This window comes from Pedobacter sp. N36a (assembly GCF_014472395.1).
Classification (GTDB): domain Bacteria; phylum Bacteroidota; class Bacteroidia; order Sphingobacteriales; family Sphingobacteriaceae; genus Pedobacter.
Genome location: NZ_JACSZW010000003.1, coordinates 230,686 through 288,356, shown reverse-complemented (window position 1 = coordinate 288,356; position 57,671 = coordinate 230,686). Strand labels below are relative to the sequence as shown.

48 protein-coding genes (2 of these 48 only partly in view) are annotated in these 57,671 nt (G+C 41.1%); 17 read left to right on the top strand and 31 right to left on the bottom strand.

The genetic code is table 11. The features are described 5' to 3' along the window. From H9X96_RS07645 to H9X96_RS07600, 10 genes are all read right to left on the bottom strand, one after another. On the bottom strand, positions 1 to 7 hold the beginning of the coding sequence (locus H9X96_RS07645) for a DUF4349 domain-containing protein (RefSeq protein ID WP_187665728.1). 845 nt of this gene lie to the left of the window's left edge; the window shows 7 of its 852 coding nt (coding positions 1-7); the start codon lies at positions 5 to 7; its stop codon lies beyond the left edge, outside the window. Positions 8 to 152: 145 nt separating this feature from the next. Next, positions 153 to 368 (bottom strand): hypothetical protein, encoded by a 216-nt coding sequence (locus H9X96_RS07640; protein ID WP_187665727.1) that lies wholly within the window; start codon positions 366 to 368, stop codon positions 153 to 155. 153 nt (positions 369 to 521) lie between these two features. After that, positions 522 to 1,406 carry an ATP synthase F1 subunit gamma gene (gene atpG / locus H9X96_RS07635; RefSeq protein ID WP_187665726.1) on the bottom strand — a complete coding sequence of 295 codons (885 nt, stop codon included), beginning with the start codon at positions 1,404 to 1,406 and terminating at the stop codon, positions 522 to 524. A 28-nt stretch (positions 1,407 to 1,434) separates the two neighbouring features. Beyond that, positions 1,435 to 3,009: a F0F1 ATP synthase subunit alpha gene (gene atpA, locus H9X96_RS07630; RefSeq protein WP_182960768.1), complete on the bottom strand. Its 1,575-nt coding sequence runs from the start codon at positions 3,007 to 3,009 to the stop codon at positions 1,435 to 1,437. Positions 3,010 to 3,061: 52 nt separating this feature from the next. Continuing rightward, on the bottom strand, positions 3,062 to 3,610 hold the full coding sequence (gene atpH, locus H9X96_RS07625; protein ID WP_062550557.1) for an ATP synthase F1 subunit delta: 549 nt from the start codon (positions 3,608 to 3,610) through the stop codon (positions 3,062 to 3,064). A gap of 31 nt (positions 3,611 to 3,641) precedes the next feature. Further along, on the bottom strand, positions 3,642 to 4,136 hold the full coding sequence (gene atpF / locus H9X96_RS07620; protein WP_062550558.1) for a F0F1 ATP synthase subunit B: 495 nt from the start codon (positions 4,134 to 4,136) through the stop codon (positions 3,642 to 3,644). Positions 4,137 to 4,213: 77 nt separating this feature from the next. Continuing rightward, a complete protein-coding gene (gene atpE, locus H9X96_RS07615; protein ID WP_062551197.1) occupies positions 4,214 to 4,423 on the bottom strand; it encodes an ATP synthase F0 subunit C in 210 nt (69 codons plus the stop codon). Between the two features lie 40 nt (positions 4,424 to 4,463). Continuing rightward, positions 4,464 to 5,618 carry a F0F1 ATP synthase subunit A gene (atpB, locus tag H9X96_RS07610; protein ID WP_187665725.1) on the bottom strand — a complete coding sequence of 385 codons (1,155 nt, stop codon included), beginning with the start codon at positions 5,616 to 5,618 and terminating at the stop codon, positions 4,464 to 4,466. Positions 5,619 to 5,632: 14 nt separating this feature from the next. Then, positions 5,633 to 6,022, bottom strand: coding sequence for a hypothetical protein (locus H9X96_RS07605; RefSeq protein WP_187665724.1), 390 nt, complete (start codon positions 6,020 to 6,022; stop codon positions 5,633 to 5,635). A 51-nt stretch (positions 6,023 to 6,073) separates the two neighbouring features. Next, the gene (locus tag H9X96_RS07600) at positions 6,074 to 6,295 is read right to left on the bottom strand and encodes an AtpZ/AtpI family protein (RefSeq protein WP_187665723.1); all 222 of its coding nucleotides are present in this window, start codon (positions 6,293 to 6,295) and stop codon (positions 6,074 to 6,076) included. A gap of 111 nt (positions 6,296 to 6,406) precedes the next feature. Between H9X96_RS07600 and H9X96_RS07595 the strand changes: the two genes are divergently transcribed. The 3 genes from H9X96_RS07595 to uvrC are packed head-to-tail and all read left to right on the top strand — an operon-like array spanning position 6,407 to position 13,250. Next, positions 6,407 to 9,193, top strand: a complete 2,787-nt coding sequence (locus H9X96_RS07595; protein WP_187665722.1) for a lipopolysaccharide assembly protein LapB — start codon at positions 6,407 to 6,409, stop codon at positions 9,191 to 9,193. A 2-nt stretch (positions 9,194 to 9,195) separates the two neighbouring features. After that, positions 9,196 to 11,418, top strand: a complete 2,223-nt coding sequence (locus H9X96_RS07590; RefSeq protein WP_187665721.1) for a transglycosylase domain-containing protein — start codon at positions 9,196 to 9,198, stop codon at positions 11,416 to 11,418. Positions 11,419 to 11,441: 23 nt separating this feature from the next. Next, entirely contained in the window at positions 11,442 to 13,250 is a 1,809-nt protein-coding gene (uvrC, locus tag H9X96_RS07585; protein ID WP_187665720.1) for an excinuclease ABC subunit UvrC, read from the top strand. Positions 13,251 to 13,354: 104 nt separating this feature from the next. Here uvrC and gldN read toward each other — a convergent pair whose 3' ends face one another. The 12 genes from gldN to H9X96_RS07525 form a co-directional block, all read right to left on the bottom strand. Further along, complete coding sequence (gene gldN / locus H9X96_RS07580; RefSeq protein WP_187665719.1) at positions 13,355 to 14,239, bottom strand: gliding motility protein GldN; 885 nt, start codon at positions 14,237 to 14,239, stop codon at positions 13,355 to 13,357. Between the two features lie 8 nt (positions 14,240 to 14,247). Beyond that, complete coding sequence (gldM, locus tag H9X96_RS07575; RefSeq protein ID WP_187665718.1) at positions 14,248 to 15,786, bottom strand: gliding motility protein GldM; 1,539 nt, start codon at positions 15,784 to 15,786, stop codon at positions 14,248 to 14,250. Positions 15,787 to 15,831: 45 nt separating this feature from the next. Continuing rightward, the gene (gene gldL, locus H9X96_RS07570; RefSeq protein ID WP_187665717.1) at positions 15,832 to 16,641 is read right to left on the bottom strand and encodes a gliding motility protein GldL; all 810 of its coding nucleotides are present in this window, start codon (positions 16,639 to 16,641) and stop codon (positions 15,832 to 15,834) included. A 32-nt stretch (positions 16,642 to 16,673) separates the two neighbouring features. Beyond that, complete coding sequence (locus tag H9X96_RS07565; protein WP_187665716.1) at positions 16,674 to 18,035, bottom strand: SUMF1/EgtB/PvdO family nonheme iron enzyme; 1,362 nt, start codon at positions 18,033 to 18,035, stop codon at positions 16,674 to 16,676. A gap of 221 nt (positions 18,036 to 18,256) precedes the next feature. Then, entirely contained in the window at positions 18,257 to 19,027 is a 771-nt protein-coding gene (locus H9X96_RS07560) for a uroporphyrinogen-III synthase (protein WP_187665715.1), read from the bottom strand. A 17-nt stretch (positions 19,028 to 19,044) separates the two neighbouring features. Continuing rightward, positions 19,045 to 20,028, bottom strand: coding sequence for a DUF4271 domain-containing protein (locus H9X96_RS07555; RefSeq protein ID WP_187665714.1), 984 nt, complete (start codon positions 20,026 to 20,028; stop codon positions 19,045 to 19,047). Between the two features lie 393 nt (positions 20,029 to 20,421). Continuing rightward, positions 20,422 to 20,940 carry a DUF3347 domain-containing protein gene (locus H9X96_RS07550; RefSeq protein WP_187665713.1) on the bottom strand — a complete coding sequence of 173 codons (519 nt, stop codon included), beginning with the start codon at positions 20,938 to 20,940 and terminating at the stop codon, positions 20,422 to 20,424. A gap of 46 nt (positions 20,941 to 20,986) precedes the next feature. After that, a complete protein-coding gene (locus H9X96_RS07545) occupies positions 20,987 to 23,401 on the bottom strand; it encodes a zinc-dependent metalloprotease (RefSeq protein WP_255431043.1) in 2,415 nt (804 codons plus the stop codon). A 48-nt stretch (positions 23,402 to 23,449) separates the two neighbouring features. Beyond that, a complete protein-coding gene (locus H9X96_RS07540) occupies positions 23,450 to 24,874 on the bottom strand; it encodes a RagB/SusD family nutrient uptake outer membrane protein (protein ID WP_187665711.1) in 1,425 nt (474 codons plus the stop codon). Positions 24,875 to 24,883: 9 nt separating this feature from the next. Further along, on the bottom strand, positions 24,884 to 28,417 hold the full coding sequence (locus tag H9X96_RS07535; RefSeq protein WP_255431042.1) for a SusC/RagA family TonB-linked outer membrane protein: 3,534 nt from the start codon (positions 28,415 to 28,417) through the stop codon (positions 24,884 to 24,886). Between the two features lie 120 nt (positions 28,418 to 28,537). Next, positions 28,538 to 29,716 (bottom strand): FecR family protein, encoded by a 1,179-nt coding sequence (locus H9X96_RS07530; RefSeq protein WP_187665709.1) that lies wholly within the window; start codon positions 29,714 to 29,716, stop codon positions 28,538 to 28,540. An 85-nt stretch (positions 29,717 to 29,801) separates the two neighbouring features. Next, entirely contained in the window at positions 29,802 to 30,398 is a 597-nt protein-coding gene (locus H9X96_RS07525; RefSeq protein WP_187665708.1) for an RNA polymerase sigma factor, read from the bottom strand. A 154-nt stretch (positions 30,399 to 30,552) separates the two neighbouring features. On the opposite strand from H9X96_RS07525, the gene hemW reads away from it, so the two are divergent. Genes hemW through H9X96_RS07510 form a run of 3 tightly spaced genes read left to right on the top strand, consistent with a single transcriptional unit; the run spans position 30,553 to position 32,881 of the window. Then, on the top strand, positions 30,553 to 31,695 hold the full coding sequence (gene hemW, locus H9X96_RS07520) for a radical SAM family heme chaperone HemW (RefSeq protein ID WP_187665707.1): 1,143 nt from the start codon (positions 30,553 to 30,555) through the stop codon (positions 31,693 to 31,695). Between the two features lie 28 nt (positions 31,696 to 31,723). Beyond that, positions 31,724 to 32,509, top strand: coding sequence for an SDR family oxidoreductase (locus tag H9X96_RS07515; RefSeq protein ID WP_187665706.1), 786 nt, complete (start codon positions 31,724 to 31,726; stop codon positions 32,507 to 32,509). 48 nt (positions 32,510 to 32,557) lie between these two features. Further along, complete coding sequence (locus H9X96_RS07510) at positions 32,558 to 32,881, top strand: phage holin family protein (protein WP_187665705.1); 324 nt, start codon at positions 32,558 to 32,560, stop codon at positions 32,879 to 32,881. 168 nt (positions 32,882 to 33,049) lie between these two features. On the opposite strand, the gene H9X96_RS07505 is transcribed toward H9X96_RS07510, so the two are convergent. Beyond that, complete coding sequence (locus H9X96_RS07505) at positions 33,050 to 36,211, bottom strand: glycoside hydrolase family 2 TIM barrel-domain containing protein (protein ID WP_187665704.1); 3,162 nt, start codon at positions 36,209 to 36,211, stop codon at positions 33,050 to 33,052. Positions 36,212 to 36,378: 167 nt separating this feature from the next. Between H9X96_RS07505 and H9X96_RS07500 the strand changes: the two genes are divergently transcribed. Beyond that, a complete protein-coding gene (locus H9X96_RS07500; RefSeq protein WP_255431041.1) occupies positions 36,379 to 37,689 on the top strand; it encodes a DUF3472 domain-containing protein in 1,311 nt (436 codons plus the stop codon). A gap of 35 nt (positions 37,690 to 37,724) precedes the next feature. On the opposite strand, the gene H9X96_RS07495 is transcribed toward H9X96_RS07500, so the two are convergent. The 3 genes from H9X96_RS07495 to H9X96_RS07485 all read right to left on the bottom strand — a co-directional run bounded on the left by H9X96_RS07495 (position 37,725) and on the right by H9X96_RS07485 (position 42,255). Next, on the bottom strand, positions 37,725 to 38,882 hold the full coding sequence (locus tag H9X96_RS07495; RefSeq protein WP_255431040.1) for a formylglycine-generating enzyme family protein: 1,158 nt from the start codon (positions 38,880 to 38,882) through the stop codon (positions 37,725 to 37,727). 129 nt (positions 38,883 to 39,011) lie between these two features. Further along, positions 39,012 to 40,277 (bottom strand): DUF1501 domain-containing protein, encoded by a 1,266-nt coding sequence (locus tag H9X96_RS07490; RefSeq protein ID WP_187665702.1) that lies wholly within the window; start codon positions 40,275 to 40,277, stop codon positions 39,012 to 39,014. Between the two features lie 34 nt (positions 40,278 to 40,311). Then, positions 40,312 to 42,255, bottom strand: coding sequence for a DUF1800 domain-containing protein (locus H9X96_RS07485; protein ID WP_187665701.1), 1,944 nt, complete (start codon positions 42,253 to 42,255; stop codon positions 40,312 to 40,314). A gap of 123 nt (positions 42,256 to 42,378) precedes the next feature. On the opposite strand from H9X96_RS07485, the gene H9X96_RS07480 reads away from it, so the two are divergent. The 7 genes from H9X96_RS07480 to H9X96_RS07450 all read left to right on the top strand — a co-directional run bounded on the left by H9X96_RS07480 (position 42,379) and on the right by H9X96_RS07450 (position 49,416). Continuing rightward, entirely contained in the window at positions 42,379 to 42,924 is a 546-nt protein-coding gene (locus H9X96_RS07480; RefSeq protein ID WP_187665700.1) for a fasciclin domain-containing protein, read from the top strand. Positions 42,925 to 43,090: 166 nt separating this feature from the next. Continuing rightward, the gene (locus H9X96_RS07475; RefSeq protein ID WP_255431039.1) at positions 43,091 to 43,453 is read left to right on the top strand and encodes a cupin-like domain-containing protein; all 363 of its coding nucleotides are present in this window, start codon (positions 43,091 to 43,093) and stop codon (positions 43,451 to 43,453) included. 31 nt (positions 43,454 to 43,484) lie between these two features. Further along, positions 43,485 to 44,366, top strand: a complete 882-nt coding sequence (locus H9X96_RS07470; protein ID WP_187665699.1) for a cupin-like domain-containing protein — start codon at positions 43,485 to 43,487, stop codon at positions 44,364 to 44,366. Positions 44,367 to 44,563: 197 nt separating this feature from the next. Beyond that, positions 44,564 to 45,661 (top strand): VWA domain-containing protein, encoded by a 1,098-nt coding sequence (locus tag H9X96_RS07465; protein ID WP_187665698.1) that lies wholly within the window; start codon positions 44,564 to 44,566, stop codon positions 45,659 to 45,661. 42 nt (positions 45,662 to 45,703) lie between these two features. Next, entirely contained in the window at positions 45,704 to 47,203 is a 1,500-nt protein-coding gene (locus H9X96_RS07460) for a sigma 54-interacting transcriptional regulator (protein WP_187665697.1), read from the top strand. A gap of 34 nt (positions 47,204 to 47,237) precedes the next feature. Continuing rightward, entirely contained in the window at positions 47,238 to 48,515 is a 1,278-nt protein-coding gene (locus H9X96_RS07455) for a metallophosphoesterase (RefSeq protein ID WP_187665696.1), read from the top strand. A 19-nt stretch (positions 48,516 to 48,534) separates the two neighbouring features. Beyond that, positions 48,535 to 49,416, top strand: a complete 882-nt coding sequence (locus H9X96_RS07450) for a hypothetical protein (RefSeq protein ID WP_187665695.1) — start codon at positions 48,535 to 48,537, stop codon at positions 49,414 to 49,416. Here the strand turns inward: H9X96_RS07450 and H9X96_RS07445 are convergent. Genes H9X96_RS07445 through H9X96_RS07435 form a run of 3 tightly spaced genes read right to left on the bottom strand, consistent with a single transcriptional unit; the run spans position 49,413 to position 53,680 of the window. Further along, positions 49,413 to 50,102, bottom strand: a complete 690-nt coding sequence (locus tag H9X96_RS07445; RefSeq protein WP_187665694.1) for a response regulator transcription factor — start codon at positions 50,100 to 50,102, stop codon at positions 49,413 to 49,415. The two genes, H9X96_RS07450 and H9X96_RS07445, sit on opposite strands and share 4 nt — an antisense overlap. A gap of 4 nt (positions 50,103 to 50,106) precedes the next feature. After that, positions 50,107 to 51,774 carry a sensor histidine kinase KdpD gene (locus tag H9X96_RS07440; protein WP_187665693.1) on the bottom strand — a complete coding sequence of 556 codons (1,668 nt, stop codon included), beginning with the start codon at positions 51,772 to 51,774 and terminating at the stop codon, positions 50,107 to 50,109. A gap of 10 nt (positions 51,775 to 51,784) precedes the next feature. After that, on the bottom strand, positions 51,785 to 53,680 hold the full coding sequence (locus H9X96_RS07435) for a prolyl oligopeptidase family serine peptidase (RefSeq protein ID WP_187665692.1): 1,896 nt from the start codon (positions 53,678 to 53,680) through the stop codon (positions 51,785 to 51,787). Positions 53,681 to 53,903: 223 nt separating this feature from the next. Between H9X96_RS07435 and H9X96_RS07430 the strand changes: the two genes are divergently transcribed. Genes H9X96_RS07430 through rfbC form a run of 3 tightly spaced genes read left to right on the top strand, consistent with a single transcriptional unit; the run spans position 53,904 to position 56,593 of the window. Continuing rightward, a complete protein-coding gene (locus tag H9X96_RS07430; protein ID WP_255431038.1) occupies positions 53,904 to 55,712 on the top strand; it encodes a tetratricopeptide repeat protein in 1,809 nt (602 codons plus the stop codon). A 16-nt stretch (positions 55,713 to 55,728) separates the two neighbouring features. Further along, positions 55,729 to 56,031 carry a DUF4286 family protein gene (locus H9X96_RS07425; RefSeq protein WP_062550586.1) on the top strand — a complete coding sequence of 101 codons (303 nt, stop codon included), beginning with the start codon at positions 55,729 to 55,731 and terminating at the stop codon, positions 56,029 to 56,031. 7 nt (positions 56,032 to 56,038) lie between these two features. After that, complete coding sequence (gene rfbC, locus H9X96_RS07420; RefSeq protein ID WP_187665691.1) at positions 56,039 to 56,593, top strand: dTDP-4-dehydrorhamnose 3,5-epimerase; 555 nt, start codon at positions 56,039 to 56,041, stop codon at positions 56,591 to 56,593. Between the two features lie 85 nt (positions 56,594 to 56,678). Here the strand turns inward: rfbC and H9X96_RS07415 are convergent, their stop codons facing one another. Both H9X96_RS07415 and H9X96_RS07410 read right to left on the bottom strand, forming a co-directional pair. Further along, entirely contained in the window at positions 56,679 to 57,521 is an 843-nt protein-coding gene (locus tag H9X96_RS07415; protein ID WP_187665928.1) for an OmpA family protein, read from the bottom strand. Between the two features lie 5 nt (positions 57,522 to 57,526). Next, positions 57,527 to 57,671 carry the end of a DUF2461 domain-containing protein gene (locus H9X96_RS07410; RefSeq protein ID WP_187665690.1) on the bottom strand. Its footprint extends 515 nt past the window's final position, so 145 of the gene's 660 nt are visible here — the last part of the coding sequence; its start codon lies off the right edge, out of view; its stop codon occupies positions 57,527 to 57,529.

Below are 57,671 nucleotides of genomic sequence, written 5' to 3'. Positions count from 1 at the left end.
TTTTCATAGGGGACGTATTAAATCTTTCCTCTTAATACAGCCTCTCCAGGAAGGTAACCTATAGCAGCCTGCCGGTCATCAAAATGTGACGCATAAAAAAATCCTCAGCAACCGAAGGCTACTGAGGATTTTTTAGGAATGCGGCTTAAAAACTAAGCTGCTAATATTTTGAATACGCCTTTACAAGCGATGAATGCACCGATAAACAAGATCGCCCAAGATACCAATGATAAGGTCATTGAATCGCCAGCAAAACGCAAATAAACGCCTACAACGCTAATTACAATTCCTACAGCCATTAATTTATAGATGGATGTCTCATTAGCTCTTTTCATGCTAGGAGTATTGTGTATTGGTCTTTGTTCCATAGTCTTTCTATTTATGCCACAAAAATAATATTTATTATACAAAAAGTGGTATAACATCCGGATAAATTTCAATCTCTCATAAAACGTAATCAGTCTAAACAAAAAAAGCCCTTATCCGTGTGGATAAGGGCTTTAGTAGATTTAAATGGAGGACTACCCGTTTAGTGCTGCTGCACCACTTACAATCTCTGTAAGCTCTGTAGTAATCGCTGCCTGACGCGCCTGATTGTAAGAAAGTTTTAACGCTTTAATCAAATCACCGGCATTTTCAGTTGCTTTATCCATTGAAGTCATACGGGCACCATGCTCAGAAGCATGAGAATCCAATACTGCTTTGTATACTTGAGTTTTGATCGATTTAGGGATCAGCTGCGATACAATTTCCTCCTGAGAAGGCTCCATGATGTAGTCTACTGCCTGAGCAGCGGCTGCACCTTCGGCAATTTCAGTTTTAGGAAGTGGCAATAACTGCTCAGTCGTTAAGATCTGAACGGCCGCATTTTTAAACCTATTGTATACTAGCTCTACTTTATCGAAATCGCCTTTTTCAAAGCCTGCCATGATCGCATTGGTGATCTTGGTTACATTTTCAAAAGTAAGCGCAGCATATACTTCATTATTATTTCCGATAACATTGTATCCACGTTTCTCATAGAAATCATGTGCTTTCTTACCGATAGCGACGATACTCACATTACCTTTTTTGTATTGTTCGCTATATTTTTCCGAGATTAAATTGTTGGTTTCTTTAATCACATTCATGTTAAAGGCACCAGCTAAACCACGGTTAGAAGAAACCACTACAATCAATACCTTATTTGGTTCACGTTCCTGAATAAACGGAGACGATGATCCTTCTAAGCTCGCTGAAAGATTTCCTAGGATTTCTTTCAACTTTGTAGCATACGGACGTAGCTGAACAATCGCATTGGTCGCACGCTTCAACTTCGCAGCCGAAACCATTTTCATGGCTTTGGTGATCTGCTGTGTAGATTGCACCGATGATATACGAATTCTTACTTCTTTTAAATTAGCCATTCTTTTTTATTCTTCAGTCAAGAGTAATTTAGTATTTGCTGGAAAGCTCTTTTGCTACAGTTTCCAATACTCCGGTAATTGCATCATCAAATTTACCAGCTTTTAAAGCTTTCAAAGTATCTGGATGACGTAATTCCAATTGTTGTAAGTACTCAGCTTCAAATTCCTTTACTTTATTGATAGGAACTGAACGCATTAAGTTTTTAGTACCAATGTAAATGATCGCTACTTGTTTCTCTACTGTTACTGGAGAGAACTGACCTTGTTTAAGGATTTCAACGTTACGTGAACCTTTATCAAGTACAGATTTAGTAGCTGCGTCTAAGTCAGAACCGAATTTAGAGAAAGCCTCTAACTCACGGTATTGAGCCTGGTCTAATTTCAAAGTACCAGCAACTTTTTTCATTGATTTGATCTGTGCATTACCACCTACACGTGAGACCGAGATACCTACGTTAATCGCTGGACGAATACCTGCGTTGAACAAGTTGGTTTCTAAGAAAATCTGTCCGTCAGTAATTGAAATTACGTTCGTAGGGATATAAGCAGAAACGTCACCCGCCTGAGTTTCGATAATTGGAAGTGCAGTTAATGAACCACCACCTTTAACGATACCTTTTAATGATTCTGGAAGGTCATTCATTGCTTGTGCGATCTCATCATTTGAGTTGATCTTAGCAGCACGCTCTAACAAACGACTGTGAAGGTAGAACACGTCACCAGGATAAGCCTCACGGCCCGGTGGACGACGAAGTAATAAAGATACCTCACGGTAAGCCACAGCTTGTTTAGACAAATCATCATAAACAATTAATGCTGGTCTACCTGTATCACGGAAAAACTCACCAATCGCAGCACCAGAGAAAGGCGCGTAAAACTGCAATGGAGCAGGTTCAGCAGCCGAAGCAGCAACAACAACCGTATAGGGCATTGCACCGTTTTCTTCTAATGTACGTACGATATTTGCTACAGTACTTGCTTTTTGACCACAAGCTACATATATACAGTAAACAGGGTTACCTGCTTCATAAAATTCTTTTTGGTTGATGATAGTATCGATACAAACCGCAGTTTTACCAATCTGACGGTCACCAATAACCAACTCACGCTGACCACGACCGATTGGAATCATTCCATCAATCGCTTTGATACCTGTTTGTAAAGGTTCTGTAACTGGCTGACGGTAGATTACACCTGGAGCTTTACGCTCGATAGGCATTTCATACGTCTGTCCAATGATAGGTCCTTTACCATCGATTGGCTCACCCATCGTGTTAACTACACGACCTAACATACCTTCACCAACTTTAATAGAGGCAATTTTCTTAGTACGTTTAATCGTATCACCTTCTTTGATCGTGTCAGATGGGCCTAATAAAACCACACCAACATTATCTTCTTCAAGGTTCAAAACAATACCTTGTAAGCCGTTTTCAAATTCAACTAACTCACCGGATTGAACTTTAGTTAAACCATAAACACGGGCAATACCATCACCCACCTGCAATACGGTACCAACTTCTTCAAGTTCTGCTTCTGATTTAAAGCCCGCCAATTGTTGCCTGATAATTGCCGATACTTCGTCTGGTCTTACCTCTACCATAATTTTATATTATTTCTTAGTATATGTTATCTTCTTATTTTAAATACTCAAGTTAAACAATCCCTTGAGCAAATTCTTTTTTAAGTTTATTCAAACCGTTGGCGATACTGGCATCAAATTGCTTGTCTCCAACTTTCAAAATAAATCCGCCAATCAGTTTGTCATTAACTTTTTCTTTAATCACCACTTCATTAGCGCCTACTTCTTTTTTCACTAAAGCCACAATCTCTGTCCTGTTTGCGTCAGTCAGCTCGATTGCCGAAGTTACTTCAGCAGTCACAATTCCTTTAATGGCATTGTATTGCTGAATAAAAGATTTTGCCATTCCGAATAAAATCGCTGAACGTCCTTTGCTCACTACCAGTTTAAAGAAAGCTTTGGTTACCACATTTACTTTGGCGCCAAAAATATCTTCTAAAATCCCGGCTTTCTTGTCCAAAGGAACGATAGGGTTATTCAGGATAGCTTCCAATTCTGGATTCTGATCAATCACCTGATCTAAAAGCACCATATCATTTTTGATTTCTTCCAAAGAGTTTTGCTCCTGTGCAAGGTCAATCATTGATTTGGCGTATCTCGATGCTGCTTTATTTTCTAACATTTTTATCTAATTTGGCTAAATAAACTATTGATTAGTTTAATTCAACATCTTTTAAAAGATTAGCAACTAAATCCTGTTGAGTAGCTTTGTCTTGCAATTGATTGCGCAATACACGCTCTGCGATATCTAAAGATAAAGAAGAAACCTGGTGCTTCAATTCCGCTAATGCAGCTTTCTTTGAGTTCTCAATTTCAATCTTAGCTTTCTCAATTAATTTAGCACCTTCAGTTTGTGCAGCAGTTTTTGCTTCATTGATGATGCTATCCTTAAGCGTTTTTGCTTCTTTCAAGATCAAATCACGTTCCGCACGCGCAGATTTCATTAACTCTTCATTTTGAGAAGTCAAACGAGCCATCTCTTGTTTGGCTAATTCAGCTTTACTTAATGCTTCGTCAATCGATTTTTCGCGTTCTTTAATTGCGGCTAGAATAGGTTTCCAGGCAAACTTTGCCAATAGGAACATTAGCAATAAGAAAGCAATGGATTGAAAGATAACTAGGCCGAATTCAGGTAATAATAATTCCATCTGTATATGTATAAAATATTTTGTTCTTTTTTAACAATAAATGGTACCAGATATCGCTATCTGGCACCGTTTAATTTCTAGCCATTACCCATTAGGGCAACTACTACTGCGAAAAGCGCAACAGCTTCAACGAAGGCAGCAGCGATTAACATTGCAGTTTGAATTTTAGAGGCAGCTTCTGGTTGACGAGCAATACCGTCCATAGCTGAACCACCAATACGTCCGATACCTAGACCAGCGCCAATCGCAGCTAATCCTGCACCAATTGCAGCAATACTTCCTGTAATCATGATTTTATATATTAATTGTTGTTAAAAATTATTCTAATTAGTGGTGATCGTCAATTGCCATTCCGATAAACAGAGCAGACAGGATCGTAAAAATAAATGCCTGGATAAATGCAACCAGTAACTCGATTCCGCCGATGAATACAGCGAAGGCGATAGAAATTGGCGCAATGTATAAGCTGTTAAATACAAACACTAGGCAGATCAATGACAACACCAAGATGTGTCCTGCAGTAATGTTAGCAAACAAACGAATCATCAGGGCGATAGGCTTGGTAAAAATACCGAACAACTCTACCGGAACCATTACGATATACATCCACCATGGTACATCTGGCATAAAGATGTGTTTCCAGTAATATTTATTACCGTTAAACACCGTTAGGCAGAACGTAGCCAGTGCAAGAATCATCGTTACAGCGATGTTACCAGTTAAATTGGCACCACCAGGTAAGAATGGAACTAAGCCCAACATGTTGTTAAACCAGATAAAGAAAAACACGGTTAATAAGTACGGCATAAAGCGCTCGTATTTATGACCTAAGTTTGGAATAGCGATATCATCACGTACAAACAAGATGATGGGCTCCATCCAGGACTGGATTCCTTTTGGCGATTTGCCTTTGTTTGTTCTATATCCTTTAGCTACGTTCAGGAACACAACTAAAATAATGATGATAGATAAAAACAAGGTGCAAACATTTTTGGTAATGGACAAGTCCAGCGGGCGTGCATTTGTGGCATGATGCTTCTCATCTAAATTTACAAACTGACCGTGCTCATTCGCAACGTCAGATGCATAATAGATTTTTTCGTGCATCTTCACAAAGCGTTGTCCATTTCGCTCTACAACTACTTTAGCTTCATCATCGCGAACAACTTTTCCGTCCTCCAGCGTGGTGAAATCAGCAGAACTGAAGTTTACAACACCAGCTTTGGTGTACAAAATTACCGGAAGGTCGATATAGGTATGTCCGATTACATGCCAGCTATGCGAATCCGCAATGTGGTGTAGTGCAAACTTACCAATGTCAAACTTTTTCTCAGCTGCCGGCTGGGCATGAGAACCTTCTGTTACTTGTGCTGTGTCAACCTGTGCGAAAGCCGCAGGCGTAACAGAAAAAAACGCTAAAAACAGCGTAAAAACAACAATTAACCTCTTCACTTTAAACTCAAAAACGTGGCTACAATCCATTTACTCGCAGATTTTTACTTTTTATTTTGGTGGCGCAAGTTACGTAACAAACAGTATATTTCAAAGAGGCTGAACAATAAATATAAAGAAAAAAAGTTCAGCACGAAAACAAACCCGTTTTCCTTGCTTTTAAGGCTGTAAATCAGTACAAAAGTCATGGCGAAAATCATCTTCAATGCAATCGACCCCATTATGGCCATGACACCAACGTCGGGATTGCGTTTTAAGCCCAAATCTGCCACACCATAAGCGATGTAAGTAATGCCGGCTAAAAAGCCAAACACCAGCCAGAATTTAGGTACTAAGATCAACTGATCTGGAAATAGAGAAGGAAGTGCATATGCGATGCCACCGAGAACGGCGCAAAACGCTAAATAATAAAGGGTAAACCGGGTTAAACTCAAATCAGTATCTGTTTTTTTACAAAAGTAGGAATTTACAACGGTTAAAAATAATCAGTTTGAGTTTTTATTCAGTTGTTTTACAACCTGATACAAGGAGACCACTACGCCTAAAAGCCCTAAAATTGCCGCATAGATCGGCTGCTTACTGTGCTGGTATTCATCAATTTTATAGCCTGCAAACGCAAAAAGCCCTATTGTGGCCAGCATTTGAAAGCTGATCGCAGCATACTTCGCGAAATTATTAACGTTCTTTTTCTCTTCGTTTGGCTCCATAGGATTAAAAATCTGATGCAAATAAAAACTAAATTGTTAAGAACTTATGGCTGAATAAAATACTTTTGTATATATTTTGTTGTTTATAAGCTTTAACTCAATCTATCTTTTTTGGAAAATTACGCAATCAACTCTCTAAAGGTAACCTTAGTTATCTTCTGTTCCTGCCTGCTTTACGCATGCAGTACCAATAAAGACACTGCCGCAAGCAGGGCCATGCAAAACCTGACTTCCCGATATAACTATATATACAATGCCAATGTGATGCTCAACCAGCATCAGGTGGAACTTGCAGAAAGTTATGCAGATAACTATGATGAGGTACTACCCATCTATATCAATCCTGAGGCTTACGACATTTACAATGACCAAGCCGGCAGCAGCATGCCAGATATGGAGGAAATCATCAAAAAAGCCCGCGTCCTGCTTCTGGAAAAAACCTATGGCAACTATCAGGACGATGCTTACCTCCTGCTCGGCAAAGCCAACTTCTATAAAAAAAACTACTTTAATGCCGAAGAATATTTTGATTATACCGCAAAAACCTATCCTAACCTTACAAAAAGCCGTGTACAGGCCTTAGACTGGAAAGCAAGAAGTTTAATGCAATTGGGTAAATACAGTGAAGCGGCAAAAGTCCTGGACACCTTATCCAATACAATTTCGGGCTTAAAAAGCAATAAGGCAGAACCCTTGGCTACCATTGCGCAAATCTATATCCACCAGCGCATGGCTGCAGATGCGATTGAAGTATTGCAGCAAGCCATCCAGGCCGGTCCTTCCAAGCCACAGCGCATCAGGTGGAATTACATCCTGGCACAACTGTATGAAAAGCAGGAAAATTACCATGAAGCTTTGCGCTATTACCGAAAAGTGGAAAAAAGTAATGCTCCTTTTGAAATGTATTTCAATGCCAACTTAAATCGCATTAAACTCAGGGCCTTCCTGAGTGGCGTAACGATCCATAGGCAGCAGCTGCTGCTGGCAATGCTCAAAGACGATAAAAATGAGGATTACCACGATCAGATTTTTTACCAGGTGGCAGAAAGCTATGCCAGAGACCAAAATTACATAGAAGCCGATAAATACTATAAACTATCGGTTCGCAACAGTACGAAGAACATGTACCAGAAAGGCCTTTCTTATTTAAAGATTGCCGACCTGAATTTCAAGCATTTCCATGATTACCTTAACGCCAAAATATATTACGACAGCACAGTAAACACCCTGCCAAAAACTTATCCGGATTATGAGCAGATCGTTAAGAAAAATCAAAACCTGCAATACCTGACCGACCGTTATGAGCTGATTTCCCTACAGGATACACTGCAGTCCCTGGCTAAGCTGCCGGAAACAGAGCGTTTGGCAAAATTGCGCTTAGTGCTGAATCCCGTGGTTAAATCAGAAAAAACAACCCAGGTTGTAAATAATATCCCCGCAAATCCTTTCTCCACCGGAAATGACGTCCGTCAGAAAACACCGGTATCCAGTAATTTTTACTTTGCTAATCCTACTGCGATCAGTACCGGTTTTAACGACTTTAAAAAAAAATGGGGCAACCGTAAATTAGAACTCTACTGGCGTCAGAGCATCAAATCATCAGCTCAGGAAAGCAATCAGGACATCAGTAAAAACTACGCCACCAATAATGCAGTGGTTAACCCAGACCAAATCGGTCAGGCTTTACCAGATTCTGCCTCCAAACTCAAAACATTGCTGGCCGACCTTCCAACTACCCCGGAATTATTGGCAAAATCTGACCAGAAAATAATGGAAGCCTATGATGAGATCGCTAACTTTTACCTTCAAGAGCTCAACAGTCCTAAAGAAGCTGCAGAAGTCTATGAGATTTTACTCAAACGCTTCCCTAACAATGATCGCCTGGCTTCTATCAATTACGGCCTGTTTTTAGCGAATAAAACCATAGATCTAACCAAAGCGGAGCAGTATAAACAGATTGTATTGAAAGACTTTGCCAGCTCATCGTATGCAAAAACCATTCTTGATCCTTCCTTCTCGCTGAAACAATCAGAAATGGAAGTACAGGTGAACAAGCAGTACAATGACCTGTTTGATACCTATGAGAAAAAAGACTTTGCCAGCGTGATCTTAACAGTAGATGAAGTGCTGCAAAGTAATCCCGATAACTACTTAGCGCCGCAATTTGCTTACCTGAAGGCCATCGCCATCGGCAGAACTTCCCATGTAGAGCAATTGATTACTGCTTTTGAAAAGATTAAAGCAAACTATCCTAATGATCAGCTGATTGTGCCATTGGTAAAAGAACACCTGGGTTATATCAGTCAGCATTTAGAAGAATTCAGGAAAAGAGCCATTGCTTTGGCTGATTTTGATGCCAATGAACCAAAATTCTTTGCGCAGCAATTCCAAGCTAAAGAACCGGCTAAGGCTAAGGAGCAAAATCCGGTTGCCCCGCAAAATCCAGTAGCCGCTCATCCTGTTAAAGAAGTATCTCCAGTTAAGGAGGCAGCGGTTGAAAAACCGGTTACACCGGCACCAGTAGTTAAAGCGGAAGGAATTTTTAATACCGCCAGCTCTAAATTATATTATTACGTGGTACATGTGGCTGAGGGGTCTTTAACCCTCAGTTCTTCCCGTTTTGGCATCGGTCAATTCAACCGTGGAAACTACGCAGAAAACAATCTCCGTCATCAATTGAAGGAATTTGACAATGATCAGCTTATATTTGTAGGAAACTTTGGTACTTTCGACGACGCAAGAACATATGCAGAGGGTATAAATCCACAGTTAAAACAGATCATGAAAGTTCCTGCGAACCTGTACAAAAGCTTTATCATCAGCAAAGAAAACTTTGATAAAATCAGCAGCAAGGACCTATTGAACAAATACCTTGAATTTTATAAAAACAACTATTAACAATGAACAAACCACTTTCGCAAGAAGACATCAGAAGGTATAATTTCAACATCTGGAAGCTCTTAATTGCAGGAATCGTTTTATTCGCTCTTTTTATCATCTCCGTTGGTTTTGGTTTGTTTGGTGAACTTCCTTCTTTCAGAGACATCGAACATCCAAAAAGCAATCAGGCCTCAGAAGTCATCACAGAAGATGGCAAAATCCTGGGCACTTACTTTGTACAAAACAGATCTAATGTTACTTACGACAAGATTTCTCCGAATGTCATCAATGCCTTAATTGCAACAGAAGATATTCGATTTAAAGAACATTCTGGAATCGACTTTAAACGTACATTCACCATTTTTCTTTATGCTATTATTGGCAAGAAACAAGGAGGAAGTACCATTACTCAGCAGCTGGCCCTGAATCTTTTTTCTGAGGAAGGAAGACAAAAGAACTTCGCTAAGCGTATCCTACAGAAATTCCAGGAATGGGTGATTGCGGTAAAATTAGAACGCAATTATACCAAAGAAGAAATCATTGTGATGTATTTAAATACGGTAGATTTCGGAAACCAGGCTTATGGTATTAAATCTGCAGCGCGAGTATATTTTGACACTACGCCGGATAAATTAACCGTGAGTCAGGCCGCTACATTGGTAGGAATACTAAAGGGAATTACCAGATACTCTCCTACCCGTAATCCAGAACGCTCATTGGCCCGTAGAAATACCATTATGGGCTTGATGGTAAAAGCGGATCTCCTCACCGAACAGGATTATGAGAAACAAGTAGAAAAACCATTAGGACTGCGCTTCAGTGCAGCGACCGTAAATGATGGTATTGCACCTTATTTCAGAGCAGTAGTGAAAAGTGATATTAAAAAACTCTTCTTGGAGCGCTCGATCTTAAAATCAGACGGCACACCTTATGATCTGGACAGAGATGGGCTAAAAATCACCACCACCATCAACTACGAGATGCAGGTGTATGCAGAAGAGGCGCAAAAAGAATACATGAAGATCCTGCAAGCTTCCTTCTACGACAGCTGGAAAGGCAAAAACCCTTTCAAAGGCAAAGAAATGCAGATTGAACAAGGTGTAAGAAGATCCGACAGGTACAAATCTTTACAGCTGGAAGGAAAAAGCGAGGCAGAGATTAAAGCGGATTTCAATACCCCTACCAGACTGAGCATCTTCACCTGGAAAGGCAATATCGATACGCTGATGAAGCCAATCGACTCTGTAAAATACTATAAATTGTTATTGAGAAATGCGATGATGGCGATGGATCCACAATCCGGATATGTGAAAGCATGGGTTGGTGGCATCAATTATGAGCATTTTAAATATGACCAGGTAAAGATGGGAACCAGACAAGTGGGGTCCACAGCGAAACCTTTCACTTATGCCGTAGCCATTGAAAACGGATATTCTCCTTGTTTCAGCGTACTGAACGAACCAGTAACGATTGAGACTCCAGGTAGTCCGCCATGGACACCAAGATCTTCAGGAACCGTTCCTGGCTATCTCACTTTGCAAAAAGCATTGGCACTGTCGCAGAATTATATTGCAGCTTACCTGATGAAACAAGTAGGTCCGGTTGCCGTAGCTACTTTAGCGAAAAAAATGGGAATTACTTCTGAAGTACCTGCTTCACCTTCTATTGCTTTGGGCTCTTTTGATGCTTCAGTTTATGATATGACGGGTGCTTACAGTGTATTTGCCAATAAAGGGATCTGGAAAAAACCGACTTACATCTTAAAAATACAAGATAAAAACGGCGTTGTGCTTTACAATGATACCCCGATTCCAGTGCCTGCACTGAATGAAGAAGTGGCTTATGTGATGACCAGAATGCTACGCGGTGTGATCACCAACGGAACAGGATGGAGCTTAACGGGCAAATATGGCGTAAACGGACCTATCGGTGGAAAAACCGGTACTACGAATGCCAACTCTGATGGTTGGTTTATGGCCATTACGCCACAGCTGACTGCAGGCGTATGGACAGGCTGTGAAGACCGTGCCTTCCACTTTATCAGTACCAGACAGGGTTCTGGTGCCGTGACCGCATTGCCGATCTATGCTGGTTTTATGAAACGTGTATACGCAAGTAAGACCTTGAATATAAGCAAAGCTGATTTTGAACCGCCGAAAAATGGAACCACCATTACCTTCGATTGTAACCAATATCAGCAGCAGGAACAACCCACTGAACTTGACGAAAAGCTAGGTTTCTAGCTTTTCATTAAAAAGCGATTTTCATGAGTACTTTTGAGTATAAAAAAGTATTGGCCGACATTCCCCATAAACCTGGTGTATACCAGTATTGGGATGCGGAAGATACTTTAATATATATAGGCAAAGCCAAAGACCTGAGAAACCGGGTGGGTTCTTATTTTATTCAGGACAAGCAGCTCAATGGAAAAACCAGGGTGCTGGTCTCTAAAATCAGGAAAATCACCTTTACTATTGTAGATACCGAGATTGATGCCTGGCTGCTGGAAAACAGCCTGATCAAAAAGCATCAGCCACGTTACAACATTATGCTGAAGGATGATAAGACCTATCCCTGGATCATCATCAAGAAAGAACCCTTTCCGAGAGTATTCTGGACACGGAATATGGTGAAGGATGGTTCTACCTATTTTGGCCCTTATGCCTCTGTAGGCATGATGCACACTATTCTTGACGTCATTAAGGAAACCTATAGCCTCCGCACCTGTAATTTGCCGCTGACAGAGAAGAACATCAATGATGGCAAGTTCAAAGTCTGCCTGGAATATCAGATCGGAAATTGTAAAGGGCCTTGTCAGGCCTATCAGGAAGCCGCAGATTACGACAGAAATATTGAAGAAATTAAAGACATTCTGAACGGAAAGATCGGCAGTGTGATCAAAGGAGTGAAGCAAATCGTCAAAGATGCAGCTGCAGACCTGAATTTTGAGCTGGCCCATCAATACCAGAAAAAGCTGGTGGTGCTCGAGAAATACCAGAGCAAATCTACCGTAGTAAGCAGTTCTATCACCAATATTGATGTCGTAAGCATTGCTTCCGATGAACGGTATGCTTTTGTAAATTACCTGAAAGTAATGAATGGCAGTATCATTCAGACCCAGACTATAGAGATCAAAAAGAAACTGGATGAAACTGATGAAGAGCTATTGACCCTCGCCATTACGGAATTCCGTACCAAATTCAACAGTACCTCGAAAGAGATTGTGATTCCTTTTGAAATCGCATTAGAGGATAAAAACATCAAGTTTACCGTTCCCAAATTGGGCGAGAAGAAAAGTCTGCTGGACCTTTCTCAGAAAAACGTACTGTTTTTCAAAAAAGAGAAGCTGAACCAGTATGAGCAGCTGAACCCCGATTTAAGAACAGACCGCATTCTAACACAGCTGCAAAAGGATCTTGGATTGAGCGAACTGCCTCAACATATCGAATGTTTTGACAACTCCAACTTTCAGGGTGCCTATCCGGTATCGGCAATTGTGGTGTTTAAAGATGCAAAACCTTCGAAAAAAGACTACCGCCATTTCAACGTGAAAACCGTGGAAGGGCCCAATGACTTTGCCACCATGGAGGAAGCGGTTTACAGGCGATATAAGCGCATGTTAGAAGAAGATGGTACTTTGCCTCAACTCATCATCATTGACGGTGGTAAAGGCCAGCTATCCTCTGCTCTGAGCAGCTTGAAAAAGCTGGGTATAGAACATAAGGTTGCAATCGTGGGTATTGCCAAAAGATTGGAAGAATTGTTCTTCCCTAATGATCCTTATCCTTTGTACCTGGACAAGAAATCGGAAAGCCTGAAACTGATCCAGCAGCTCCGCGATGAAGCGCACAGGTTTGGGATTACCTTCCACCGCAAGAAACGCGACCAGGGCACTTTAAAAACTGAACTGGAGGACATAGAAGGAATTGGAAAGACTACTGCCGACAAGCTCTTACGTCACTTTAAATCGGTGAAAAAGATCAGGGAAGCAGACGTTACAGAATTACAGAAAATACTGAATAAAGCACAGGTATTGGCTTTAACCAATTACTTCAAGAAGCCTGCTCAGCCTTAAACTACTCCGAGTCGGTTCTGGTCAAATGGAAGCCTAAAAATATTGGCGTATAAAAAAACCGGTCTTTATCATAAGACCGGTTTTTTTATTTTAAACGAGGCGGATTAATATTCCCAAAGACTCTGTTCAAAGTCTGCAATAGATTTCTTAATCTTTTCCGATTCGTATAGTTTTCTTGGATCTTTGATGTCGGTTAAGCCCAGCATATCCACAATCGTTTTATTTCCAGGGTTCGTTTCTTTCACTACATAACTAGAGAATAAACGCCTCACAAAGAAATCATCGAAAGTCAATACCGAAGCATCATTTCCAGGGTTCATTAGTTTTTTCTTAGTCAGCAATTCTCTCACATCATCATAATAGATCCAGAAAACTGGCTGCCAGTTGCCTTCTACCATTTTCATTGGGGCAATACCCACAATTCTAGGTTCAAAAACTGAACGTTTTGTATCTAAAATCCAATCTTCTTTAATTCGGTATTTCAGAAATTCGTCAGGTCTGAATCTTTTCAAACTTGGTTCTGCAATTTTACCGGTCGTTGCATCAGGTGTCCCTTCTGTAACGCCGCGCATATTTTGCAGAGCCTGCTGTGTAGTCAATGCAATTTTGAAAGAATCATTGTCTTCCAGCAATTTCCCGGCAGTGGTATCTTTCGGAGAATAAGCCGTCAATTCCTCATTGGTGATGGCCTCTAACAGCACATCGATCAATCTTGCATTTTCTGCTTTCAATACCGAGTTAATAGTATCTCTTAAATCGATCTCGCGCCAGATTCTTTTGGAGTAAAATACATCCTCTTCTCTGACATCGGCAAAGGGAACCATCACGGCACTATCCACGTCTCTTCTTGCCGAAAAGCCATCTTTAGGCGGTGTTTTTATCTTAGCTTTCTTTACTGTCGCCTTTGCTGTATCCGGGCTTTTTATCACCTGTGCGGATACGGTCAATCCGAATAACAAAAATGCCGAAATACTTACAATGTTCTTCATAATCAATCCTATTTTGCACTAAATGTGATGCCATCCAACACGCGCTGACGACCATCTGGGCCTTCACACACAATGTCTTTAAACACTACTGTAGCTCCTGGTTTAATGGAATTTAAAGCTCCTTTTACCTGACCACTAAATCCTGCACCACTATTTTGTATCGTTACCGCATCAGATCTCGGGTTGATAAATGTAGCCGCAAATCTGATCACTTTATATTTTACATCGAAAACGAAATCATCCAGCTGTGTATCCAGCAGGCCAGCATTTTCCAGCCACTCCAGGTCTACACTACCACCAGATTTTCCTTTTACAAAAGCTTTAGGTGTTGGCAATGCTTTCACTCGGAATTTCTGAGATCCCAGGTTTAAAGTTTTACCGCCTGTGCTTGCTGAAACGTTGATGTTCAATTCTTTTCCGACCTGGGCGCCGCTTACATTCACTGTAAACTTACCATTGCCGCCAGAGATCGTACCACCGTCCATGTTTGCCTTTACACTTTCCAGTGGAAAGCCTGCTGCAGAAACAGAAAACGGATTGGGGATTCCCGCATAAATCACGTTCATTTTATCAGGAGATACCGTTGCAGAAGGTTTTGCTACCTGATAAGATTGCTCAGGAGTTCTATATTCTACGACTTTACCATCTGTTTGTTTTACACGGATTGTACCAGACCATTTGAAAACACCTACACTACCCGTGTTACCGGTATAAGTACCTTTACCATCTTTTACAGACAGTGGGCTGGAGTTTACGGAAATTTCAGGAGTAGATCTGGAATCGCTGGCAGTTAAAAACACCTGTGCAGTATAGGGCTGTCCCTGGATCACATAAGAACTTGGTGCTACTGCAACCGCATCAAACTGATCTAAATTGACCAATGCCTTATCCATGTCTCCGAATAATTTCTTCACTACTTCCGCTTCGGCATTTTTCACATCCGACTGTATTTTAGTCAGAATCGTGTTGGCCGCTGTTAACGGCGTACCCTCACCGAAGTTAATGTCGGCCCAGTTTTTCTTTCCATTAATCGCTTTCTCTGCATTTTTAGCTTCCAATGAGAAAGTCACGTGTGCACGGTCTTTCTCTGGTAATAAAGAGATTAACTTTTCACGGGTTTCATTGATTTTCTTTTGCAGTTCATCACCCTTTTTCTGGTTGATCATGATGCCCTGAGCAATGTCCAGATTCGAACGCTCGGTTAAATCACCAGTTTCCGGATCAATTCCTTTACCTTCTACTACAAACTGATCTTTCAATTTCTGAATGTAGTCGTTCAGTTCATTCGCATAAGTTTTTGCTTTGTTGGCATTCTCCCAAATGGGCTGTGCCCTTGCAGGCTCTTCTTTAAGCTTTGTATTTTGAAATGCTGCGAACAATTGGTCGATGCTGCTGCTGACGTTATTTTTTGACGTCTGCAAACTGTCATTGATGTTCTTAAAAGCATTCAATATCGTATCTGATACGTTCAAGGCAAGCATAGCTAACAATACCAAATACATGATATTGATCATCTTCTGCCTCGTTGTTTGTTTTCCTCCGGCCATTTTTAATTCAGTCTGATGATGAAATGATCACTAATTAAACACGGATTAAACACGTGGCTGATTCATTGCCGATAACATGTTACCATAGATTGCATTTAAAGAACCTAAGTTCTTAGCCAGTTTCCCAACTTCGTCCTTAAATTGTTTAGAGTCTTCCATAGAACCACTAAAGTTATCCATCGTCAAGGCGATGTTTTGATAGAATTTGTTCATTGATTTTAGGTGGGCACTGGAATCCTGCAATTCCAATTCATAAACGGCGTTCAGGGAAGCCAGATTTTTAGCCAGGGCATTCACTTGTTCGTGGTATGATTTAGAAGCACCGGCACTTTCGCCGATTTCCACCAATTGAGTAGTTGCTTTAGAGAAAGCACCGTTCAGCGAGTCAAAGCTTGCTGAAGCTGTTTTAATTTTTCCTGCAAATTCTGTCGTTGCAGTAGAAGCGTCCGCTACATTAGAGATCGCCGCAACTTTATCACCAAATGTACGCAGGCCATTGCCAAGGCTTTCGATCAATTCAGGACCTACTTTTGCATCTGCCAGCATTTTATCCAATGCTGCAGTAGAAGAGAATGCGGCTGGCTGTGCGGTTGCTCTGGAAGAAGCTTTCGGCAATTCACCATCATAATCATCTCTTAATTCAGGGTATACTCTTTCCCAGGCTGGTTCTGGTTCTGGCTGGATGAATCCGGTCAAAGCAAATAAGATTGCTTCTACTCCTAATCCAATTCCGATCATGTAATTACCCCATACGCCTCCAAGGTGAAGAATTTTAAAAAGCGCGCCAAGAATAACAACGCTGGCGCCTAGCGATATAGCCAGGTGCATTTTATCGAATTTACGTTTTGCTACCATTTTTGTAGGATGATTGGTATATGTTTAAGATGTTAATTTCTGTTTCGGATGTCAGATCCCGGATAGGCGGAAATACACCTGAATCCGATGTAAGATCTAGCCTGATCCTGATATTCATAGGTACCTACGGAGTTTTGAAGGAAAAATCCGATATCTTTCCAGGAGCCTCCTCTTACCACTTTGCGTTTCAGGTATTTGCTGTCTGTCGTTTTTGCAACGTAAGTAAAGTTTGGGTTAAAATCGAGCAGTAAAGGAGCTGCCGACTGATTATAGGCAGTAACCGTCCATTCGGCAACGTTTCCAGCCATATTGTACAAGCCATAATCGTTCGGGAAATAAGATTTCACGTTTACAGTATATAAACCGCCGTCATCTGAATAATTTCCTCGTCCAACTTTAAAGTTAGCCTGCATACATCCTTTGGTATTGCGGATATAAGGACCGCCCCAAGGGTATTTTGTTTTCACATTACCACCTCTGGCTGCATATTCGAATTGTGCATCACTAGGCAGCTGGTATTCTGGTCTTGAATTCAGCGGTTGTTTTCTCGCTACAGCCACAGATTCATAGAAGCGGGTACGCCATACGCAAAATGCAGTGGCCTGTTCCCAGCTCACCCCTACTACCGGATAATCATCATAAGAAGGGTGGTTAAAATAAGTTTTCACCATCGGATCATTCTGGGAATAAGAATAATCTACTTTCCAAACCAGGGTATCTGGGTACACATTTACAGAAGGAAACTGGTTTGATTTATCTGGATCAGGAAGATCGGTATAAGTCACGATGAAATCCTGTCTTTTTTTACTTGGATCTTTACGGCCTTCGGCTTCCAGATCAGTACTTTTATAGCTGTAGGCGTATCTCAGCTTTCTCACATCAATTTCGGTTCTGCCGGGTAAAGCATCCGCACCGGTATAATACATATCGGTTAATCGGGCGCCAAAGCCACCATTTTTGCGGCTCCACAGCAGGGAACCATTGCCCACTTTTTTCCAGTCGATGTAACGATCAGAGGCAGAAGTTGGGCCGGCATTTGCAGGAACAGGTTTATAGAAATTAGCGGCAACAGTTGGGCCCAAGGTGGTGACCGCCACAGAATCCCTTACCCAGTTCACGAACTGTCGGTATTCTGCATTGGAAATCTCTGTCTGGTCCATAAAGAACGCGCTAAAGGAAGTCATACGACTCGGAGAGGTCTGAGAGTTGTTAATGTCTTCATCAGACATCCCAATCAAGGTCCTTCCTGGTGGTACGTATACCATACCTAAAGGCACCCGGTTGTTTTTAAACTTCTTATTGTATACCCCTACTAACTCCCCCTGACCGCCTTTTCCGCAGCTGGCTAGAAGTATTGTGGCTATAAATCCCAAAAAGTAGATGTTTCTCCTCATATATTCCCGCAATTTTATAGCAATTTTATATATTAAGATTCACATTAACAAGTATTAAGCCATAAAAATACAAAGGGGGATAATAATGAACATAGAATTCCGTTCATTCGGACTCAGCAAATAGCTGTCGTAAAGTACTTTCTACTTGAAATTAAATAGCAGTAACCCTCAAAAAAAAAAAAGCCTAAATTGCGCTAGAGCGTACAATTTAGGCGGTATGACTATTTATTAGACTTTTTGATGTAATTTTCGATGGCCATAATCATAGATGGAGCTTCCGGTGAAGGCGCTGCAATGTCAACGATTAAACCAGCGTCGCTGATGGCTTTAGAGGTGTTTAAACCAAACGCTGCAAAGCGGGTATTGTTCTGTTTATAATCCGGGAAATTGTTGAATAAAGACTGAATACTGGACGGACTAAAGAATCCGATCACATCATAAAACACTTCAGCAAGATCGGAAAGATCAGACACCACGGTTCTGAACAATACTGCCGGGGTAAAGTCATAACCATTCTTCTGTAAGAAGTTCATGGTATCTTCAGTAGCCATATCAGAACATGGATACAGGAATTTATCATTCGAGTGTTTTTTCAATACTTCGGCTAAATCAGCTGCAGTTTGCTTGCCGAAGAAGATTTTACGTTTTCTATATTGAATATATTTCTGGAGGTACAAAGCGGTAGATTCTGAAATACAGAAATATTTCAAGTCAGCAGGTACGTCATACCTCATCTCTTCACAAATTCTGAAAAAATGGTCCACAGCATTTCTACTGGTAAACACTACTGCAGTAAAATCACTCAGGGTGATTTTGTCTTTTCTGAAATCTCTGGCTGGAATACCTTCAACATGAATGAATGATCTAAAATCAATTTTCAGGTTGTACTTCTTTGCCAAATCAAAATAAGGAGACTTCTCTGTTTCCGGCTTTGGTAAGGTGATCAGTATACTTTTCACTTTACGTAACCTATCTTCTGTCTTTTCTTGCATTTTACCTAATTACCGCTTTAAAATCCTATTGCCTTGATTAATATTAATATAGGGCAAATTTCGAGGGCACAAAAGTACAAAAACAAATACACTTTAGAAAATCTATAATGAGATAAAATATTTATCCCTGCCCTAATAAACTGAAAAATAAAGATAATTGCGAGAAGTACAAAAGAAGCTACCACATAGTAAGCTCCATACCTTAAAGGAGATAAGGCAAACGCAATTACCAGTGGGATGAAAACTAAAGAAAGATTAAAGTAACTCAAATATAATATGGAAACATATTCATTTACGGCTTTTTGCACCTCAAAAAGATAGCCTAAAAGACGTAAAATGAGAATTTTCAGGACGTATAAAACGATAATCAGGATAGAAATACTAGCATAAAACTGAAAACCGCTGCTCACAAAAGCGAGGTGATAGTACTGTGATACCAGGTAAAAAAACATGCCTAGGGTAAATCCGAACTGTACGAACAGGAGGAGAAAAGGCCATGAGGTAAACAAATTATCTTCCCTATTCAGGTTGTTGAGTACCCGATTACTAAAGAAAGACTGGACGATACTTTGCAATTGTTTGGAGAAAGAAATTTTTAACGCGGCGAATATGGCGAGTAAAACTACGATAACTGCAAGTACCCAGCGCTCTCCTTTGGGCAGTGCTTTGCCGGTACGGAAGGCGGAAACCTGCTTCGCATTTCCAATTTCCTGGTAACGGTGGAGCAGGTCGGTATGGCCGGTCGTATTTGCTTTCACAATGCTGTCGATAATGATGTTTTTATCGATCAGGGAATCGGGCAGCAGCCAGGTATGGGTCATGATCGAATCGGTCACAAATTTTTGCCTGGCCAGGTAAGCCGCATCCTTTACAATTCTCCTTGGATAGGCCGTTCTGACCTGCAGCGTATCCGCAGCAATATCAGCTGTCTGGGCATCACCATTGGAAAAGCCAGTCATACAATAAAAGAACAGCAGCAGAAGGATGCGATTTAAATTCATTGCCGCAAATTTAGCTTAAATATGCATTAGTTTTCCAACGGTTTTCAGATCCTGCCAGAGGGATAGAAGAAATGGCTATGATCCGATAATAAACGGCCATAAATTGGTTGGAGCAATTTTACTTTACTTCTGTGGTAGTGGTCGGGTAGTGTTCGGGAAGAGACCTGCCTTATAATAGGGTTCGGAGGGGGTTCGCGTAGGGTTCGCGTAGGGTTGCTTAGTCTCTGCTATCCAAACCCTAACCGAACCCCCTCCTACATCTAAAGAACATCAGGTCTCTTCCCGACCACTTTGCACCCTCTTTAAGAGCTCTTTTTAGCTAAGAAACTGATCTGAGTAAATCCTTTTAAAAGATGAACCTTCAATCGGTTGTGTTTATGTAAATGAACTGTCTTATATCCGCTCCTTGATCTCGCCACAAGTCAGCATATTCTTAGGATAATAAGGATTTTTAATCTCCTGATCTTTACTGATCCATGTAGCTCCTGTCATAGGACACACCTGCTGGTACAGTGGCAAGCCAGAGGGCTGTACATTTTTAGCAATTCCCCACATCTTTGTAGAGAGCTCTAAAAATATTTTACGCTGCGTGTTTATATTCGTTGTTTCTGCGATTTTTGCAGCCAATACACGGATTTCAGCCCTTGTGGTAGTTCCCGCATTCATTTCCTCTAAAGTCAATTTTTTAAACCTGAACTTTTCCAGGCTCCTTAAAAAAGCTGTCGCATTTTTTGCAGTTTCAAGGGAGTCGGACAGGATTAAACTATTGCTGATGCCAAGGTAGCTTTCAACCACTGCAATTTTAGCGGCTTCCTGTTTTTGAGCTGCAGCATTTAGTACTGTATCCTGTGCTTTTCCCTGAAAGCTGATCACAGCCAATAACGTAATAAGAACGTTCGTCAATCTTTTCATATGTATCTTTTTATTTATTGTTGATGAATTTACCATCATCTTATAATCAATTATCCTTCTTCGTTCTTGCGATGATTTTATCTATTTCAGATAACATATCTATTTGATGCTCCTGGTTTAAAGCTCCGCTTGCTGGCATAGCCGCTATCGTTGTACGGAGATGTTTAGCATGGGCAATGGCAGCAATACGCACATCACTGCGCTGGGCGTTCGACATCATCTTACCCTCAGCGACGTCTTTTGGATTGATCAGACTGTTCAACTTCTCCAGATAGCTTCTTTGCAGAGATCGTCTATAGCTTGAGCGCACAGGATCGGCAGAAAGATTTTTCCAGACTGCTTTTTCCAGATCATTCAGGTATTCCTGTACCGTATATGGATCAGCAGAGGTAGCGGCACGCTGATCCAAGTTAAAGATCAGTCCGGAACTTAGCAGCATATTCAGCATCTGATTTTGCTGATCCATGATTTCATTTACCGGTTTGATATCGATAAGTTCAGCAATTTCTTTTGGGTACATCCATAAAGCCGCTTCAAATACTTGTCTGTCCAGGTATCCGATTACACTTTTCACTCTCTCTTTTGGAACCTCAGCATAGACAATTCCCTTTTCATCAGTACTTCGCTGTGTAATATATCGGCTTCCTATATTCTTCATCACATGATATAAATAACGTGAATACTGGGAAATTACAGCCTTATGCATGGTCTTCAGGTTGTCGTATACCGCTCCAGGCTCATAAGTCCAGCTCACCAGATTTGGTACCACACGCTGCAGGTTTTTGATCCCATATTCACTTGCTGCGATGTTATTGTCACTGAGGTCTTCAGCCTGACTTCTTGGGTCTTCACCTTTACCCTCACCACCGAACCATAGCTTCGGATTTTTAGTCAGGCTATCGATGGTCATTCTGTTTAAAACAACCTGCTCTTCGAACTCGTCTTTAGCACCAGACAAATATTTGTAACCCCATTGGATCGCCCATTTATCATATATCCCTATTCTTGGATAGATTCCGGCTGGGCCAATGTGGTCTTCAGGCTGAGCAACATAGTTAAAGCGTGCATAATCCATTATGGACACGGTATGTCCATTGGCTTCTACCCATTTTTTGTCTCTCAGCTTCTCCACTGGCGTCTGACTACTGGCGCCCATATTGTGCCTCAAACCAAGTGTATGTCCGATTTCGTGTGAGGATACAAAACGAATCAATTCACCCATCAGTTCCTCCTCAAACTCCATTTTACGCGCACGGGGATCTAAGGGGCCGGCTTGAATCATATACCAGTTGTGTACCAGTTTCATCACATTATGGTACCAGCCCACATGACTTTCGATGATTTCACCACTCCGCGGATCACTAATCCGGGGACCATATGCATTTGGAGTTTCAGAAGCGTAATAACGGATTACAGAATAGCGTGCATCTTCCAGGCTCATTGTCGTGTCTGCTTCAGGCCATTCCTTTGCGACAATAGCATTTTTAAAACCGGCCTGTTCAAAGGCTTTCTGCCAATCGTTGACCCCTGCAATCAGGTATTTACGCCATTTTTTTGGTGTTGCGGGATCAATGTAATAAACGATCTGTTTTTTTGGTTCTACGAGGGCTCCTTTTTTGTATCTGGCGATGTCTTTATCCTTTGGCTCCAGACGGTAACGCTGCACAAAATACAGGGGTTGTGCCGCCTGCTTGTTTTCATCAAACAGGGTGTACTTATTGGCGAAGTAACCGACGCGTTCATCAGAAATACGCTTCCTCATCGGTACTTTAGGCAGCAATACCAGTGAGGTATTTAACTGAAGTGTGATGGCTCCAGTTAAAGCTCCGGCCATGATGGTGGCTACGCCGGAAGTACTGTAGGTTTTTGTTGTTTTGATTTCGATATTGATGGGATAGGTATGAATAGATTCTATAAATGACCTGTCATCTGCCAGGCTTCCCAGTTTTTTCTCTGTTTTTTCTTGTGGAGAAATGGACAATACCGTACTTTCTTTACGAAATAAATCAGTAACCTCGATCACAGAATTACCTGTTACCGGGTTTTTAGATTTGATATCAAATGCTGCAACAATCGGATTTACCTGCGAAGCTGTTACGGCCTTAGAAATTTGTTGTTTCTCATCTTTCACGTCCTGTCGGTACACTACCGCACGCAAAAAAATTTTATTGGCATTGCCTTTTTCAAAGTAAACCGTTTGTTCATTTGCTTTCTCACCGCCAAAACTACCTGCTCCCTGCGGCATAGCCACATAACGGGTAACCGCAAGAATATACCGGTTCAAAAGACTGTCGGGAATTTCAAAGTACCATTTATCATCAGTGCACTTTACGTCAAATAATCCTTGTTTACTCGACGCGGTTTTTGGAATTAATTTTTCATAAGATACAGTAGCCTTAACATGGCTACTGTCTGTCTTTTTATCAGTTGTATGCTGCGCATATCCAGTTAGGGATATCATGCAGCATATAACGCTTAAAGCATACTTCATTTGTCTGATTTTGTAAATTTAAAAAGGAATGATTTCGTCTGTATTTAACCTTAATCCAGGATTTTGTTTCAGTACATCCTGAGCAAAAGGAATGATATACAACCTGGAGTTCGGTTTCAAGGTATAGGTCTTCTTTGGTTCTGTGGTATTGACAATCGGAAATACACGCACAATAGTTTTTGCATACTCCGGTTCCAGGTTAAATCTTTTCAAATCGAAAAACCTGTTGACACCAAACAGTAATTCCCTACGACGCTCAGCAATGACCAGATCCATGGTTTCTTTCACTGTAGCAGGAACAGCAAAGTTGATGGTGCCTGAAGTGATTCGCTTTACCCGAATCTTATTTAAGGCAGCAATAGACTCTGATCGATTATTTTCACGGGCATAAAGTTCAGCCAGCATCAGGTAAACTTCCGTAGTTTTCATTCCTACCGTAGGGTAAAAGAACTTTTTGTATCCTATATTAAAATACGCAGTACCTGAACCTGCGTCCAGAAACGAAGCATTTACCGTAGTAAAAAACAAGTTAAAACGCGCATCATTGTTACCAAACAGCGTTCTTAATTCCGGACTGATGACATTCACATAAGCAAAGTTCATCTCTGTATACCCAGTCATGTAAGCATAATTTAATACCTCTGGGTTATTTGGAGCAACAACCGGCAGCACATTAGGCCCTCCTTTTGCTGTGTAATCTACCAGGTCAAAAATATCGCTCTTGTAGGATAAAGACTTCAATGCTGCTGTTTTAGCCTCGGCAAATTCTCTTTTAAACAAATGCACTTTAGCTTTCAGGGCCCATGCGAATGCCAGCGAAGGATGGTTCTCATCCAAGGGCTTTTCCTGTAGATTTGGAATGGCTTCATCCAGGTCTTTTTGAATAAAATCATACGCATCCTTTACGGTAGATTTTATCGGCTTTGCTTCCAGATTAAATTTATCCATGATACAGATCCCTCCGTCTGTAGCAGCCGTAGCCGGATCATAAGCTTTAGCATAGGTATTAATCAACATAAAATAATCAAAGGCACGATGCACCTTTGCTTCAGATTTGGCGATCATTTTTGTAGCATCCGTACCGGTAGAACCATCTACCAGGCTGATGATCATATTCCAACGGTTGATGTAGGCATAAGCCTGATTGTAAAAGGAAGAACTGGAAAGCAGGTTTACCCGGTTTTCAGTTTCATCAAAAGTAAAATTAACGATATTCAGGTTTTTAGCCTTTCCGATCACGTCACTTTCCTTCATCCACTGGTCGTCAACCAGGTACTGGAAATTGTTTATGGCATAACCGCGGTTAGGTAATGAAACCATTTCGTAGAATTGCTGGGCTGTTTCTACCACAGCTGATCCACGAGGGGTAATCTCTATATATTTCTTACAGGAAACTGATAGTAATACCGGCAAAAACAAGAGTATTTTTATATATAATTTCATGATTTATGTTTAAAAAGTTACGTTTAGACCGAGTAAGAATGATTTTGGAATCGCAAATGATCTTACACCGGAATTCAGTGAATAGGCCTCTGGATCGATATCATCACCAGCTGCACTCCAATACCATAAATTGTTAACCTGTCCCGTTATCCTAAAAGATGCTACACCTAACTTCCTGCTCACTGTACGTGGAAGATTATAGGAAAGTGCAATATTTCTCAATTTAACATAGCTCGCATCCAGAATCTGTTTATCGGAATATTTCCAAAGTGTAGATAACGTCTGCATATTGCTATTTTGGTTCGTGGCATAGTCTACGAATAAACGCGGAAGGTCTGAAGTTTCCGTCCAGCGGTTTGCAACATCAATATCCTTAAGATCTGATGCATCTAATGCACTCACGTCTTTACGTAATTTATTGCCCCCTGAAAAAATGAACATCGTACTTAATTCAAAACCCTGATAACTTATGCGCTGAGATACTGATCCTGAATATTTTGGATCCAGCTGTCCCACCTTTACCAATGCATTCAGGTTGTTAATCTGTCTTACAGCGGTAGGGCTGCCTGAAGCATCAAATGTTACATTAGGGTTTCCATTCTCATCCAGAACATAGGGATATCCATTAACCATACCTCCGTATTTGTAAGCATATAAACTATTAAACGCGTCGCCAGCTATGAAAAATGTATTTGGAGCAGTTACATACACACCAATGGATGTCTGAGGATTATTCACTTTGACCACTTCATTTTTATTCATTGCAAAGGTGACATTTGTAGTAAAGGTCCAGTCTTTGGTTTTAAACCAATCTCCTGATGCACTAAATTCAATTCCACGGTTTCTTAAGGAACCACTATTTACCACCTGTGCCAATGTTCCAACCGTTGGGTCCAACTTCGTTGTATTCAGCAGATCTGTACTTTTACGATTATAAACGTCGATGCTGCCGCGAAGACGATTGCCAAATACGGCATAATCAATACCGAAGTTAGTAGTTGCAGTTGTTTCCCACCTTAGCGTTGGATTCGGCATGGTGGTAATGTTCCAATAGTTCAAATTAGTCAAAAGTGCATCTTTCTTTCTATTGGCTACGATAAATGAAGTGGTACTCTGATCTACGTTACCATTTGTTCCATAGGTTGCCCTCAGTTTCAGGGTATTTAACCAACTCAGCTTTTTCAAAAACTCTTCACTACTTGCATTCCAAGCCAAACCTGCCGACCAGAATGGCCTGTTTTTATCTTTATAGTCTACACCAAATAAGTCAGAATTATCCATCCGTACACTCGCAGTTGCGTTGTATTTTCCTTGGAAAGTGTAGCTCATATTGGCGTAGCGAGAAGTATAACGGTGTCTCCTTTCCATCTGACTGGTACCCAGTCGACCGATAGTCCTGTTTCCATTAAAATAACTTGCAATACCATCCACCAGAACATCATCATCAAGATTTACGAACTGAATAGTTTGAGGATCATAACCAAAGTGCAGGGACTCATTACTTACCGGGCTGAACGTTTGTCTCATCTCAAAACCAGCTATTGCGGCGACATAATGTTCATTTTCATTTTTACCAAAGCCTCTGTTAAAATTCAGCTGATTCCGGAAAGTATAATTATTGCTCGATTTATCTAATTGGTAATAACGTCCGCCGGCATCCAAATGGCTGGTCATTGATTTATCAATAAACATATTGGACATATAACGCATTCTGTAGCCATCAACTGCATGATATCGATCAAGTTTGGTACTTGAAGTTTCGTATTGAACCTGAGTATTAAAAGTAAGCCCTTTATAGAGCTTAGCTTCTATATTAGAAAATGCACGAAGGTTAAGATACTTCTGCTTGTCAATTCCATCAGCCAGGGCATCTATCAGATTAAAGTTAAATGGCTTAAATGCCGCATTTCCGGCAATAGCATTAATGACAGCACCGTTAATTGCAGAGGAAGAGGAAAAACCATCGCTCAGATTGACATAATCGCTCAGCACTTTATTTCCATCAGCATCTACAATACGCGCATAACGCTCTTGTAGAAACATATTGTCATATTCTATACCTGTTGTCTCATCATTTGCATATTTACCGTTTAAACCTATCGTTGCATTTAACCAGCTTTTCACCCTAAAAGTAGACTTCATATTCAGGTTGAAGGCCCTATTCATATTGTTAATTACACGGCCTTTACCCTGATCATAGTTTAAGGATAAATAAGTATTACTCTTGTCGGTACTAGAACCCAAAGACAAGTTATAACGCTGCCGGATTTCATTCTGCCAGACATTTTCCCTGTAATCTTTTATATAGTCATTTTGACGCCATTGCCCCAAAGTACTGTTCACCTGATCCGCAGTCAATGCTCCTGAAGCCTGTGAACGATACAGCTGATATAATGGAGAGTAATATTTCAGGGTTCCATTTGTTAGTTTCCCATAACCATCGAACATACTTTCTACATTAGAAAAACCGCTCAGCGTTTTTTTGTATACTGCCGTTTCCCAATCGATCAGATCGCTGGTAGCCGCATAATGCATCTTACTCACATCTGATTTCCCGGTAATGAATAAGTCTGCATTTAAATTAATTTCCAGCCCTTTTCCCTTGGCTTGTTTGGTGGTCATTATGATGACCCCATTTGCAGAACGGGCACCATAAATGGAGGCTGCCGCAGCATCCTTAAGTACAGTAACAGACTCAATATCATATGGATTCACTTCATCCAAAGTATATTCAGTAGGCAAACCGTCTATTACCAACAATGGTTGTGTACCAACTGTAGAGGAATAGGTGCTGATCCCTCTTAACAGCAGCTTATCTGCGGATTTTCCTGTAGGATTTTTTATCGTGATCAAACCCGCTACTTTTCCTTCCAGCGCTGAAATCAAGTCTACGTTTAGATTCCGGTTCAAGTCTTCATTACTAACATTTGTATAGGCAGCTGTGCTTCTTTCTTTACTGATTTTTTGGAAACCGTTGACAAACACTTCCTGTAACATCGAAGTATTGGGTTTTAAAACAATAGTAATACTTGTGAAAGCAACTGAAGGAACGGCTACATATTCTTCTTCTTTATAACCGATATAATTAAACAATAAGGTATGGTTAGGCTCTTTTACTGCCACCATAAAATTACCATCAGTATCGGTCTGAACACTTTCGCGTTGTCCTTTTACACGGACAACCACACCCGGTATGGATACACCAATGCTGTCAATTACACGTCCTTTTACCTGGTAGTAAGTCCCTTCAGTAAGATTAGCAGGAACTGGTTTGAGTATAATTGTTTTTCCAGAGATTTCGTAACTAAAATTTTGTGTTTTAAAAACGGTGTTTAACACCTCTTTAATATCAGCTGACTTGATTTCAAGTGTGGTTGGACTTGATTTCTGAAGGTAGCTTGCATCAAAGATAAATTGATAACCACTTTGTTTAGCAATTTCCTCAATGACCTTATCGAGGGCTGCGTTTTTAAAAGAGAAGGAGTATGTTGCGGATTGTGCATTTGCCGAACTGTATATTCCGGAAAATACGATTAGGACCATAAGTATCCGCAGCAATTTTAGGCAGACACCATGCGAGTGCCCGGATACATATTTTTTTATATTCATTAATTTGTTGTTTAGGTTTTTTGAAAAGTTGAGGTAGAAGGCAATCGGGTAAATTTATTTCATCACAGAAACCCTCCTTCCATCCACATTAAATTTGAGGTTGCTGGTCACAGACAGCATTCTTAATACTTCGGAGAGGCTAACGTTGGCACTGATATTTGCGTATAAACGACGTTCAGGCAAGCTATTATAATCAACATCGATATTGTACCATCTGCTGAGCTGATGCATAATGACTGATAATTCTTCATTTTTAAAAATGAATTTACCGTCTTTCCAAGCCATAAAATCAGCGGCATTTACTTCAGAGAGCTGGATATCATCCCCTTTTAAACTCAGCTGTTCTCCAGGCCTCAAAATCTTTTTATTCTGTAAAACATTGTCCGTAAATCTCACCTTTCCTTCTAACAAGGTTGTTTTTATAACCCCATCTTCAGGATAATTGCTGATGTTAAATTTGGTTCCAAGAACTTCAACATTTCCCCTGCCGGAAACCACGATAAAAGGTTTTGAAACATCTTTAGCCACCTCAAAGTAAGCCTCTCCAATTAATTTAACACGGCGTTCTTGACCGCGAAAGCCAACCGGAAACTCTAGTTTTGAACCTGAATTCAACATCACTAAACTACCATCAGAAAGTACAATCTTATAACGACCGCCTAGAGGTGTAATGATGGAATTCCATTCCAGTTCAAAATTTTGAGCTACTGGTGATGCGGTATATACCAGTTGCCCATCTGCAGTTTTACGTATCGTAACTCCAGCAACGCGTTGGATAACCTGATTTGAAGATTTTTTAAGGTCTATTTCCTGACCAGTTTTTGTCAGCAGCGTAGCGTAATTACCTCCTGGTTTGATCTGTTCCTGCTGCGTCTTTTCATTTAGATAATAATATGCGGAAAAACTTAAGCAAGCAATGATGAGCAAGCTTGCTGCTATCCGGTAAGCTGGTAAGCTAAATAGTTTAGAAATGAAGTAATGGTGCCTAATGGAATCTTGAACATCCTGTGCTGCATCGAGCTTGGCATTTATCTTCATTTGAAGATTTTCAAGGTGTGTCCTCCGTTCTGTATCGGCAGGTTCTTCAATAGCTTGTGCCATAAAACCAGCTATTGATTGTTGCAATTGGACATCAGTACCTGCCTCAAAACACAAAAATAATTGCTCTATTTCTGCTGCCGTTGCTTCATTTTTTAAAAAGCGTTGATAAATCTCGTCGATTTTTGGTTCCATTTTCATTTTATACAGTCGTTATACGAACGAAAACCAAAAACACACTACTGATAAAATAAAAAAACTTTAAAAGACAGAATCACGGCTAACTTCTGAGGTAAAGGGCAACCATAAATATGATGAACTCTTTTGAATTGAAAAAAACATAGTCTTTGATGTTTTTTGTCGCCTTAACCAGTTGGTTACTTACCGTTGACGTACTAATGTTTAACAATGACGCAGCTTCTTCATAACTTTTTCCCTCTAAACGACACAATCTAAAAATAAGCTGACGCTGAGGTGGCAGCTGTTGAAGGGCTTTATCTAATAATTGACTGCGTTCCTTATTTAAAATATAGTCTTCAGTCTGATTGTAGAGTTCTGCATAGGTCTCTAGCATATGCTTTCGCATCTTCAGGTCCAGGGCCAGTCTACGGTAATAATCCAGTACGATATTTTCGGCAATCCGATATAACCAGCCTTGAAAAGAAAGGCTTTCATTGATATCTTCTCTTTTTTCCCAGACTTTCAAAAAAACATCCTGTACCAGTTCATCTGTCACTTCGGTTAGCTTGATCATAGACAAGACCCGAGAATAAATGCGGTTGCCGTAAAACTTGTAAATGACATCAAAAGCAGTTCTGTCCCCTCCTTTTAAGGAAGACAGCCATTTTTGTTCATCGTGAAAGTTTTCATTTATCATTCTATTGATCCTGATGTGGAGAAGGGTATTATAAAATGCTAAATTATGGATTTTTCAGCATTAATTACATTGGGCAGTATATACTTAAAGTTCGTGTCTTTATCGAATGTACCTCTAATACCTAAATCTTATTTTTATACCTTACTTTTGTCGGATGTCCGGTATTTACATCCATATTCCATTTTGCAAAAAGGCCTGTACTTATTGCGACTTCCATTTCAGCACCTCTTTAAAATACGTTGATGAGATGACTGATGCGATTTGCACAGAAATCATTAAGAAAAAGGATCGGGTTGCTGAGCATCAGATCGGCAGCATTTACTTTGGCGGAGGTACGCCTTCGGTACTCCCTGCGGCAGCATTTGAGAAGATATTCAATACCCTGACCAAGCATTTTTCCATTGCTTCAAATGCCGAGATTACTATTGAAGCCAATCCCGACGACCTGGATGCTAAAAAAATCAAGGAACTGAGGCAATTGCCAGTCAACCGTTTCAGCATTGGTATCCAGTCTTTCTTTGAAGAAGACCTGATCTGGATGAACCGCGCGCACAATGCACAGGAAGCAGAAGATTGTATCAAAAGAAGTCAGGATGCCGGGTTTGAGAATTTGAGCATTGACTTAATTTACGGGTATCCACTATTGACAGATCAAAAATGGCTGAGTAACATCAATAAAGCGATCGAGTTTCAAACGCCGCATATTTCTGCTTATTCCTTAACCGTAGAACCACGGACCGCACTGGCCAGTGCCATAAAAAGAGGCAAACAAACTCCGGTCAATGAAGAGCAGAGCGCTGAGCAGTTCATCACATTAATTGATAAACTAAAAGAAGGTGGCTTTGAGCATTATGAAATTTCTAATTTCAGCAAGCCAGGTCAGTACGCCGTTCACAATACCAATTACTGGCGCGGCATTCCATATATGGGGATCGGCCCTTCTGCACACGGCTTTGATGGCCATACGCGTTACCTGAATGTAGCCAATAATGCGGCTTATTTAAGTGACATCAGAGAAGGCCGCTTACCGGAAACTATTGAAATTTTAGACCTGTACGATCGTTTCAATGAATACATCATGACTTCCTTACGCACCATGTGGGGCACTAGTCTGGATAAAATAAACGCCGATTTCGGCAAGGCATTCCATATGGATACCCTTAAAAGCATCAAACCATTTATTGAACGACAATGGCTGATCCATGAAAACAACCATTTAACTTTAACCTTAGATGGAAAACTATTTGCAGATCATATTGCTTCGGAATTGTTTTTAATTCCGGAGGATCACCGTTAACATTAAAGATTAAACCGTCATAACAGAAATGAAAGATAAAGTGATATGGATCACCGGAGCCTCATCCGGCATAGGCGAAGCATTGGTTTATGCGTATAGCCAGCTGGGCGCTAAACTGATCATTTCTTCCCGCAACAGGGAGGAGTTGTTCCGCGTAAAAAGTGGCTGTCAAAATAAGATCAATGTCCATGTATTGTCTCTGGACCTGGAAAATACTGCTGGTCTGGCGGAAAAAGCAACAGAAGCCATCCGAATTTTTGGAAAGATTGATCTGTTGATCAATAGCGGCGGGATTAGTCAGCGGGGATTGGCTTTAGCAACCGACCTGGCTGTAGAACAGCGCCTGATGAACGTTAATTTCTGGGGTACAGTAGCACTGAGCAAGGCAGTATTACCGGTAATGATCGCAAATGGCGGGGGACATATCGCTTGTATCAGCAGTTTAGTGGGCAAATTTGGCACACCGCTTCGCTCTGCCTATTCGGCCTCAAAACATGCTTTACATGGCTATTTCGACTCTTTAAGAGCTGAATTATACGATCAGGGGATTCACATTACCCTGGTATGCCCAGGTTTCATCAAAACGAATGTGACGCTAAATGCTTTAACTGCAGCGGGAACTCCTCAGGGAACAATGGACGAGGCACAGGCTGCAGGAATGCTGCCGGAAACCTGCGCTCAGCTCATTGTAAATGCCGTTAAATTAAAAAAGGAAGAAGTATACATTGGAGGAAAAGAAGTCAAAGGAGTTTGGCTGAAGCGATTCTTCCCCTTAAAATTCTCTAAATATATCAGAACAGCTAAGGTGACCTAATCAATTTTGGATTGATTTTTGACCCATTGAGCATTCAAATTTAAAGCTATGAATTTCATCATTACTCTCTTAATCAATGCCGGTATTTTACTGGGAATGACTTACGTTCTACCTAGCGTAAGAATTAAAAATTACGGAACTGCAATCCTTGTTGCCCTAGTGATTGGCTTACTAAATGCAACTTTAGGCTGGTTATTAAGAGTTCCACTGAATGTGGTTACTTTAGGATTTTTATCCTTCTTTGTTCATTTAATCGTAACGGCCGTGATGATCAAATTAGCAGACAAGCTGTTTGATGATTTCGAAATCACTGGATTTATACCTGCAGTAATCATCGCTTTTGTGATGGCTATCGTTGGTGTCATCCTTTAAAAAGGAGCTGCTTAAAAAGGCAAGATCCCCCTCAGGCGCAAACGTTTGCGCAAATATTTTTTAATAGACTAGAAAACATCCGGTTATAAAACAAAACCGCATAAAAAAGCGGCCTTTCGAATACCCATACGAAAGGCCGCTTTTTAATTATTGCCAGCTGTGCTATGTTTACTTAATTGGTTTGATCCAATACGAGTATTCATGTGCTGCAAAAGGAACTCTGTATTCCTTTAAGGGCATAGATCCCCAGCTGTCAATTCCTTGTAAACCACTCTGAATCAAGTCGAGATGCATATAAATATGCGCCCGCTTTACCAGTTCACCAGAATGGTATTGTTTTTTATTCACTTCAGGATCAAGATCATCCAGACTGTAAGGCAGTGCAGAGAAGCTCAGCAGGCTATCAGCCATACCGAAGCTCAATCCAGCTCCTTTTTTATCTGTGAAATTCACCCAGCGTACTTCCGTCTTATTTCCACTTTCCTGAGGACGTGCGTAAGGGAAGTATTGTTCATCTAATGTTTGGTTGTATAAGCCAACAAAAGAGGCTGTTTTACGATCTGAATAGTTTTCACCTGGACCACGACCATAATAACTGATCTTGTTTAACCCGCCGCTTAATTGTAAATCATTACCGATACGCTGCATTAAAGCATACTTACCTTTATTGGCAGTAAAGCGGTTGTTTACTTTTAAGATGCCATCAGGTCTGATGGTAATGGTTTGTTCAACGGTCGCATCACCATTCACTACGTCTTTCTTAAATACCACAATGACCTCACCAGATGGGGCATTGCTTACTTCTGCTGTATTGATCTTTCCTTCTGCATAAGCGGTTCTCCACTTTCTAAGGCTGCTATTGAAACCAGCACCAATATCGTTGTCGGTGGGTGCGCGCCAGAAGCCTGGCTGAGGGCCTTCCGCTAACAATTGCCTGCCTTTTAGGGTGTAGCCAGTCATCAATCCTTTGTCAAGGTCTAAGGTGACTGTGAAGTCTTTTCCTTTAACCAGTGTTTTTCCGTCTGCTTTTTCTACGGTTAGTTTACCCGCAGCTGCGGCAGCTGGCTGCGACAATGCCGGCGTACCATTCCATGCAAACTGTTCTGTTGCAATCGTATAATTTAATGGTAGGAAAGGCTCCGCTGTTTTTAAGTCGTAATATACATTCAGGAAGTATTCTGATCCTGTTTTAGCTTTCGTTTTAATCGGCAGGCTCAGCGCTTTTTCTGTTCTTGGATCGATGTTAAGGACATTCTGACTGCCTTTTTCAACGATCTTGCCATTTTCTAACAGCGCCCAATTTAACTTCACATTCTCCAATCCTTTGAAGAAATAGGAGTTGTTTACAGTAATGCTGTTGTTGCCATTGTATTTGGTTTTGATGTATTGGTATACCTTTTTCACCTCTACCGCCATTGGGGTCATACCGCGATGGTTGGTCACCACCCCCTTAACACTAAAGTTGTTGTCACTAAAGTTTTCATTTACCGGGCCGCTTAGAGGGAAATCGCCACCATAAGCATTGATGCGTTTACCATTTTTAACGGTATCAATAGCCTGATCGATCCATTCCCAGATGTATCCACCTTGTAAGTTCGGATGGCTTTCGATCACATCCCAGTATTCTTTAAAGTTACCAAGGCTGTTGCCCATGATGTGTGCAAATTCGCTCATAATCAAAGCACGGTCTGGCTTGCTGTTCGCATATTGTTTCAACCAGTTTGGATCTGGATACTGAGGAACAATCATGTCTGTATTGAAATCTTCTTCTGCACGTTCGTATTGTACCGGGCGGCCGTCGTTTGCTTTCAGCCAGTCGTAGCCTTCATAGAAGTTTCTTCCATTACCAGCTTCATTTCCTAATGACCAGGTGATCACAGATGAATGGTTTTTATCGCGCTCGTACATTCTTTTGATCCGCTCTAAATGCGGCATTCTCCATTCTTTATCATTTCCAAGCGTATAAGCTAGGTCATAATAACGACCATGAGATTCGATATTTGCCTCATCAATCACATATAATCCGTATTCATCGCAAAGCTCCATCCAATAAGGATCTGGCGGATAATGAGCGTGTCTTACTGCGTTCACGTTCAACTTTTTCATCATTTCCATGTCCTTCAGCATGTCTGCTTTGGTTAAGGTATGACCTTGCGTGGCATTATGCTCATGACGGTTTACACCTTTAAAGAAAACTCGTTTTCCGTTTACCAGGAAGTTGTTGTTCACTAACTCTACGGTACGGAAACCGATTCTTTGTGGAATTACTTCCAGCACCTCTCCTTTTTTATTTTTCAGGGTGATGAATAAGGTGTAAAGGTTTGGCGTTTCTGCAGTCCATGCGGCAACATTCGGGATTTCCGTTTGCAGTTTCACATTGGCTTTATAGTTTCCAATTACCTTATTTATACCTTTTGTTTCTTCCGTATACACGGTTTTACCTTTTGGATCTACCAACTCTAAAGCTACAGTAAAGGTATCTGGTGTGCTGTGCAGCGTACCTCTTTCTATTTTATAGTTATTGATTTCAGCATCAAAAGACAGCAATCCGTTTTTGAAGGTTTTATCTAAAGTAGCGATGGTTTTGAAGTCTCTGACATCTACTTTTGGTGTAGAATACAGGTATACATCACGTTCGATTCCAGAGATTCTCCACATGTCCTGGCATTCCAGGTAACTGCCGTCACTCCAGCGGTAGACTTGTAAAGCCACCAGGTTTTCTCCTTTTTTCAAGTATTTGGTGATGTCAAATTCTGCAGCAAGCTTACTGTCTTCGCTATACCCAACTTTCTTACCATTCACCCAGATGTAAAACGCTGATTTTACCGCACCCAGGTGGATAAAAGTCTGACGGCCATCCCAGTTCTCCGGAAGTGTGAATTTCTTTCTGTACGAACCTACTGGATTATTATCTTCAGGAATGTCAAATGGCGGATTTAACCGCTCTCCCATCACCTTACGGCCAGTAAATTCATAAGGATGATTTACATAAATTGGCAAGCCATAACCATTGGTCTCCCAGTTGGCAGGCACCTTAAAATTATCCCATTTAGTATCGTCGAAAGTGGTTTTAAAGAATTCTTGCGGACGCTGACGCGGATCTTGAACCCAGTTAAATTTCCATTGTCCATTTAGCGTTAAGAAGTAATTTGACTGCTCCTTTTCACGCTTTGCCGCCAATGCTTTGCTTTCGTAGGCAAATGCCGAAGCACGCATGGGCATCCTGTTTACAGCAACTACTTCTGGAGTTTGCAGCTCTGTAGGTAATTGCTGGCTCATTACTGCCGAAGAGGCCAATAACAAGGATAGTGTGGTAAAAATTGTTCTCATTTATGTGTTTAGATTGTATTGCTAAGCCTAACGTAATTATATTTTAGCGGATAAGGCCCCAAATGGGCTACGCAAACGTTTGACTGATTTTTGATCCCTCTTTTAATTCCGCATTGCCTAATTTCATATTTCGAACCACACACAAACCAAGAAACACAACAATGAACATGAAGAAATTTACCTTTTTCCTTCTTGCTTTTCAGCTGCTGATTCTTCCGGCGACCTTTGCCGGAAGCAGGGCTGAAATCGAGTCTGAAAGCATCAGCATCCCCCTTGGAGGCAATGGATATGTAGAGAAGGGCGGCACTGCAAGAATCAAAAATGATGGCTTGAGCAACTGGAGCAATACTGCAGATGTGATCGCCATTTATTTTAGGGTAGAAACTGCCGGATCGGCAGATTTGTCGCTTAAACTGCGTGTTCCTTCCGGGAACAGCAAAATCAGCATCAGCGCAGCTGGCAAGACCTTTCAAAAAGAACTGAACAATATTGGTACTGAAATCATATCCTTAGGTAAGGTAGAAATTAAAGCCCCAGGTTATGTGAAAGTTGAATTGAAAGGGGTCAGTAAAACGGGATCAGTGTTTGCCGAAGTCTCAGACTTGCTGGTCAGCGGCTCTGTTTTAGCAAAAGGCGCGGTATACGTTAAAAACAATGAAGGTGCTTACTTCCATTGGGGCCGAAGAGGTCCTTCTGTACATTTAAACTACGAAATCCCCGCGGAAGCCAAAGGAAAGGTAGAATGGTTCTATAATGAAATTATGGTTCCTAATGGAGAAGATAAACAAGGCACCTATTACATGGCCAATGGATTTGGCGGTGGTTATTTCGGGATGCAGGTGAATTCCCCTACAGAACGCAGGGTACTTTTTTCGGTATGGAGTCCATTTACTACGGATGATCCGAAATCTATTCCTGACAGCATGAAGATTGTGCTGCTGAAAAAAGGGAATACCACTAAAACAGGAGAATTTGGTAATGAGGGTTCCGGCGGACAAAGCTATATGCTATACCCTTGGAAAGCAGGTAAAAGCTATGCGTTTTTAACCCATGCCAAGCCTAATCCAGCGAAAAAAACCACAGTTTATACTGCTTATTTCAAGGATCTTGACAAGGGCGACTGGCAATTGGTAGCCAGCTTTGAGCGTCCGCAATCGGCAGTTTACCTGAGCGGCATCTATTCTTTCCTGGAAAACTTCTCTCCGCCAACAGGTGATCAGTCCCGCAGAGGTGACTATAAAAACCAATGGGCAGTTGATGCTTCGGGAAAATGGCATGAGGTGACTAACGCGAAATTCACTGCGGATGCTACGGCAAGGATCAACTATAGAAAAGACTATACCGGTGGAGCAGATCAAACCTCTTTCTACTTAAAAAATTGCGGATTCTTTAATGACTTTACTCCCATTAATACGCCATTTCATAGGAAATCAACAGGAAAAACACACCCTGAAATAGATTTCAATAAGCTGCCTTAAGTAGGCAGCAGGTGATCAGGACTGGCTCAAGAATATCATTTGGCCACACACCGGAAACCGGTATTCTCCAGTCCTGTATCCATAGAAGACTTCATTTTTGAAGTCACTCGATATCCTTTGCAATACGAAGAATGACACATAAATGAACCTCCCCTGATAATTTTCTTAGGTATCCCCGGTTCCGCAGCATCATAACTATCTTTTGGCCCTTGTGGGTTTACAGTTACTCCTTTTTGCTGCTGATAATAGTCTTCACGATACCAGTCTGCAGTCCATTCCCATACATTTCCTGCCATATCATATAAGCCGTAACCATTGGCAGCAAATGATTTTACAGGGGCTACATTTCCGTAACCATCTGTCTTTTTATCGGAATATGGGAATTCTCCCTGCCAGGTATTGGCTTTTACTTTTCCTGTTGTCAGATCTTCATCTCCCCAAGGGTACTTTTTATCTTTCAGACCACCTCTTCCTGCATATTCCCATTCTGCTTCTGTAGGCAATCTTTTGCCCGCCCATTTGGCATAGGCATTGGCATCAAACCAGGAAACCTGCGTTACCGGATAGTTTTCTTTGCCTTTGATATCGCTTTTTGGTCCTTGCGGATGTTTCCAGCTGGCACCAGGTGTCCAGCTCCACCATTGTGAAACGTCATTGATGTCTACACGTCCCTTTGGCGGGGAAAAGGTTAAAGATGCGGGCTGCAGTTGGTCTTCTGATGGTTTTGGTGTTCCCGGAGGAAGTTGTTTTTTGATCTCTTCCCAATCCGGCTTTTGCTCTGCCTGAGTGACGTAGCCTGTAGCTTTCACAAATGCGGCAAACTGGGCATTGGTCACTTCCGTCTCATCGATCCAGAAGCCATCCATTTTTACTTCATGTGCCGGATATTCATCCCTGCGACCTTCTTTGTCCGAAGCGCCCATTCGGAATGAACCAGCAGGAATATATTTCATGCCTGCATGTGAATTCAGACCGTTTTTCTCGTTCTTAGCCAGTGTTTCTATGCCCGTAACCGCGCCATATCGCTTAGGAAGGTTGGAGTTGCAACACGCAGAATCACTTAGATTGGAACCGGACATCCCAGTATTTACTGTAGTATCTGCGGAACTGCCGGCAGCACTTTTATCTTCACTTTTTTGATTGCAGGCGACCATGGCCGACGCTAAAAACAAATACAAAAACTCTTTCTTCATAAAAAATCGGGGTCATGTTCAGGTTACGGGTAAAGGCCCGAAGATTAACAGTATAGGCACTCCTGAACTGCGCTTAATGAAGGCAAAATAATGATAAAATATTAAATTCTTACCTGATTTCGGCGATTATTAACGCATTACGCCAATTTTACTTCCTTCCCAATCCGGAAACAGCAATTTATCGTTATGAAGGTTTAAATGTTTGTCTGCCACCTCAGAAAATACGCTTCTAAAATCAGTGGTAACGGCCAGATCTCTGCCATCCTCCAGGTTTTCTATCGCCATTGGCTGCACATTTCCATGTACCAGTCCACCGTTTACACCATTCCCCAGAATGAAATTGCAGGAAGCACGTCCATGGTCTGTTCCTCCAGTTCCATTTTGCTTCACGGTACGGCCAAATTCGGTCATCGTCATTACAGTTACATCATCTTGCAATGTTCCCATATCAGTCCAAAAAGCCATAATGCTATTGCTCAAGTCGTTCACATTTCTAGCAAAAATCCCGGTATCGGTACCTTGGTTAAAGTGGGTATCCCAACCTCCAGATTCTGCGAAAGCAACTTCCATCCCTACATTCATCTTGATCAGCTGTGCGATTTGCTTCAATGAATTACCGAGTGCGGTATTTGGATAAACGGCGTTATTGGCCGGTTTATAATTCTTCACATCCGTTTTATGCAGCATTTTTATCGCTTCAAAACTTTCCTTTCCAGTATCTTTAAGCAGGTTTGAAGAGGTTTGATCGTATAAATCTTCGAAACTTTTAGCGGCCATATTGGCGCCGTTCATATTCCCCCTCATCTGTATATTAAAATCCTGGAGGTTGCTGATGGCCAATGCTGGGTTTTCTCCATAAAAGGAACGCGGCAAAGAGGAGGTCAAGCTCACACCCTGAAAAGGCGTGGCACCATCATGTCCCAATAACCCCACAGCCCGGTTTAGCCAGCCACTATCTGTTCCTTTTTTAAAAGGTGTTCCTGATTCCATGTAATCCTGTGCATCAAAATGAGACCTGGTGTTGTTAGGTGATCCAATCCCATGCACAATCCCCATTCGCTGATCACGAAATACAGATTCGAAAGCGGCCATGGAAGGATGCAGTCCAAAATGTCCATCAAGATCTATTAAAGGGGTGTTTTTTGCTGCTTTCGCAGCACTCATAAACAAACTTGGCCTCGCTTGCTGCAGGTATTGATCTGTAAATGGCGTCACAGCCATTAAACCATCCATCGCTCCCCGCTGGAAAATACAGACCATTATTTTCTTTCTATTGAACAAGCCTGGTTCTTTGGTATGGGCTACTGCCTCAGTCAGGAAACCTGGAATCCCACCCAATCCGATGCCAAATAATGCCAGTCCGCCGCCTTTTATAAATCCTCTTCTTGAAGTCATGATTTCTTAATTTTATCGCTGTATTTCAGCTGAATTACTTTCTTTGAAACTCTGGTGAGCCAATAATTACGCCTACTACCTGCGCCAGCATTGCATTATTATTCTTCTTATTCTCATTATTTGATGTTTTGTGGCCCATACTGGCTGACTTGTCCCCAGTATTGACCATCTTGTCCCCAGCAACACTTGCTTTATCCGCTGCATTTGCTACTTTACTGGTCAGCATCGGATCATTTAACATCGGCTGAAGCCTTTTAAACGTTGCTGTTAAATTGCGTTCCGGCATCATGATCTTTCCATAGGTTACTAACGCGGCTTCTGCACTTTCCGGTTCATGAAAATCATTTAATGCGGCAAGGTTAATGCTGACACCAGGAATCCGCTGTGCCGCAATGGCGAGTCCGAAGTTCATTCTGTTCAGTAAGGAGCCGGTATTGATCCAATACTGTCCTCTATCCGGAAAACCCGTAGGTGCCTGATAATAGTACATTTTCTGGCCCATTTTATTCATCCAGTTGAAGAGCTGATAGGGCTGTGTAATGTTGGCATCTAAGGCGCGTACGGTACTAATTGTGAGTTCAAAAGGAGATTTTGTTTTTTCACGGAGGGCAGCACTGCTCCAAAATTCGGGAGCGGAAACCATAGTCATCATGACTTGTCGGATGTCCCCTTTAGATTTACTAAACGTTTTCACCATCTTATCGATCAGGCTTTGCGGAGGGTTATCATTGACAAATCTGGCGGCGAGTTTGCTGCTGATAAATTTAGCCGCTGCAGGATGATTCGCTAGTAAATCAAATAGTTCAAGTCCTTCCTCATACCCACCATCAGCTGCAAAATGATGTCCTAGTACTGTTTTCTCTTCATTATCGTGTCGGTTTGGAACAAACAGGAAATCGCCATCCTTTACAAACCCTCTCTTTTTCAGGTTTTCTTCTCCCACCTGATCAATGATCTTTTTCATGGCTGCGCCATAACCTTCCTCACCCATTGGCGCAATCGTCCAACCGGTCAGTACTCTTGCTGCCTGGGTCACATCCGACTGTGTATAGCCTCCGTCTACCCCCAAAGTATGGAGTTCCATCACCTCCCTTGCATAGTTTTCATTGAGGCCGCCAGATTTCCTTTTTACTGGGACAAGCTTTTTGTTATTGCTTTTGTTATTGCCTTTATCCCTATCGTTGTTGTTGCTCATCTGCCGACCTTGGTTACTGCCCATCCCCCGACCTTGATTATCTTTTACCGGAGTTCCCGTGCTGGTAAAATTATCCAAATAGAGGAGCATGGCTGGAGATTTTGCGGTAGCCAGCAATAAGTCTTCAAATTTACCGGTCACATTAGGACGGATGACATCCCTTTCGTAGGCTGGAACAAATGCTGCACATTGATTTTTAGTAAGAGATACATTGAAATGGTTGAACCAGAAATCGGTCAGTAATTCCCTCAATTGGTTATTCGTATAAGCTGCTCTTAGTATTTTTTGATTGATAAACTGCCGTAATAATTCTTGCTCTGGCTTGAATCCTTTTTGATCCATATAAGCACGGATCTGTGCACGGTATTCCGGTTTATCTCCTTTATTTACGGAATCTTTATTGATCAGCCCCTCTTGAATCGCGAGTCTTAAAACTCGGTTTGCTCTTGGGTATTTATTCTCGACCTCGGTATTACTCAGATAGATATCATCATATGTATTCAATAACAAGTTCAAAGAATCATCAGGTAATTTTCCATCAAGCTGCTGCTGAAACCAGCGTTCCAGTCCCATCTTCATGACGGCCTCCACTTCTCCAGACTTTGCTCCGTAAGTAAACCTATTCAGTAAATGCGCTGCTGCCTGACGCTCAGTTAATCCTACCTGCCGATAAGGAAACGCTGTTTTATACCACTCTGGCTGTGCTTTTTTAAAGGAAGAGAAAATTATAGTAAAGAACAGCACAGCTATAAATGAGTAAATAACCTTTAATGGAGTTTTCATATAGATGATTTTTGAGGTATACTACTTATGACCAGCAGAATAGAAAAAAGATTAATGCTTTTTTAAATATAACAAAAACCGACCCGAACATTTCCTCGTATCTGCCCATACAAAACTACTATCATGAAAAAAACATTCTTTACCGTAATTGCCCTAGTAGCTATGGCATTCACAACACAAGCTCAGAAAAATCCAATGGTTGGTGGCGCAGCGATGTATGCCAATAAAGACATTGTTGATAATGCTGTAAATTCTAAAGACCATACTACACTAGTTGCAGCTGTAAAAGCAGCGGGACTGGTAGAAACCTTAAAATCAGCAGGGCCATTCACAGTATTTGCACCTACGAATGAGGCATTTGAAAAACTTCCAGCCGGAACTGTAGAAACGTTGCTAAAACCAGAAAACAAAGCCATGTTAACCAAAATCCTGACTTACCATGTAGTTGCTGGAAAAATGTCTGCCGCGGATATCGCAAAAGCCATTAAAGCCGGAAATGGCAAAGCAGAATTGACTACCGTCAGCGGTGGAAAACTATGGGCATGGATGGAAGGAAATAAATTGGTATTGAAAGATGAAAAAGGGGGCATGTCTACTGTAACCATCGCTAATGTGATGCAGAAAAATGGCGTAATCCACGTTGTTGATACCGTTTTAATGCCGAATTAAAAATATTAAAAGAAAAGCCGGAAGGAAAGAGAAAAGAATGTTATTGAAAAATAAGGCTTTAACAGGCAGTTCAAATTGAGCTGCCTGTTTTTTATGCGCTATAAGCTATGCGCCAACTCCTCAGGCCCCCTCTGAACCTTCACTATTCAACTTTTCCCATTCTATTATGTTTACCTACGAAATACACGAAGCATTACAGATGAAGTTCAAACTTACTCCAATTGACCTTGTCCAGGACATCGCAAAAGAAGATTTTGAGCAAAACTATCTACGCGCTCGTCGCCCGCTCATCCTAAAAAATAGGTCTAAAAACTGGCCTGCTCATGAAAAATGGAACCTTGACTACATGAAAACTGTTGTTGGCGACAAAACTGTGCCGCTCTACGACAGTTCCAAAGCAGATCCTTCGAAGCCGATTAATGCTCCGGCGGCAGAGATGAAATTTGCAGATTATGTAGACCTGATTAAAAGCACAGTCTTGATCAGCGACAAAAATAATTATTCCCAGATGGATAAATTTAGATTTTAATTTACACTTTTGTCCTTTAACCTTGATAATTATGAGCTTTATACTGAAGCCGGTAGATACCGTTGAGAACATTAGTCCTGAGGATTTCAAAAAGAATTATTTAGATCCGAGGCGTCCTTTAATTATAAAGGGATTGACTAAATCATGGCCAGCCAGAGAGAAATGGACGACTGAATATTTAAAAGAAATCGCCGGCGACCTGAATGTCAGCTTGATGGACAACTCTAAGGCTGATCCCTCAAAGCCCATCAATGCCTCTGTAGCAGAAATGCGTTTTGGCGATTACCTGGACCTGATCAAAAGAGAACCTACTGAACTTCGCATATTTTTCTTTAACCTGTTTAAGCATGTACCGAGCTTGATTAAAGACATCGTATTACCGAAAGACCTGATGGGTGGCTTCATTGAAAGTATGCCCGCTATGTTTTTTGGTGGCTCAAACTCGGTTACTTTCTTACATTACGACATTGATTTACCTCACCTTTTCCACACCCATTTTGGTGGAAGAAAACACATCATTTTGTTTGACAACAAATGGAAGAAAAGGTTATACTGTATCCCTAATGCCACTTATGCTTTAGAGGATTATGATGTGGCAAACCCTGATTTCGAAAAATTCCCAGCTTTAAAAGGTGTGGAAGGTTATGAAGTATTCCTGGAACATGGCGACACTTTATTTATGCCTACCGGGATGTGGCACTGGATGAAATATCTGGACGGATCTTTCTCCTTAAGTTTAAGAGCATGGGATGCCTCTATCACCAGAAAAGCACAGAGTGTATTTAATTTAGCGATTAAAGGCGGACTGGATAGTGTGCTAAAAATGGCATTTAAAGCTCCTTATGCAAAATATAGAGAAAAAGTTGCGATAAAAAGAGCAGAACGTGCGCTTGCAAACGGCTCTCCAAAATAGTCAAAAATCATTTAAATCAGGGTATTCCTAAATTTCATACCCTGATTTAAATTCCCGATAATCATCCGCTAAAGTATGGCTTCCAGACCTTCTTGGCTACCCATCCGAACCCTTTTCCTGCCCGGGTATTTTTACAACTGGATAACATTACTCCCTTTTCAAACTTTTACCTTAGATATTCCGTTTATAACGAATATATGAGAGGTTTCCATTTTTCTAATTTCCAGCCAGATGACTTACCGAAAGGTGGTTTCGATGAATTGCTGAAGCTCTTCACTCAGCTGCTCAATTATACTGCCGGTGACGCAGGAGAAACATTGGCCTGGATGAATGAGCTGGACAAAAAATACAAGTTCACCAATAACGATTATGGGATGGGTAACTTTATTGATGACCTTAAAGAAAAAGGCTACATCAAGGAGAATCCAGCAAATGGTGAGAGGAGCATTACCGCCAAGACGGAGCAAACGATTCGTCAGTCGGCATTGGAGGAGATTTTCGGCAAGCTTAAAAAAGCAGGTCGTGGAAATCACAACACCAATATTTCTGGAATTGGCGAAGAGAAAAACGCCGATAGAAGGGAATACAGTTTTGGCGATCCGTTGGATCAGATTGACATGACCGCCTCTATCCACAATGCACAGATTAACCATGGTATCGGCAATTTCACACTGACCGAGCGGGATCTGGAGGTAGAAGAAAAGGACTATAAAACCCTGACTTCCACCGTGCTGATGATCGACATTTCTCATTCCATGATCCTTTATGGAGAGGATAGAATTACGCCCGCAAAAAAGGTGGCTATGGCCCTTGCAGAACTGATCAGAACCCGGTATCCGAAAGATACGCTGGACATTGTCGTGTTCGGCAATGATGCCTGGCCAATCACCATCAAAGACCTGCCCTATTTACAGGTTGGCCCTTACCATACCAATACTTTTGCCGGATTGGAACTCGCAGCAGATCTTCTAAGGCGCCGGAAAACACATAATAAGCAGATTTTCATGATCACCGATGGTAAACCCACTTGTTTGAAGGAAAATGGCACTTATTATAAAAACAGTATGGGTCTGGACAGAAAGGTAGTCAACAAGACATTGAATATGGCCGCACAATGTAAGCGCCTAAACATCCCGATTACTACCTTTATGATTGCGCAGGATCCATATCTGCAGCAGTTTGTCAGGGAATTTACCCAAATTAACGGCGGAAGGGCGTTCTATAGCTCGCTGAATGGATTAGGCGAATACATCTTTGAAGATTATATTAAAAACAGAAGAAAAACAGTTCGATAGCAGCAACTGCTCCACAAAAAAATATCATACCACAAACATCACATGGATCACATCACTATAAAAACCCTTGGCCAATTGAAGGCCTCCAATTATAAGTCGCTTGCCGTAAAAGATGAGCTCCGTAAAAACCTGATCACTCAGCTTCAAAGTAATGAAGCCGGTTTTGAAGGAATTTTAGGCTATGACGAAACCGTTATGCCGGAACTTCAAACGGCCATCTTATCCAGACATAATATTTTGCTATTGGGTTTAAGAGGCCAGGCGAAAACCAGAATTGCGAGATTAATGGTCAACTTACTGGACGAATATATTCCTTACGTCGCAGGAAGTGAGATTTTTGATGATCCGCTTCAACCGATTTCATGGTATGCAAAACATGAGATTAGTATTCATGGGGATGATACCCCTATTAGCTGGCAGCACCGCAGCGAACGCTACACGGAAAAACTGGCGACACCAGACGTGACTGTTGCCGATCTCATCGGGGATGTGGATCCGATCAAAGCCGCTACTTTGAAATTGACCTACAATGATGAAAGGGTGATTCACTTCGGATTGATCCCAAGGGCACACCGCAGTATATTTGTCATCAATGAGCTTCCTGATTTACAAGCGAGGATTCAGGTGGCCTTATTCAATATGCTGCAGGAAAAAGACATCCAAATCCGAGGCTTTAAATTAAGACTGCCACTGGATGTACAGTTTGTATTTACTGCCAACCCAGAAGATTATACCAATAGAGGTTCCATCGTGACGCCTTTAAAAGATCGTATTGAAAGTCAGATTTTAACCCATTACCCGAAAACTATTGCCATTTCCAGGGAGATTACCGCTCAGGAAGCCAAAATAACCCCAGCACAAAAAGAAACAATAGAAGTGGATGGTCTGGCAAAAGACCTGGTAGAACAAGTTGCTTTTGAGGCCAGACAAAGCGAGTTTATCGATCAGAAATCTGGTGTTTCTGCAAGGTTAACGATCTCTGCTTATGAAAACCTGATCAGCACTGCCGAAAGGAGAATGCTCCTCAATAAAGAGAAAAACACTTTTGTACGGTTGTCGGATTTAACGGGGATTACCCCAGCCATTACCGGAAAAATTGAGTTGGTTTATGAAGGTGAGTTGGAAGGCCCGGCAAAAGTAGCCCATACTTTGATCGGAAAAGCCATTAAATCCTTGTTTAATCGCTACTTCCCAGATCCAGAGAAAGCGAAAAAAAGCAAGTCTGCGAACCCATATTTCCGCGTTACAGAGTGGTTTACAGAAGGAAATACCTTAGATATTTCCGATCAGCTGACTCTAGCTAAATACAAAAAGGAATTGATGCAAGTGGATGGATTAAGCGAATTGGTGAAACAATTCCACCCGAAATTAAGCGCCAATCAAACCTTGCTGATGATGGAATTTGTGCTGCATGGTTTGGCAGAATACTCACAGCTGAACAAGAAATACCTGCAAAGTGGATTTGGATTCTCTGATATGTTCGATAGCCTGTTTAATACCAGTCCGGATGAGGAGGATGAAGATGATATGGACTTCAGATAAGCTTTTTTAACTTTCATTTTTATAATTACGCCAAATGGGCCGATTACCCGTCTTTATATTTTTATCAGTACTGCTGTTAGCGTTCGACTACTACTGCTTTCGGGCGATTCTGAGTGTTTTCAAAAAATGGAAACCAGGAACCCGGAAGCTGTTTACCATTCTTTGGTGGGGCTATACCTTTATATTGCTGGTTGGTGTTTTCAGCACCTTCTACGCGAACCTGTTCCTGAGCCTTAAATCAGTGATTCTGGTAGCTTATTTCTTAACTGTAGCTTGTAAGCTGGTCTTACTTCCTTTCCTGGTGATAGACGATTTCAGGAGGTTTATCATTCGGCTTTCCCAGTCTTCTAAGTCGAAAACCGGGCCAGTCATAGATCCGGTACTTCCGGAAACCATTACGCAAGTGACACCGGGAGAGCCAATCAGCCGTTCTTCTTTTCTAGTCAAAGCCGGGCTGGTGACTGCTGCCATTCCACTGACATCTCTAAGCTGGGGAATTGCCAGAGGTGCTTATGATTATCAGGTAATCCGTAAGACGTTAGTCCTCCCTAATCTTCCAGCTTCCTTTGAAGGCATGAAATTAGGACAGATATCGGACGTCCACTCTGGAAGTTTTTATAACCCCAGAGCTGTTCTGGGTGGTGTGCAGATGCTCCTGGCAGAAAAACCAGATGTCATCTTTTTTACCGGAGATCTGGTCAACGATTTGGCTACCGAAATGCGCGATTACCAGGATATCTTTAAAAAAGTGAAAGCGCCTTTAGGCGTGTACTCTGTTTTAGGAAACCATGATTATGGGGAGTATCGCTTTGGAAAGGAACCTTCAGCGATCAAAACGAAGAATTTACAGGAGGTGATCAAAACGCATGAGCGGATGGGCTGGGACTTGCTAATGAATGAGCATAGACGCCTGAAAGTAAATGGGGAAGAGATTGGGATTCTGGGCATCGAAAACTGGGGAACCGGAAGATTCCCTAAATATGGAAGAATGGATCTGGCGACAAAAGACACAGACGACCTTCCTGTTAAACTGTTATTGTCACATGATCCTTCGCATTGGAGGGCAGAAGTATTGCCTAAATACCCACAGATCGATGCCATGTTTAGCGGCCATACCCATGGAATGCAATTCGGTGTAAGAACGGAAGATTTCCAATGGAGTCCGGTGCAGTATATTTACAATGAATGGGCAGGTTTGTACCAGGAAAAGCAACAGCAACTTTATGTAAATGTGGGATATGGCTTCCTGGGTTATCCTGGAAGGGTTGGAATTTTACCAGAAATCACGATATTTGAGTTGAAACGTGCTTAGCTAATTCCCATTTTCGGATATGGTAAAAAAAATACTGTTTTCCAGCCTTGATTTTTTGCTGTTCAGCAATTTGTTTATCGCCATCTGTGCGGTTGCTCAAGGTCTGGTTACTTATTATTTGCTGCACGTTCCTCCCGATAAATATATCTTGGCCATTATCTTCTTTGGAACATTGGGGCTCTATAATTTCAGCATGCTGCTTTCTGTACCAAAAGATCCTGCAAATGCTACATTGATGAGGGTTCGCTGGATCTTTTCGCACCATCGGTTAATTATATCCATGTTATTGATCTCCGGTCTGTGCCTGATCCCCTTAGGATTGCTGTATTTGAGTATTGAAGGAAAATTATTAATGCTGTTTACCGGCGTATTGGCCATTAGTTATAATATTCCATTTTTAACGCTGAATGGACAGAAAATAGGCTTGAAGAATATTCCTTTGATCAAGCTATTTTTGGTGGCATTGATCTGGTCAATTAGCTGTGTGCTCCTTCCGATCGTAGAAACTGAACATAACCAACTGCTCAATATCTCTACCGGTGAAACCCTGCTATTGGTTGCCATGCGCTTCCTATTTATTGCAGCCATCACCATCCCTTTTGATGTGAGAGACCTATTTCAGCATAAAATTATTGCCTTAAAAACGATTCCTGCCCTATTAGGCGATAAAAAGGCTTTTCTATTTTCTCAGTTTTTACTGGGCGGGTATCTGGTGTTACTGATTTTACTCCAGCAAACTGTCAACCTGGAGGTAATTTTGCTGACAATTACCATCGGGTTAACAGGTTGGTTGATCTATAAATCAAATCCCGAAAGAAATGAATACTATTATTTCTTGTATTTAGATGGAATGATGTTATTGCAGTACCTGTTACTGGTACTGCTTCATTTATTTTTTTAGGCAGGATTAAAACGATAACCTACTCCTCTTACGGTTTGTAACAATTGAGGGTTATCCGGATTCAGCTCTATCTTTTTGCGCAACCGCACAATGTGCATATCCAGGGTTCTGGTATTTACATCAGAATTATAGCCCCAAACTACCAGCATCAGCTCATCGCGATTGATCACTTTATTAGGATTTCTCAGGAAATATAGCAGGATTCTGTTTTCTAAAATGGTCAGCTCTATTTTCTTTTCATTCCTGAATAAGGTATGGATGTTAGGATGATGTTCCATATTTCCAAAACGATGGATCTCTGAGCGGTCGTTGTTCAATAAGAATTTCACTTTATTATCTAACATAGCCACCAATACATCCATGTTGAAAGGCTTCGTCACATAGTCGGAAACACCGAAATTATACGCGTCGATCTTATCTACGTCCTGCGCTTTTGCAGTCATCATGATGATCAGGTTTTCAAACCCCTGTTTACGAACTTCTTCGCAAACCTCAGAACCTTGTTTACCAGGTAACATCCAATCCAGTAAAACAATATCCGGCTTTTCAGTCATGATTGTTTTCTCTGCAATTTCCCCATCACCAGCCTCCAGAACATCATATCCTTCCGCTTTTAAACGGTGGACCACTAAAAACCTGAGGTTCTCATCATCTTCAACTATTAATATTTTAATTCCCTTAGACATATTTCTAATCGTTATATGGTAGTACAATTTTAAATTCTGTTCCTTTATTCACCCTGCTTTTCACCGTAATCTCACCTTTCATAAAGTTAACCACTTCTTTACAGAAAGCCAATCCGAGGCCAACACTTCCATTTTGGTTGTACTGGTTTTGAATGCGGAAAAACTTCTTAAAGATATTATTAATTTCGGAGGAAGGAATGCCAATTCCATGATCCGTAAACCTGATCACCACACGGCCTTTGATTAACCGGGCACTGATGTGCAGCTTTTTCCGCTCTGGCGGAGAGTATTTATACGCATTTTCTGCAAGGTTATCAAAAAGGCTGCCTAAAAGCACCGGATCTGTCACAAAAGTGGTAAATCCGCTCACCTCATAGGTAAAATCAAAATCAGGATGTTTCAATCGATGTGATTCTACGGTGCTTTCAATAAAATCTTCAATGTAGATTTCATCTTGATTGAGCTGAATTGCCTTATTTTCAATTTGCGTGAAGGCTAATAATTTATTCATTAATCCATTCAGTTTATCGGCTTCTTCGTCCAGTATTTTGCCATAAAGCTTTAGTTCTCTATCGCTGAGTGAAGTGGCACTTTTAATGTTATTTCCGGCTATTTTTATAACACTGACGGGTGTTTTAAACTCATGCGTAAGGTTATTCACAAAATCGTATTGCAATTTGAACATTCGCTGATTGATATTCAGGTTCCTGTAAATTAAAAATGCAACCAGTACTACGATACCGTAAAACACGAGGATGGCGGCAGCAATGGGCAGGAAGTAACTCCGGATTTCACGGTCTACAAATGATTTTGAAGAAAGGAAATACAGTTTATAGTCTGAAAAAGCGCCTGGAAGTGTAATCTCCGTACTGAGATAAGTTTCGGAGGTATCCAAAGGATCGTAGGTGGAGGGCTGAATCTTTATGTACTGATATAAGAGCGGTCTGGAATTGATGATTTTAAGCTTATAAGGGTCCAGATGAAAGGACAGCATATCTTGCTGATATATTGGCTGTGGATCTAATTTAGCCCTCAGCATTCGCTTATACATCTTCAAATCTTCTGTTCTTGGAATGTTCAGGTAGGTGATTTTATTGGAACGTACATTGCTGAAGTTACTAAACAATTCGTCCTGACTCGCCACTTTATTGGTATCCAGACTTTCGATATAAGAGGCCAATTTCAATGCCAGGGCATTAAAATCATCACCAACAATGAAATTACGGGTATTCGCCCTGGAGAAAAGCAGAATAGAGTCTTCTGGGATGAGCGGCCCGAATTGATAAATATCTTTAGGTCCAAAGGAGAATTTACCGGTATTCAGTCCATCATTAACAGGTGTGTTTTTTACTTCAGAATCATAGAAGACCACCCTGGATACGAAAGGGTATTCCTGTAATACTGTATCTACAAAATTGGATGCAGTAGCAGAGTCCAGGTAGCCGTTATAATAGGAAACTTCCGGAAGTTTTTTCTGAAAGAAATCGTTGTAAGGCTTAATCGTTTGCTCCAGTACATTCACTTTTTCGGACACAAATTCACTTTCAATGAATTTCTTACTGAAGTTGTAAGCGAGATACAATGACAAGGTAAACAATACAGACATCAGTATGATGAAAGTAAGGATTAAGGAAAAGTTCTTACGATAGCCTGTTTTTTTCTCTGCGATCATTGATCCGAATTTACCTGTTTTTAAGGTTTATTTCTAAAAATTGTTCGAGAGCAGTATAAAACTGATGCCTGCTTTCCAAATTTTTGGTCGGAAATACAATACCTTCGTTCTCCAGATAAGTCACATTTACGTTTCTCTTCTTGAGGTTTTTCACAAATTGTAAAGTCTCTGCAGCATTCGCATTTGGGTCTTTTACATTCTGGGAGATAAATACAGGGGTATTAATCTTATCCGTCTGAAATAAAGGCGAAGCTTTGCGCATCTGATCTGCATCCGTTAAGGGGTCTCCCACAATATCATAATACATTTGCAGGCTATTCTTTAAGAAAGGCGGAATAGATTTTAAATAAGTAAATAAGTTGATCACCCCAGAATTTGAAGCAGCACAAGCATACATTCCAGGATTCAAATAAGCGCTGTTTAGTGCAATATTGCCACCAAATCCCGCACCATAGATCCCTATTCTTTTAGGATCTGCTATGTTTTTTTTGATCAGCCATTTTACACCGTCATTAATATCTTCTTGAATCTTTCCTCCCCATTGCTTAAATCCGGCGGTCATGAATTTTTTTCCATAGCCTGATGAGCCACGGTAGTTGACCTGAAATACAGCATAGCCTCTGTTGACTAAAAACTGTACTTCCGCGTTGTACCCCCATAGATTGCGCTCTACAGGCCCATCATGAGGCAATACCACTACTGGTAGGTGTTGAGGCTTCACATGAAGCGGTAGGGTCAGATAACCGTTAATAGTCAGGCTATCTCTTGATTGAAAACTAACAGGTTTCATCTCGCTCATCTCCTCCTGCTGAATTGCAGGATTAAAATCGCTCAGTTTTTTAAGTTTACGCTGGTCTGCAAAATACAGGTAATAAGATCCCGGATTTCTATCGGTAAAGGTGCGCAGTACGAATACATTTTCGGCCTGATCACGGTCTAAAATTCGAGTCTCCGTTTTGGGTAAAAGCTGATCAAGATCTTTGTAAAGTGCCTTTATGGTGTTATCCATGTAATGCTTTTCCTTTTTCCAGGTTTCATAGATCACAAAAGACAGCTGCTGTTTTTTTCTGGAATATTGTGCATCGGTGATGTTGAGTGAATCATTTCCAAAAAGAACTTTAAGCTCTTTTCCGGTATTACAATCCACTTCTACCAAGGCACTTTTATCTCTGTTCACGCTAGAAATCGCATAAATAATATTCGGCCGATCATGCTTAAAAGCAACAGGCATAAATGTGGTGGTGAAATTATTGGTCATAATGGGCTTAAAAGCCTGACCTTCCTGTGCACGATACAGCATGGTGGTATTGGCACCATCGGTACTCACTGCCAGCCTCAATTTACCTTCAGAATCCGTACGCCAGTCGGTAATATTTCCAGGATTTTTTGCCACCATCTCCATTCCGCCATTCCGTACATTTAGACGGTAAACATCAAAAACTGTAGAGTCTCTTTTATTGGAAGAAATCAACAGGTATTTATCATCGATTAGCTGATCTTCGATCACCCGCATTCTACTCTTTTCATTACTGCTCAGCTGACGCTCATTTGCACCCTCTTTATTGATAATGAAGATATCCGAACGCCGTTTTGCAGCATCCACTTCTTTATAATAAATCAGCTCATTATTGCTTAGCCAAAAGTAGAAAATAATGTTTTTATCCTCCAAACGAGTAATTTTACTGACTTTTCCAGAGGCGATATCTTCTATATAAAGGTTTAAACTCTTCCCTTCCATCTTCAAATAGGAAAGATTTAATCCATCCGGAGACACCCGATAGGTCATCCTCTCCTGTGATTTAAAAAAGTCATCCAGGGGAATGGTCCGTTCGCCTCCCTCCTTTGGCCGACAAGCAAAAGCTAGAGATATTAAAAACAGGAAAAAGTATCTTTTATATCTCATCATATTATTAATCGCTAACAAAGCTACGGAACGCAACCAGTCTATAGCAGATATACACCAATATTGTTACTGTTACATTTCCAGAGCTGATGAATATAAATACTTTTTTGGGCTATGAAAATATAAATCCGTAACATTTAAAATACCCCGAGGTATTAATCTTGTCATAAGACACGCTAAATTCGTCTTTAAATCGTTATTTTAGCTTCATGTTTTGTGAAGCCCAATGAAGAAACTCGTTTTAGTCTTTACCTTTTTCCTGTTCCAGATCTTTTGTTTTGCACAAGACCACATGGACGATGCCATGGCTTATCAATACTATCAGCAAGGGCAGTTTCAGGAGGCTTCCGTACTCTTCGAAAAGCTCTACAATAAAACCAATAATGAAACCTATTTTGAGTTATATTTTAGCAGCCTATTAAAGGTTAAGAAATTTGACGAGGCAGAGAAATTAGTCAAAAAATCGCTGAAGCAAAACCCAAAAAACCTGGTCTACAGCATTGCAGTTGGCCGATTACTTCAAGAGAAAGGACAAAACCAGGAAGCCAATAAACAATATATGGAAGCGCTCAGTAACCTCCCTGCGGATGAATTCAAAATCAGGGAAATTGCCACTCAATTTTATAACTTCCAGGCTTATGACCTTGCCATTACCACTTTCCTGCAAGGAAGGAAACTCTTAAAAAGCAATAAGCCCTTCACTTTTGAACTGCTGAGCATATATCGTTATAAAAAAGACAAACAAATGCTCATTCAGGAATACCTGGATGCCCTGCCTGAAATGCCTCAGCTCCTAACCCAGGCAGAAAGCGTTTTCTCCACGATATTCGAGGACAGCAAGGACTATCAACTCTTACAAACAGCATTGTTAAAGAAAATCCAGAAAGAACCGCAGACGGAAATCTATACCAAATTATTAATCTGGCAATACCTGCAGCAGCAGGAGTATGATATGGCCTTAAGGCAGCTGATTGCCCAGGATAAGCGAATTAAAGATGATGGCGGAATTCTATACCAGGCTGCAAACACTTTCCTCAGCAATCAGGCTTATCCAGTCGCCATCAAAGCTTATGAATACCTGGTTTCGAAGGGAAAAGAAAATGAGTATTACCTTCCTGCAAAAGTGGAGCTGATCAATACCCGATATGAGCTGCTGATTGGAGGAAAATATGAGAAGAATGCGATTACAGAACTCGCAGGAGCTTATCAGGCGATTCTTGAGGAATATGGCAAAACGCCTCAAACTATTTTTGCCCTGAAAAAATGGGTAAACCTGCAGGCTTATTACCTGAATCAGCTGGATACTGCAGAAAAAGCATTAGAAGAGGCGATTAAAATTCCAGGTTTGTCTAGCTCTGACCTTGGACAGTTAAAGCTGGATCTTGGAGACCTGTACATTCTAACTAAACAACCCTGGGAAGCTATTCTGATCTATGAACAGGTGGCCAAACAATTCGAAAACCAGGCCATTGGCAATGAAGCACGGTACCGTTCTGCCAGATTATCCTTCTATCAGGGTAATTTTGCTTATGCGAAATCACAGGCAGATATTCTTAAAGCATCCACTTCACAGCTCATTGCAAATGATGCCCTCAACCTCAGTCTGCTGATTTCCGACAATTTACAGTCGCCAGCAGATAGCAGTGCCTTAAAAATGTATGCCGATGCAGAGATGCTGCAGTTTAGAAATCTTTCCTCAAGTGCGATTGTAAAATTAGATAGCATCGATATTGCCTTTCCAAACAATAGCTTAGCCGACGATATCCTGATGGCTAAATCAAAAATATGGATCAAGAACAATGACATCAGCAATGCCATCACCGCACTGAAAATACTCGGCGAGAAACATAGCACCAGTATCTGGGCCGATGACGCCCTGTTTACGCTTGGCAATCTCTATGAAAACAATCTGAAAGATCCGGAGCAAGCTAAAGCCGTATACCAGAAGCTGATCAACGATTATCCAGGCAGTATGTACACTACCGAGGCACGCAAGCGTTTTAGGAAACTTCGCGGAGATATTATTGGTACATAGTTCCTATCTTTGCAAGATGTTAGTATACAATGTTACCTCAATAATTGAAGATGCAGCCGCAGATCGCTGGTTGCAATGGATGCAGGAATCACACATTCCAAGTGTAATGGCCACTGGAAAATTTGCCTCCTATCGTTTACTTAAAGTAGTTGACTCTCCAAATGAAGGCGTTACTTATTGCGCACAATATGCGATAGAGGACATGAGTGCCTACCAGGATTATCAGGAAAACTTTGCCCCTGCTCTGCAAGCAGAAGTGACCGCAAACTTCGAAAATCAACTGGTTGCTTTTCAAACCGTAATGGAAATCATCGATTAATCATCATATGAATATTTTAGAAACCCCTATTGCTGATCTTCTTATCATAGAGCCGAAAGTCTGGAAAGACAACCGTGGCTATTTCTATGAAAGTTTCAATGCAAAAACCCTTTCAGAAGCTGGCGTGAATGTCAACTTCGTTCAGGACAATCAATCTTTCTCTCAGAAAGGTACTTTACGTGGATTGCACGCGCAAAAAGCTCCTTTCGCACAAGGAAAGCTGGTTAGAGTAATCCAAGGGAAAGTACTGGACGTTGCAGTAGACATCAGAAAAGATTCTCCTACTTATGGACAGCATTTTACCATTGAGCTAAGTGGAGAGAACCATAGACAACTTTGGGTACCACCAGGCTTTCTACATGGCTTCTTAACACTGGAAGATCAAACAATTTTTACTTATAAAGTAAGTAATTACTACGATAAGGAATCGGAAATAGGGGTCATCTGGAATGATGCCGACTTAAACATCAAGTGGAGTAAAGACATTCCATTGGAAGATCTTTTACTTTCAGATAAAGATTTGGTGCTGCCAGGATTCAAAGACTTCAGCAGCCCGTTTTAAAAACAGCTTTAAACCGTACGATATTTAAACAGAAAGGCCGTTATGATGATCATCATAACGGCCTTTCTGTTTAGGAAAACCTATATTATTGTTTAATCAGGTTGTACAACTCATCCAATTTAGGAGAAAGTACAATTTCTATCCTTCTGTTTTTACTTCTTCCATCTGGGGTACTGTTGACCGCCAATGGCTGAAATTCTCCTTTTCCAGTAGCCGTCATTCTTACGCCTTCCACTTTAGCGATGTCAGTCAGGTATCTTACTACTGAAGTAGATCTGAGCACACTCAAATCCCAGTTGTCTTTGATCTGGCCAAGGTTGCTGATCTTTTGCGTATCGGTATGGCCCTCTACTGCAATATTAATCTCCGGCTGCTCTTTTAATACTGTTGCTAACTGCGTTAATGCCTGTTTTCCTTTCTCATCAATGATGATACTGCCGGAAGGAAACAATAACTTATCCATTAGAGAAACGTATACTTTTCCGTTCTTAATCTCTACCGTCAAGCCGCTTTTTGTAAAGCCCAATAAAGCTTCCTGCAATTTCTCTTTCAGTTGATTCGTTGCCTCGTCACGTTTACGTAGAATCTCTTCTACTTCTTTTAAACGCTGCTCACGTTTTTTAAGGTCCTGAGACAGCTTATTGATCTCTGTAGAGCTGTGATCCTTTAACTTGGCGTAGCTATTGTCAATTTCGGAATACTTTCCTCTCAAGTCATTTAATGACGCACTAAGCCCGGTGGTATCCTTTTTTAACCTGGCGATCAAATCTTCCAGATATTCATTTTTCAATTGAGATTGGTCTAAACCAGTACTCAGGGAATCTTGTTTTGCCAATAAGGCCTTATACTTCTTCGGTGATAAAACTACACAGGCACTGAATGCAGAAGCAAACAGTCCAACAAATACAAACAAAGCAATTCTTTTCATCATAATTATTGCACTACGGCATTTCTCAAAAATAATATAAACGGATATACGCCTTCAAAAGCTGTTTTCAATTGATCTACAATCCCAGGTTTTAGAAAGGCCTCATCCGATAACGGATAAACCGCCACAAAGCTTTTCAGCTTTAAGAAC

What these genes read in the sequence shown, in the direction of transcription:
- H9X96_RS07640 (WP_187665727.1), bottom strand. Translation starts at nt 368, where the DNA reads ATGGAACAAAGACCAATACACAATACTCCTAGCATGAAAAGAGCTAAT.
- atpG (WP_187665726.1), bottom strand. Translation starts at nt 1,406, where the DNA reads ATGGCTAATTTAAAAGAAGTAAGAATTCGTATATCATCGGTGCAATCT.
- atpA (WP_182960768.1), bottom strand. Translation starts at nt 3,009, where the DNA reads ATGGTAGAGGTAAGACCAGACGAAGTATCGGCAATTATCAGGCAACAA.
- atpH (WP_062550557.1), bottom strand. Translation starts at nt 3,610, where the DNA reads ATGTTAGAAAATAAAGCAGCATCGAGATACGCCAAATCAATGATTGAC.
- atpF (WP_062550558.1), bottom strand. Translation starts at nt 4,136, where the DNA reads ATGGAATTATTATTACCTGAATTCGGCCTAGTTATCTTTCAATCCATT.
- atpB (WP_187665725.1), bottom strand. Translation starts at nt 5,618, where the DNA reads ATGGATTGTAGCCACGTTTTTGAGTTTAAAGTGAAGAGGTTAATTGTT.
- H9X96_RS07600 (WP_187665723.1), bottom strand. Translation starts at nt 6,295, where the DNA reads ATGGAGCCAAACGAAGAGAAAAAGAACGTTAATAATTTCGCGAAGTAT.
- H9X96_RS07590 (WP_187665721.1), top strand. Translation starts at nt 9,196, where the DNA reads ATGAACAAACCACTTTCGCAAGAAGACATCAGAAGGTATAATTTCAAC.
- uvrC (WP_187665720.1), top strand. Translation starts at nt 11,442, where the DNA reads ATGAGTACTTTTGAGTATAAAAAAGTATTGGCCGACATTCCCCATAAA.
- gldN (WP_187665719.1), bottom strand. Translation starts at nt 14,239, where the DNA reads ATGAAGAACATTGTAAGTATTTCGGCATTTTTGTTATTCGGATTGACC.
- gldM (WP_187665718.1), bottom strand. Translation starts at nt 15,786, where the DNA reads ATGGCCGGAGGAAAACAAACAACGAGGCAGAAGATGATCAATATCATG.
- gldL (WP_187665717.1), bottom strand. Translation starts at nt 16,641, where the DNA reads ATGGTAGCAAAACGTAAATTCGATAAAATGCACCTGGCTATATCGCTA.
- H9X96_RS07565 (WP_187665716.1), bottom strand. Translation starts at nt 18,035, where the DNA reads ATGAGGAGAAACATCTACTTTTTGGGATTTATAGCCACAATACTTCTA.
- H9X96_RS07560 (WP_187665715.1), bottom strand. Translation starts at nt 19,027, where the DNA reads ATGCAAGAAAAGACAGAAGATAGGTTACGTAAAGTGAAAAGTATACTG.
- H9X96_RS07555 (WP_187665714.1), bottom strand. Translation starts at nt 20,028, where the DNA reads ATGAATTTAAATCGCATCCTTCTGCTGCTGTTCTTTTATTGTATGACT.
- H9X96_RS07550 (WP_187665713.1), bottom strand. Translation starts at nt 20,940, where the DNA reads ATGAAAAGATTGACGAACGTTCTTATTACGTTATTGGCTGTGATCAGC.
- H9X96_RS07545 (WP_255431043.1), bottom strand. Translation starts at nt 23,401, where the DNA reads ATGATATCCCTAACTGGATATGCGCAGCATACAACTGATAAAAAGACA.
- H9X96_RS07540 (WP_187665711.1), bottom strand. Translation starts at nt 24,874, where the DNA reads ATGAAATTATATATAAAAATACTCTTGTTTTTGCCGGTATTACTATCA.
- H9X96_RS07535 (WP_255431042.1), bottom strand. Translation starts at nt 28,417, where the DNA reads ATGGTCCTAATCGTATTTTCCGGAATATACAGTTCGGCAAATGCACAA.
- H9X96_RS07530 (WP_187665709.1), bottom strand. Translation starts at nt 29,716, where the DNA reads ATGGAACCAAAAATCGACGAGATTTATCAACGCTTTTTAAAAAATGAA.
- H9X96_RS07525 (WP_187665708.1), bottom strand. Translation starts at nt 30,398, where the DNA reads ATGATAAATGAAAACTTTCACGATGAACAAAAATGGCTGTCTTCCTTA.
- hemW (WP_187665707.1), top strand. Translation starts at nt 30,553, where the DNA reads ATGTCCGGTATTTACATCCATATTCCATTTTGCAAAAAGGCCTGTACT.
- H9X96_RS07515 (WP_187665706.1), top strand. Translation starts at nt 31,724, where the DNA reads ATGAAAGATAAAGTGATATGGATCACCGGAGCCTCATCCGGCATAGGC.
- H9X96_RS07510 (WP_187665705.1), top strand. Translation starts at nt 32,558, where the DNA reads ATGAATTTCATCATTACTCTCTTAATCAATGCCGGTATTTTACTGGGA.
- H9X96_RS07505 (WP_187665704.1), bottom strand. Translation starts at nt 36,211, where the DNA reads ATGAGAACAATTTTTACCACACTATCCTTGTTATTGGCCTCTTCGGCA.
- H9X96_RS07500 (WP_255431041.1), top strand. Translation starts at nt 36,379, where the DNA reads ATGAAGAAATTTACCTTTTTCCTTCTTGCTTTTCAGCTGCTGATTCTT.
- H9X96_RS07495 (WP_255431040.1), bottom strand. Translation starts at nt 38,882, where the DNA reads ATGAAGAAAGAGTTTTTGTATTTGTTTTTAGCGTCGGCCATGGTCGCC.
- H9X96_RS07490 (WP_187665702.1), bottom strand. Translation starts at nt 40,277, where the DNA reads ATGACTTCAAGAAGAGGATTTATAAAAGGCGGCGGACTGGCATTATTT.
- H9X96_RS07485 (WP_187665701.1), bottom strand. Translation starts at nt 42,255, where the DNA reads ATGAAAACTCCATTAAAGGTTATTTACTCATTTATAGCTGTGCTGTTC.
- H9X96_RS07480 (WP_187665700.1), top strand. Translation starts at nt 42,379, where the DNA reads ATGAAAAAAACATTCTTTACCGTAATTGCCCTAGTAGCTATGGCATTC.
- H9X96_RS07475 (WP_255431039.1), top strand. Translation starts at nt 43,091, where the DNA reads ATGTTTACCTACGAAATACACGAAGCATTACAGATGAAGTTCAAACTT.
- H9X96_RS07470 (WP_187665699.1), top strand. Translation starts at nt 43,485, where the DNA reads ATGAGCTTTATACTGAAGCCGGTAGATACCGTTGAGAACATTAGTCCT.
- H9X96_RS07465 (WP_187665698.1), top strand. Translation starts at nt 44,564, where the DNA reads ATGAGAGGTTTCCATTTTTCTAATTTCCAGCCAGATGACTTACCGAAA.
- H9X96_RS07460 (WP_187665697.1), top strand. Translation starts at nt 45,704, where the DNA reads ATGGATCACATCACTATAAAAACCCTTGGCCAATTGAAGGCCTCCAAT.
- H9X96_RS07455 (WP_187665696.1), top strand. Translation starts at nt 47,238, where the DNA reads ATGGGCCGATTACCCGTCTTTATATTTTTATCAGTACTGCTGTTAGCG.
- H9X96_RS07450 (WP_187665695.1), top strand. Translation starts at nt 48,535, where the DNA reads ATGGTAAAAAAAATACTGTTTTCCAGCCTTGATTTTTTGCTGTTCAGC.
- H9X96_RS07445 (WP_187665694.1), bottom strand. Translation starts at nt 50,102, where the DNA reads ATGTCTAAGGGAATTAAAATATTAATAGTTGAAGATGATGAGAACCTC.
- H9X96_RS07440 (WP_187665693.1), bottom strand. Translation starts at nt 51,774, where the DNA reads ATGATCGCAGAGAAAAAAACAGGCTATCGTAAGAACTTTTCCTTAATC.
- H9X96_RS07435 (WP_187665692.1), bottom strand. Translation starts at nt 53,680, where the DNA reads ATGATGAGATATAAAAGATACTTTTTCCTGTTTTTAATATCTCTAGCT.
- H9X96_RS07430 (WP_255431038.1), top strand. Translation starts at nt 53,904, where the DNA reads ATGAAGAAACTCGTTTTAGTCTTTACCTTTTTCCTGTTCCAGATCTTT.
- H9X96_RS07425 (WP_062550586.1), top strand. Translation starts at nt 55,729, where the DNA reads ATGTTAGTATACAATGTTACCTCAATAATTGAAGATGCAGCCGCAGAT.
- rfbC (WP_187665691.1), top strand. Translation starts at nt 56,039, where the DNA reads ATGAATATTTTAGAAACCCCTATTGCTGATCTTCTTATCATAGAGCCG.
- H9X96_RS07415 (WP_187665928.1), bottom strand. Translation starts at nt 57,521, where the DNA reads ATGAAAAGAATTGCTTTGTTTGTATTTGTTGGACTGTTTGCTTCTGCA.